This is a genomic window from Chitinophaga sp. 22620 (assembly GCF_052044405.1).
In the GTDB taxonomy this organism is placed as follows: domain Bacteria; phylum Bacteroidota; class Bacteroidia; order Chitinophagales; family Chitinophagaceae; genus Chitinophaga.
On the sequence record NZ_JBQEMV010000007.1, the window covers coordinates 57,672 to 115,342 of the forward strand.

Sequence of the window (57,671 nt, forward strand, 5' to 3'; positions counted from 1 at the left end):
CAATGACCGAATCGAGAAACGGTAGTTCAAAACCAACCACAACTATCCTGAAAGGCGCTGCACCGGTCTTCAATTCACTAAAATTGAAGGATATGTCAACCAACCACTTTACACACCACCGATGTCTGGTCTGAAGAACCTGCGCATCCCAGGCTGCTTCCGGCAGCCTGTGCCTGCCCGCTGAAAAATGACGATCGCTCCGTAACGCGCTATGGCATTGCACTGCCTTAGCCGGATACCTATGCGCGCCCGTTATTGCCTGATCTTCCGCCTCCCGGGGCGGACAGGGATCTTATTGTCCATACAAAAACCAACAACCGATATGCAATCTCCATCCAACGAACTGCTTCGCAACCGCATAAAAAAACGGGCATGGATACCGTACGCCGTCCTGCTCTCACTGATATCGTTTCCTCTTCAGCTCCTCGCGCAGGAGCCCACTGTGCCGCTCATCAACTCCAGGCTCTCCGGCCGCGTGGTAGATGCGCTTACCCGCGAAGCCTTACCCGGAGCGGTAGTGCAGATCAAAGGCACCACGCACGGCGTAAGCACAGACGAACAGGGGAAATTCGCTTTTGTAACAGGGCAGAAATTCCCCTACACGCTCATCATCAGTTTTCTCGGTTATAAAAAACAGGAAGTGATCGCTGAGACCGGCCAGGTGGAAGTGCGCCTGGACCCCGTGCAGAACCAGCTGAACGATGTGGTGGTGGTGGGTTACGGCACACAAAAGAAAAGCGATCTCACCGGTTCCATATCCTCCGTTTCAGGAAACCTGCTGAAGCAGCCGGTCAGTTCCCTGGACCAGGCGCTGAAAGGTTCCGTGCCGGGCATACAGGTTACCCAGACCTCCGGCCAGCCGGGCGGCGGCGTGAGCATCCGCATCCGCGGCGGAGCGTCCATACAGGGCGGAAACGAGCCATTGTATGTGATAGACGGTTTCCCCGTATACAACAACCCCGTGAGCGCCGGCATCCTCAGCGGCACGCCGGTAAACCCGCTGGCCAATATCAACCCGTCTGACATCGAAAGCATCGACGTGCTGAAAGACGCCTCCGCCACAGCCATCTACGGATCCCGTGGCGCTAACGGCGTAGTGATCATCACCACCAGGAAAGGAAAGGCGGATAAAAGTTCCCTCTCCTACGACGTGCTGTACGGCGTGCAATCGCTCCGCAAAAAGATCGATGTGCTGGATGCGCAACAGTTCGCCGTGCTGCGCAACGAAGTGTTGTATGATGTAAACCCTTCGCGGGGACAATTCCAATATCTCACCCGGGCGCAGATAGACCAGCTGGGCAAAGGCACCGACTGGCAGGATGAAGCTTTCCGCTCCGCGCGCCAACAAAGCCACCAGCTTACCATCAGCGGCGGCAGCGCCAAAACGCGTTACCTCCTTTCCGGCAATTATTTCAAGCAGGAAGGCATCATCCGCAATACGGACTTCTCTCGTTTCAGCCTGCGCGCCAATGTGGACGCCAATCCGTTCGACCGCCTGAAAGTAAGCGCCGCGCTCACCGCCAGCAAAAGCGATGCAAACGTAGCGCCCGCGGGTATCGTCACTTCCCTGCTCATCATGCCGCCCACCGCCACCGTGTATGAGCCCGACGGAAGTTATACTTTACGCAATCCTTTTGAGAACATTTTCGCGAACCCGGTAGCCACCATCAGGGAACAGATCAACAAGTCCGTCACCAACCGCTTTTTCGGCACCGCCTTCGCGGAATACCGCATACTGGAAGGCTTGCAGGTGAAAGTGCTCTTCGGCGCGGATGTAAATACCACTAACGAAAAAAGTTACATCCCCTCCTACATCTACGAAGGCGCGCAAACAAAAGGCTCCGCCGGGCAGGGCACTTTCAGTTCTTATTCCTGGCTGAATGAAAATACCATCACCTACGCAAGATCTTTCGGGAAACACAACATCGACCTGCTCGGCGGCTTCACCCAGCAGGAATATACCAGCGACGTGAGCCGGAGCGGCTCGCAGGGTTTCGTGACGGATGATCTTACCTACAACAACCTGCAAAGCGGCGCAACGCTCGTGCGCCCCTATTCAGACGCGACCGCCTGGGTGCTGCACTCCTGGCTGGCGCGCCTGAACTATAATTTCAGCAACCGTTATTATTTTACCGCCAGCATCAGAACCGATGGCTCCTCGCGTTTCGGGAAAGGTAACAAATGGGGCTACTTCCCTTCCGCCGCTGCATCCTGGCGTATCAGCAACGAGCCTTTCTTCAGGGCGCTCAGCAAAACCATCAGCGACCTCAAGCTCAGGGCCAGCTTCGGCACCACGGGCAACCTGGAGATCGGGGAATACCAGTCGCTGGCAGCGCTGTACAGCCTGACCTACCTCTTCGGCGGCAAAACGGCCACCGGCTTCGCGCCTTCGCGCATCCCCAACGACAAGCTGGGTTGGGAAACCACCTACCAGTACAACGCCGGCATCGATGCGGGATTTTTCAACAACCGGCTGCAGATCTCGCTGGACGGGTATTACAAAAAAACGCAGGACCTGCTGCTGAGTGTTGAGATCCCCTGGACCACCGGGCAGAATGCTTCATTGCAAAACTTTGGATCCGTGCAGAACAAAGGATTTGAGATCGGTATCAACAGCCGCAACCTGACGGGCGCGCTGGGCTGGAACACCAACCTCAGCTTCTCCCTCAACCGCAACAAAGTGCTCACGCTGGGCAATGGCGCACAGTCTTACATCACCGGCAATTACATTATCCGCGTGGGCGAGCCGCTGGGCAGCTTTTACGGCACCGTGACCGATGGCATCCTTCAGCCCGGAGAAGAAGCCGCTAAAGGCCGGTATACCGGCAGTGCCGCGCCAAAACCCGGCGACAGGCTGTACAAAGACATCAGCGGCGATAAGCTCTTCACCACGGCGGCAGACCGTACCATCATCGGTAACGCGCAACCCGATTTTATCTTCGGGCTGAATAATACTTTCGAATGGAAAGGCCTTTCCCTGTCAGTATTCCTCCAGGGCTCCTACGGCAACAAGATCCTCAATTCCAACCGGCAAACACTGGAACTGTTCACCGGCCAGCAAAACGCCGCCACCTCCGCGCTGGACCGCTGGACGACTGAGCACACCAACACGCTCATTCCCCGCGCCAAGCTCGATCCCGCGCCCGTGTTCTCCGACCGGTTCATTGAAGACGGTTCTTTTGTGCGCGTGAAGAATATTTCACTGGGGTATTCCATCCCCCGCTCCGTGATCAGGAACATCGCTTCCGTTGAGGTGTACGTTTCCGCGCAAAACCTGCTCACCTGGACCAGCTACACCGGCTTCGACCCGGAAGTCACTTCGGGCAGCAACGTTTCGCCCGGCACGGATGCCGGCATCTATCCCGTATCCAGGGCGGTGAGCGCCGGCGCTAAAATTTCTTTCTGACCTTAAAACCTGATACAGCGTATGAAACATACATCCGCCATATTGCTTTCCTTCACGCTCCTGTCGCTGGGCGCCTGCTCCAGCCTCGATGAAGAGCCGGCTTCCCAGCTGGTTACGGAGCAGTTCTACCAGAACGAGCAGCAGGCCACCGCGGCGGTAACCGCCAGCTACCGGAAATTATACGAAACCGGCCAATCGCTCTACAACAGCCTGTTCCAGATAGGCGTCGAAATGGCCACCGACGATTACGAGGCAGGCCCCAGGGCCAGGAACGCCCATGTACGCGCCATTTCCGGCCTCACGCACGACGCGTCCAACGACCGCATGGAGCAGCTCTGGAAACAAAGCTACGATGCCATCAACGCTTCCAACATCGCGATAGACCGCATCCCGCTTATCAGCCCGGATAAAATATCCGGCAACATCCGCACCCGGCTGATCAACGAATCTAAATTCCTCCGCGCCCTGCATTATTTTAACCTCGTACGCTGGTTTGGCGACGTGCCCCTCATCCTCCACGAAACCACTTCCTTTACACCGGAAGCGCTGTACGTGGCCAAGTCTCCCGCCGCGGAAGTGTACCAGCAGATCATCAACGACCTGAAAGACGCAGAAAACCTGCCCGCGCCCAATGAGTACGGCAACGCAGACATCGGCCGGGCCACCGCAGGCGCCGCGAAAAGCCTGCTGGCAAAGGTTTACCTCACCCGGCAGGACTGGGCCAATGCAGCCGCGAAAAGCAAAGAGGTGATAGACAAAAACTGGTACGCGCTTTTCGAAAATTTCGGGGATGTATTTGAAGTATCGAAGAAAAACGGGAAAGAGCACATCTTCTCCGCGCAGTTCCAGGGCAATGCAGGTTACCAGGGCAACAGTCTCGCCAGCCGCTCCGCCCCCAACGAAGTGCCCGGCATCAATGGAGACTACGCCGATGCGATCCACAAACAGGGAGGTCTATACGAAAGTTTCAGCGAAACCGATACCCGCAGGAACGTCACTTTCGTTACGCAAATGATCAGCCCGACAGACGGGAAGCTTTACACCTTCGAGCCGCATCTGCACAAATATTACGATCCAGCGGTAGTGGGCAATCCGGGACAGTCTTCCCGCAATCTGCCTATCATCCGTTATGCGGAAGTGCTGCTGATATATGCCGAAGCGCTGAACGAACAGCACCAGGGCCCAACCGCCGCGGCGTACGGCGCGGTGGATGAAGTAAGGCGCAGAGCCGGCATCCCGCTGCTGAAAGATATAGTACCTTCACTGAGCGTAAACGCCTTCCGCGACAGTGTTTTCCAGGAAAGAAGAAAAGAGCTGGTATTCGAATACCAGCGCTGGTTCGACCTGGTGCGCCGCGGGCCGGATTATTACGTCAAAACGCTGAAAGCTGCCGGGAAGACCCTGGCCGCCCCCAAACACATCCGCTTTCCCACACCGCAACGCGAACTGAACCTGAACCTCAAACTCAAACAGGACCCTTTGTGGGCGAATTAAACGAACAAACCCTTTCAACATGAGAATATGCATATTGCTGGCCTTACTCGGTATTTTCCACCAGGGTTTGGCCCAACAACAAAAGAAACCCAACATCATCCTCATTATGGTGGACGATATGGGATTCTCGGACATCGGCCCCTACGGCTCTGAGATACAAACGCCCAACCTGGACAGGCTCGCCCGCGAAGGCCTGCGCCTGCGTGAGTTCTACAACAATTCCATCTGCGCGCCCACCCGCGCTTCGCTGATGACCGGCCAATTCAGCCACAAGGCCGGTATTGGTTTCTTTAACGTGAACCTTGGCCTGCCCGCTTACCAGGGCTACCTGAACCGCGAATCGCTCACGCTTGCCGAAGTGCTGAAACAATCCGGTTACAGCACGCTGATGGCCGGCAAATGGCATGTGGGCGATGATAGCCTCAGCTGGCCCAACCAGCGCGGGTTCGACCGGTTCTTCGGGTTCATCGGCGGCGCCAGCAATTATTACGACATCAGTCCGTATAAAGAAAAAGCCCCGCCCGTGCAGCTCGTGGAAGACAACAAACAGGTTACCCTGCAACCCGGCCAGTACCTGACCGATGAGATCGCAGGCCACGCCGAAAAATTCCTTGATGAACAAAACAAAACAGGCAAGCCGTTTTTCCTCTACGTGGCCTACAACGCGCCACACTGGCCTTTGCAGGCGCAGCCGGAAGATATCGCGAAATACCGCGGCAAATATTCCATCGGCTGGGATTCCCTGCGCACGCAGCGCATCGCGGGGCTGAAGAAGCTGGGGCTTATCAATGCCAACACCACCATTTCCCGCGACGAGGAAGTACCGGCCTGGGCAAGCCTTACCTACGACGAACAAAAGCTCTGGGAAAAGAAAATGGAAGTGTATGCGGCGATGATAGACCGCATGGACCAGGGGATCGGCCGAATACTGGCCAAGCTGAAAGCGTTGAAAAAAGATGACAACACGCTGATCGTTTTCATTTCCGACAACGGCGCGCAGGGCGGGTTCATTCCTTTCGGCAGGAAACGCCAGCGCAGCTCGGGGCCCATCGGCACCGCGGGCTCTTACGATTACCAGGAACAAAGCTGGGCGCATGTTTCCAATTCACCCTTCCGTTCCTACAAAGCCAGCGCATACGAAGGCGGCATCAGCTCGCCGCTCATCGCATGGTTCCCCGGGAAGATCAAAGGCGGCGCCATCGCGCGCGGCACGGCTCACCTGATAGACCTCGCCCCTACTTTTTATGATCTGGCCGGAGCCAGCTACCCGCTTGTTTTTAATAAAGTGAACACCAATCCTTTGCCGGGTATCAGTCTTGCCCGGCTCTTTTTCACCAGCCAGGAACCTTCCCGCAAAACGCCCCTGTTCTGGGAACGTGCAGGCAACCGCGCGGTGCGCAACGGCAAATGGAAGCTTGTATCCTCCTATCCCCGCAACCAGTGGGAGCTGTACGACATCGATACAGACCGTGCTGAAACAAAAGACCTTGCCGCGCAATACCCGCAGGTGGTAAACGAGCTGTCCGCCGCATACGACAGCTGGGCAAAAAACAATGATGTGGTGGATTATGACAAGATCAAGCCGGCAGGGCCTTCCGGGTTTGCCGGGCCATTCAATAGTAACGCCGCCGGCAGTACTAACAACGCGAATACCAACAATGCTGCTGCAACACCTGGCAGGCAGCGAACCGCTCAACGCAATCCGTAAACAACCAACATGAAAAAAATATTCACTGTTTCCACCGCCGTGCTTGCCGCCATGCTGCTTTCCGGCAGCGCGCAGGCGCAGGCCAAAAGGCCCAACATCATCCTTATCGTGGTGGATGATATGGGTTATGCAGACCTGGGTGCTTATGGCTCCGAGATCCGCACGCCCAACCTGGACAGGCTGGCCACAGAAGGCCTCCGCCTGAGAGAATTCTACAACAACTCCATCTGCGCGCCCACCCGCGCATCGCTGCTTACCGGGCAATACCAGCATAAAGCAGGCATCGGTTATTTTGATGTGAACCTGGGCCTGCCCGCGTACCAGGGATTTCTTAACCGTGAGTCGCTCACGCTGGCCGAAGTTCTGAAGAACGCGGGATACAGCACGCTGCTCTCCGGTAAATGGCATGTGGGCAACGACAGTCTCAGCTGGCCCAACCAGCGCGGCTTTGAGCAATCTTACGGCATAATAGGCGGCGGCGCCAATTATTTTGACGCCAAACCCATGCCCCTCAGGGGAACTGAATACCCGGTGGTGCTGCTGAAGAACAACCAGCGCCAGCACCCTGCTGACAACAGCTATTATTTCACCGACGAAATAGCGGGCAATGCCGTCACCTTCCTCGAAGAACAGAACAAAACCAATAAACCCTTCTTCCTGTATCTCGCGTTCAATGCCCCGCACTGGCCGTTGCAGGCATTGCCGGAAGACATTGCCCGTTACAAAGGCCGTTACGATATCGGCTGGGATTCGTTGCGCAATGAACGCCTCGCCCGCCAGGCCAGGCTGGGATTGCTCGCGCCCGGCCAAAGCATTGCACCCCGCGATGAGACCGTGCCCGACTGGGATAATCTTACCTACGACGAAAAGCAGCTCTGGGCCGCCAAAATGGAAGTGTTCGCCGCCATGGTGGACCGTATGGACCAGGGCGTGGGCAAATTGCTGGCCAAGCTGAAAGAGCTGAAAAAAGATGAGAACACGCTCATCGTATTTATTTCCGACAACGGCGCGCCCGCTGAAGACGTTGCCCATGGCGGTAAGAAGGCAGGCCGCAACTCCGGCCCCGTGGGTACTGCGGGCTCTTTCGAAGCGCAGGGGAAGAACTGGTCTTTCGTGTCCAACGCCCCTTTCCGCTCCTTCAAGAATTCCATGTACGAAGGCGGCATCAGCTCGCCCCTCATTGCATGGTTCCCCGGGAAGATACAGAAAGGCGGCATCGCCAGGGGCACGGCGCACCTGATCGATCTCGCGCCTACTTTTTATGAAATAGCCGGCGCCAGGTACCCCGCAAAGTTCCATGGCGTGAACACGAACCAGCTGCCCGGCAAAAGCCTGGCCCCGCTCTTCTTTTCCAACACCGAGCTGAACCGCGAAGAGCCCATCTTCTGGGAACGCGCGGGCAACAGGGCCGTACGGAAAGGCAAATGGAAGCTCGTTTCAACCTACCCGCAATACCGCTGGGAACTGTACGACATCGAAAAGGACCGGGGGGAAACCACGGATATCGCGCAGCAGAACCGTCAGATCGTCAACGAGCTGTCCGCCTCGTACTTCGACTGGGCGAAGAAGACCGGCGTAGTGGAATATGACCTCATCAAACCCAAATCTATATTCGACCGCAAGTAAACGTGCGGATTTTCCTGAACAGGGCCGGCCCGGGTATGGGCCGGCCCTTCTGGTTCCTGCATGGCGGTTCTTTTACAGGTTGAATTTTTGTGTTAACTTCAATAACGCCTGTGACTCTAAACCGCTCCAATTATGCCAAACAGGATCCATCTCGTGAAGGGGGACATCACCAAACAAAATGCGGACGCTATCGTAAATGCCGCCAATTCGTCGCTGCTCGGCGGAGGCGGGGTAGACGGGGCGATCCACCGCGCGGGAGGGCCTGAGATACTGAACGAGTGCATCGAGATACGCAACAGGCAGGGCGGCTGCAAGACCGGCGAGGCCGTGATCACTACCGGTGGAAGGCTTAAAGCAAAATATGTGATCCATACCGTGGGGCCTGTATGGAATGGTGGGGACAACGGGGAGCCGCAACTGCTGGCCAATGCTTACCGTAATTCCCTGAAGCTGGCCGTGGAAAACGAAGTCCGGACCATTTCCTTTCCCAACATCAGCACCGGCGTGTATCGTTACCCGAAAGACCTGGCGGCGCGGATAGCCGTGGATACCGTAAAAACATTCCTTCACCAGCAGGCAGCACCGCTGTCCGTCACCTTCGTGTGTTTCGACGATGAGAACTATGCCCTCTATGAATCCCTGCTGAAGGAAAAATAATTTCTCCCTATTTTAGCCGAATGATCCGGGGCTTTTTCAATTTCCTGCTGTTTAGTTCGATTTATATCGCTGTATGTGCATTGGCCATGGCATGGCAATCCGAAGAAATATTACAGCTGAAGCTGGACAGGCTCAATTTCGGGGGATTCGTTTTTTTCTCTACCATCTGCAGCTACAATTTCCACTGGTACCTTACCCCCGGCTCTATCCGGAATTCCGAACGCATCCTCTGGGGCCAGCGCAGGCGGGCTTTGCAGCTGTTGGGCTGTGCCATAGGCCTGCTGGGGTCCCTGTGGTTCTTTATGAAACTGTACCAGCACTGGCTGCCTATAGGCGGGGCCGTAGTGCTTACTTTCCTGTATTCCGCGCCCAAGGTGCCGCATCCGGTTTTCAGGTGGCTGGCAAAGATCGCGGTCGGCAAAACTATTTTCCTGTCTTTCGTGTGGATGTATGTGACCACGCTGCTGCCCGCTTTTATGGCGGACATCATGCTGGCCGACGTCCGCGACCTGGTGCTGCTGGCTGTTTACCGCTTCTTCCTCATCTATGCCATCTGCATCCTTTTTGATTACCGAGACCGGGAAGAAGACCGCCAGCAGGGCATCCGCAGCCTTATCACCTTTCTGCCGGAACATCAGCTGGACCGGTTGTATTACATTTCATTGCTCATCGCCGCCGGCACCGCAATAGCGCTGGCGCCGGCAGTGCCGCTGTACGTGCTGTTCAGCCTGCTTGCACCGGTGGCGGTTACAGTCCTTGTGAAAGGTTACGCGCAAAAACATACATCCGACTACGTATATTACTTTTTCCTGGACGGGCTCATGATGTTATCCGCCCTTCTCCACTTTGCCTGGATGGCATTAGGGGGAATCTGACGGCCGAATGCAGGGAATCCGTATTTTTGCCGGATATAAATACATAACCTGAACAAAAGATGTCTAAGAAACAGAAATCAATACTGACAAAGGAATCGCTGAGCTTCCTGAAGACTTACCTCAACAATCCCGCTCCCACAGGGTTTGAGAAAGAGGGGCAGAAATTATGGCTGGAATACCTGAAACCTTATATCGACGATACCATCGTGGACCCTTATGGTTCCGCCGTGGGCATCATCAACCCTGAAGCCGCTTTTAAAGTGGTGATAGAGGCGCATGCCGACGAGATCTCCTGGTTTGTGAACTACGTTTCCCCCGAGGGGCTCATATACGTGATCCGCAACGGCGGCTCCGACCAGGCTATTGCGCCTTCCAAGAGAGTGAACATCCATACCGAGAAAGGTACTGTAAAGGCCGTGTTCGGCTGGCCCGCCATTCACACCCGCCTGCGCAGCGGCGACGGTAAAGAGCCCCAGCCGAAAGTAGACAACATTTTCCTGGACTGCGGCGCCCGCTCCCGTAAAGAAGTGGAAGACCTCGGCATTCACGTAGGCTGCGTGGTGACCTTCGAAGACGGTTTCGAGGAACTGAATTACGACTATTACATCTGCCGCGCGATAGACAACCGCATCGGCGGGTTCATGATCGCCGAAGTGGCGCGCCTGCTCACCGAAAACAAACAACGCCTGCCGTTCGGCCTGTATATCGTGAATGCCGTACAGGAAGAAGTGGGCCTGCGCGGCGCGGAAATGATTGCCAAGCGCATCAAGCCCAATGTGGCCATCATTACCGACGTTACCCACGATACCACCACCCCGATGATCAACAAGAACATCGAAGGGGAGATCAAATGCGGCAGCGGTCCCAGTATTACTTACGGCCCGGCCGTGCACAACATCCTCCGCGACCTGATCATTTCCACCGCGAAGAAGGAGAAGATCCCCCATCAGCTGCATGCCGTAAGCCGCAGCACCGGTACGGACACGGATGCTTTCGCCTATTCCAACGACGGTACGCCGTCCGCCCTGATCAGCCTTCCGCTGCGGTATATGCATACCACCGTGGAAATGGTGAAGAAAGACGATATCGAGCAGACCATCCAGCTCATTTATCATACTTTATTGAATATCACGCCAAAAACTAATTTTCACTACCTGTAGGCGTTAAGGCTTTATCAATTAAATAATAATATAATTCGTTATTCGTAATTGATAATTCACAATAGTTTTATAGGTTTGCCGCTAAATCCGAAGTTTATGATCCGTCACGACTGGACACTTGAAGAAATAAAGGATATTTATAACACGCCGTTACTGGAGCTGATGTATCGTGCAGCCACCCTGCACCGTGAATACCAGGATACCGCGGAGGTACAGGTTTGTACCCTGCTGTCCATCAAAACCGGCGGTTGTTCCGAAGACTGTGCTTACTGCCCCCAGGCAGCCCGCTATAATACCGGCATCGACGTACAGGCCCTGATGAAGAAGGACGAGGTGCTGGAATATGCCAAAAAAGCCAAAGAAGCCGGTTCCACCCGTTTCTGTATGGGCGCCGCATGGAGGGAAGTGCGCGATAACCGCGACTTCGACCGTGTGATCGACATGGTGAAGGGAGTGAACGAGATCGGCATGGAAGTATGCTGCACCCTGGGCATGCTCACCGAATCGCAGGCGCAAAAGCTGGCGGATGCGGGCCTTTACTCCTACAACCACAACCTGGACACTTCAGACGAATATTATAGCGAGATCATCACCACCCGCACTTACGACGACCGTCTCAAGACCATCGACAACGTGCGCAAAGCAGGCGTAACCGTTTGCTGCGGCGGTATCATCGGTCTTGGTGAAAGTCACGAGGACCGCATCAACATGCTCCTCACCCTTTCCACCATGCCCGAGCATCCGGATTCCGTGCCCATCAATGCGCTGACCCGCGTAAAGGGCACCCCGCTGGAGCATTTACCGAAAGTGGAGTTCTGGGATATGGTGCGGATGATCGCCACCACCCGGATCCTGATGCCGAAAGCCATGGTGCGCCTGAGCGCCGGCCGCGCGGAAATGAGCCTTTCCGAGCAGGCCATGTGCTTTATGGCAGGGGCTAATTCCATATTCACCGGCGAAAAGCTGCTGACCACCAAGAACCCTTCATTCGAAGAGGATCATATGATGTTTGAGCTGCTTGGCCTGAAACCACGCGAAGCTTTTAAAGACGAGCACGTGCATGTGCACGCTCATTAAATAATTATCCGGACGGGAGCTGCTGTGTTTCAGCAGCTCCCGTTCTTTTGCAACCCTGTCAACCATGCTGAACATCCTTAAAGTACAGATCGCCCGGAAACGCTTCCGCAAGAACCAGGCAAATGCCGAAAACACGTTTTCCGAATGGGTTAAACAAGGCAGGCCTGCGGACAATGTACCGCACATCGTAAAACAAAAGGCCATCCGCGCATACCGCGAGCGTTACCGGCTGGGCACCCTCGTGGAAACAGGCACCTACCTGGGCGATATGGTGGAAGTGCAGCTGCATGAATTCGACAAGGTCATTTCCATAGAGCTGAGCCAGGACCTGTATGACCGCGCCCGCCTGCGTTTCCGCAGGAACCCCAATGTGCAGCTGCACCAGGGTGATAGCGGCAAAGTATTGCACAAGGTGGTGCCTGCGCTGAAAGAGCCCGCCCTCTTCTGGCTGGACGGCCACTATTCGCACGGCATTACCGCGCGCGGAGAAAAAGACTGCCCCATCTTCGAAGAACTGGACGCCATCTTCAAAAACGACATCGGCCATGTGCTGCTGATAGACGATGCCCGCGGCTTCGTAGGCAAAAACGATTACCCGACCATGGAAGAGCTGAACGCTTATATCAAAGGCAAAAATCCCGCGTATAACCTTACTGTGGAGGATGATATTATCCGGGTGGTGAAAGGCTAGGGTGCGGCGGTATAAAAAGAAATTCCTGAGAAGGGGCTGGCCGGTTAAGGGTCAGCCCCTTTTTTATGATATGAATGGTTGGTTTTATTTCGGTGATGGTCATTAAATTGGGGCCGCCTCTTCAAAAACCCTATCAGGGCCTTCACCCTATACAGAATTCCTTAGGGTCTCAATGGCCTCTTCAATCCGCCGGCGAGGCAGGCTCTTATTGATTAAGCTGATTGAAATTTTCAATACTTTTTCCTTCTCCTCAGCAAATAAACCAGCAGGCAGTTCAATGATGATCTTTTCAGTTTTCACGACTTTCTAATTTTAAACATCTCAGGCAGATGTCTTGATTTCTTTTAAAAAAAGCCCGGTATGAAAGAAATGTTTTAACATCAGACCGATTTTCCCTTCCTCAATACCTCTTCAAGATCATCTGGAAAAGATGAGTTCTTCAAATATTCTTTTGCTATCGCAATTCTTCGCCGGGGAATACTTTTTCCTATCATATTCGCCACGTCTCTCAGTATTTCCTGGACTTCCTGGGTAGTTTTGCCGGCAGGAATTTCAATAATAATGTTCTCTGTTTTCATGTTTTGGTGTTTTAAGTTCTTTTATAAACTAGTATAGCATCGTATAACTTGCCCGGTGTATAATGTTCCCAGTCAATACTTGGCGGATCATGATAATTTACACCACCAAGAAGCACATAGTCTACCACCAGCAAATCATGATATTTATTCACAAAGCTGCGATAAATCGCCATCCTCCTTCCTTCTTTCCTGCATTTCATCATACATGCTTTTTCACATGTAAGAATACACCTGTCAAAATAATCTTCTAGTCCATCACTTCCTCTAACATGGATAGCCGCTTCGGGATGATGATCGAAGAAAACAGGTATCGTGCTCAGAACAGTATTAAAAACCCGGTATACGTCTCCGTTGTTGCTCACTACTGTATCCTCAATGTCAATATCTTCCTGATCGCTATCACCAAATCCAAGATTATAAACTGGCCTGCCAGTTAAACACATGCTTAAGGGCTCAAATTCAATTGCTTTAGGCAATCTTCTTCGACCCAAACTTTGAAAATGAAATCTTAGTTTGTTTTCAAACTTATCCACCCGCGTTACTTCATAATGACCACTTATACTCATCCCCAAATTTACCCAAACCCCGCATCCACACCGAATTTCAACGGTGAGAATATCTCATACTTAGCATCAAATATCTCAGGTTTCCGGAGGTTAAACAAAAAAAGAAAGGCAGCCTGTCAGACTGCCTTTCATACACTCAGAAAAAGAATGAATTATCGCTCCAGGAAAAAACGCACGCCCAGCGCATACCCCCTCATCCCCAGCCCGCAGATCACCCCCACCGCCTTCGCCGCCGTCAGCGAAGTATGCCGGAATTCCTCCCGCGCATAAATATTGCTGATATGCACTTCCACCACCGGCGCTTTAATGCCCGCCACCGCATCGCGGATAGCCACTGAAGTATGCGTGTAGGCCCCTGCGTTCATCAGGATGCCATCGTGATCAAAACCCACATGATGCAGGTGATTCACGATCTCCCCTTCCACATTGCTCTGGTAATAAGCAAACTCCACCTGCGGAAATTCCGCTTTCAATATGTCCAGGTATTGCTCGAATGTCTGGCTGCCGTAAACTTCCGGCTCTCGTTTGCCCAGGAGGTTCAGGTTAGGGCCGTTGATGATCGCTATTTTCATATTCGGGTTTGTAGTAATGATCTTTATTCGCCCCAGCGGAAAGTATCCTGCTGAAGGCCCGCCAGGTCAATCACCCGGTCCGTTACCGTGGCCGCCACCTCTTCTATGCTGCGGGGCAGGCTGTAAAAGGACGGCGTGGCCGGGCAAATGATCCCGCCGGCTTCCGTTACCGTCTGCATATTCCGGATATGCACCAGGTTGTAAGGCGTATCCCGCAGCACGCAGATCAGCCTGCGCCGCTCCTTCAGCACCACATCCGCCGCCCGGGTGATCAGGTCGTTGGAAATACCACCCGCTATCCGCCCCAGCGTACCCATAGAGCACGGGCAGATGATCATGGTATTGTAACGCCCGCTGCCGGATGCAAACGGCGCATGGAAATCGTTCTGCGAAAACACCGGGAAAGGCAGGTCGTTGAACCCCTCGTCTTCCAGTTCGGTTCTCCACACGGTCCTCGCATTCTCCGTCATAACAACCGCCACCTTCTCCACCTGGTCCTTCAGCGCTGCCAGCTTACCCAGCAGCTGGCGGGCGTAGATGGAACCGCTCGCCCCCGTAACCGCGACTACTATACGATGTTTGTCCATACCCGCAAAGCTACAAAAAACAAAGCCCTGTTGAGAAGTAAAATACTTTTCAACAGGGCTCCGAATCAGTTAAATGTCTTTATCAGCTCATCTCCGCAAGTTCCTCCATCCGTATCGCCATATGACTCTCGTCGTACACACAATTCCCGCCGCGTATCAGCAGCACCTGCGGCGACTCATGCTCTACCCCGAACATCTCCGCCACGCGGTTGCTGACGGAACGGTACCTGATCAGGTCGAGATAATAGAACGCAATCCCCTCCGGGGTATCACTGCGCTCCAGCCGGCTCTTGACCATGCTGCTGGTGGAACAACGGGTGCTGTGCTTGAATATAACTACCGGTTGTTCGAAAGAACGCGACTGTATCGCCGCCAATTGCTCCTCACTTTCCAATGCGATCCACATAATAATAATCCTAACAGTTTTTGTCTTTTACATGTTGTACCTTGGTGATCTTCATAGGGCACCCCAGCTTCTGGGAGGCGCAGGAAGAGAACATGGCAGCACACACCGCCATCAAACATACAATACCGACAATACGGCGTCCTGATTTCATAGTCTGCTTTTTTGTAAATAAACGAAATTTCATAGGCTTGGATTGTAGAACTTTGTGATTCGTGTTTTGTAACGTTATTTTGCAAATATATACTTTATATTAAAAAAAACAATCCTATGTGCTGTTAACGGCCCGTTATTACGCCCAAAGTTAGCACACAGGGACCTGATAAGCATGGCAAAAGTACATTTTATTGCGATAGGCGGCAGCGTAATGCACCAACTCGCCATCGCCCTGCGGAATAAAGGCTACCAGGTAACCGGCAGCGACGACGAGATATTCGAACCCTCCCGCACCAACCTGGCCCAGGCCGGCATCCTCCCCGACACGCTGGGCTGGGATGCAGACCGCATTACACCCGGCCTGGACGCCGTGATACTGGGCATGCACGCCCGGGCAGACAACCCGGAACTGCTCCGCGCCCGCGAACTGGACCTGAAGATATACTCCTTCCCGGAATATATTTACCAGGAAAGCCGCGACAAAACCCGCGTGGCCATCGGCGGAAGTCATGGCAAAACCACCATCACCTCCATGATCATGCACGTGCTGCAGCAATGCAACCTCCGGTTCGACTACCTCGTAGGCGCCCGGCTGGAAGGCTTCGCCCAGTCCGTAAACGTCACGGACGCCCCGCTGATTGTGTGCGAGGCCGACGAATATCCCGCCTCCGTGCTGGAAAAAAGGCCCAAATTCCATTTCCTGCACCCCCAGATCGCCGTTTTGAGCGGCATCGCATGGGACCATATCAACGTATTCCCCACTTTCGACAACTACCTCGAACAGTTCGCCATCTTCATCCGTACCATGGAACCGGGTGGCAGGCTGATCTATAACCAGACCGACGAAACGCTGCGCAAACTGGTGGAAAAGGAAGCGGGACACCTGGAATGTATTCCCTACGGCGTTCCCGAACATACCATCATCAACGGCCTCACCCGCGTCCGCTTCGGCAACGCCTCCACAGACCTGCTGGTGTTCGGCGAGCACAACCTGTTGAATATCCACGCCGCCCTGCTGGTATGCCGGGCACTGGGCGTAGGCGATATCGACTTCCTGGCGGCCATCGCCACCTTCAAAGGGGCGGCCAAAAGGATGGAACTGGTGGTAAAGAATGAAAACACCGCCATTTACCGCGATTTCGCGCACGCGCCCTCCAAGGTTAAAGCCACCATCCTGGCGCTGCGCAGGCAATACCCGCAACGGAAGCTGGTGGCCGTGCTGGAACTGCATACCTACAGCAGCCTGAACGCCGCGTTTATGACCGAATACAAAGGCGCACTGGATCCGGCGGACGTTGCGGCTGTTTTTTACAGCGGCCACGCCCTGGAGATCAAACGCATGCCCTACCTGGAGCCGGACGTTATCCGAAGCGGATTTGCACGCAAAGACCTCCTGGTGCTCACGGACCGCCAGGCCCTGGAACGCTTCCTGGACGGGCAGGACCTTGACAATACCAACCTCCTGCTCATGAGCTCCGGCGATTATGAAGGGCTCAACCTTACAGAACTGAAAAAATATTTAACGGTACAGAAACCACAATAAATTATAATGTCTGCTTTACAACTTACCCGCCCCCTTGCTGTGATTGACCTGGAAACAACAGGAACCAACGTCGCCACAGACCGGATCATAGAGATCGCTGTTATAAAAGTGATGCCGGACCGGTCCGTGCAGAACAAAGTAAAGCGGATCAACCCCGGCATGCCCATCCCCGCCGGAAGCACTGCCATACACGGCATTTCCGACGACGATGTGAAAGACGCGCCCCTCTTCAAACAGGTGGCCAACGAATTCAGGCAGTTCCTTGAACATTGCGATATAGCCGGTTACAATTCCAACCGGTTCGACATCCCCATGCTGGTAGAGGAATTCCTGCGCGCCGGCCTCACCTTTGAAGTGGACCACCGCCGTTTCATTGACGTGCAGAAAATATTCCACCTCATGGAAAAACGCACCCTCAGCGCCGCGTATAAATTCTACTGCGACAAAGATCTCACCAACGCCCACAGCGCCGAAGCGGACGCGCTGGCCACCTTCGAGATACTCGAAGCCCAGCTGGTACGCTACGAAGCGCAGCTCAAGGCCGATGTGGACGCGCTCGCCGCCTTCACGAAAGAAGACGAGTACGTGGACTTCGCCCGCCGGATCGTGATGCAGAACGGCGTGGAAATGTTTAACTTTGGAAAATACAAAGGACGGGCCGTGAGAGAAGTGCTGAAGGCTGAACCCCAATATTATGACTGGATGATGAAAGCGGATTTCCCCCTCAACACCAAACAAAAACTGACGGAAATCTACACCAGCATGGTGCTAAAAAAATCTTAATGTTTTACCAAAACGTGCTAATTTGCGCGCGACATTATCTATTTTTGCCATCCTATAAAAAACCATGCTAATTGGAAAAATTAGTCATCATACCTACGTACAATGAGAAAGACAACATCCGGCAGATCATCGGGGCGGTCATCTCATTGCAGCAGGATTTCCATATCCTGATCGTAGACGACGGCTCCCCGGATGGCACCGGCGCGATCGTAAAGTCTTTACAGGCTCAGCATCCCGGCCAGCTCTTCCTTGAAGAAAGAAGCGGCAAGCAGGGCCTGGGCACCGCATATATCCATGGTTTCAAATGGGCGCTGGCAAGAGGTTACAAATACATTTTCGAAATGGATGCGGACTTTTCCCACAATCCCAAAGACCTTGTGCGCCTCTACCAGGCATGCGCACACGAAGGAGCGGATGTGTCCGTAGGTTCCCGCTACGTGAGCGGCGGCAAAACTGAAAACTGGCCCTGGAACCGTGCCGTGCTCAGCTACGGCGCATCCATTTACGTGCGCTGCGTAACCTGGATACCGGTGAAAGACGCCACCGCCGGCTTTGTATGCTACAAACGCGAAGTGCTGGAAAAAATAGACCTCGACCGCATACAGTTCGTGGGCTATGCGTTCCAGATCGAAATGAAATTTACCGCGTGGAAGCTCGGCTTTAAGATCAAAGAAGTTCCCATCACTTTTATAGACCGTAAGGAAGGCTATTCCAAAATGAGCAAAGGCATTGTGAAGGAAGGCATTTTAGGGGTATTGAAGATACAATGGCAAAGCTTATTCGGATAATCTTCCATAGTGAAAAAAGCATTTCTACAACTACATCTCTCCGTATTTCTTGCAGGGTTCACCGGCATTCTCGGTAAACTCATCACTTTGAACGAAGGCATGCTCGTGTGGTACCGCCTGCTGTTCACCTCCATTACCATGTACGTGCTGTTCCGCATGCAGGGCAAGCTGAAAAAGCTGCCCCTGCCCGCTATCCTCAGCATCGGCGGAACGGGCTGCGTGGTAATGCTGCACTGGTTGTTCTTTTACGGCAGCGTTAAATACGCCAACGTGTCCATCGCCGTCGTATGCTTTTCCCTCACCAGCCTCTTCACCGCCATCTTCGACCCGCTCATCAACCGCCGCCGGTTCGACAAAACGGAGATGCTCCTCAGCATGCTCACCCTGGCCGGCATATTGCTGATATTCCATTTCGATACGCAATACCGCACCGGCATCATCCTCGGCATTATCTCCTCCATGTTCTGCGCCCTGTTCACCGTGTTCAACAAAAGGCTGGTCGTAAAATACGATACTGCCAGCATCACGTTTTACGAACTGGGCGTGGGTTTTCTCGGCCTGAGCCTGCTGATGCCCTTCTACCTGCGCGCCTTCCCGGTTGCGTCGTTCATCCCCTCCGCCATGGACCTTGTATACCTGCTTATACTCGCCTGGTTCTGCACCGTGCTGATGTACAACCTCTCCATGAACGCGCTCAAAAAGATATCCGCTTTCACCGTGAACCTGTGCTTTAACCTGGAACCCTTGTACAGCATCATCCTCGCGTTTATCCTCTTCCAGGAGAACAAGCTGCTGCAGGGCGGTTTTTATGCCGGCCTGTCGCTCATCCTGCTGTCTGTAGCCCTGCAGATGCTGCGCGTAGTGAGGCAGCACCGCCGCAGTGTGCCTTCCGCCTGAAACCGTTCATCACCTTAGCGCCGCCCGGTACGCCGGAAAATATTATTTTACGCGCTATCTGAACCAAATCTAAATTTTACCGGCTATGAGACGATCCCTCAGATGGTGCCTGTGCCTGACCATTTTAATCCAGACCACCGCCTTCTCCCAATCCAAAAAACCGCTGGACCATAGCGTGTACGACGGCTGGCAGAGCATTGGCGTAAAGACCATCAGCAACAACGGCCAGTGGGCCGCCTATACCGTTACGCCCCAGGAAGGGGACGGCACACTCGTGGTGCGCAACCTGCACAACGGCCAGGAAGTAAGTATCCCGCGCGGTTCCGCGCCGGTGATCACGGAAGATTCCCGTTACGTGATCTTCTACATCAAACCGTTTTTCCAGGACACCCGGCAGGCGCGCATCAAAAAGAAACTGCCCGCCGATCTGCCCAAGGATTCCCTCGGTATACTGGAACTGGGGCAAACCGCCGTCACAAAGATCGCCGCGGTCAAATCATTCAAAACACCGGAAAAAGGAAGCGGCCTGCTCGCTTACCTGAAAGATAAACCGAAAGACACCTCGGCCCGCATCGCGCTGGCAAAACCCGCGCCGCTGAAAGACGCCGCCGATGCGGATGACGACACGCCCGGCAAACCCGGCGCCGCCGATGCCGGCGACCTGGTGATCATGTACCTCGGCAAACAGCTCGCCGATACCGTAAAAAGCGTGACCTCTTACACCATCAGCAAACCCGGCAACCGCATCGTGCTTGTCACTAATCCTCCAAAAAAGGATTCCCTGGCCAAACCCGCCGTGCTGCTCTGGGACGTGACTGCACGCAAATCCAGCATACTCAGCAACGGCCACGGCACATTCGCACAGTTCGCCTTCGACGAAAAAGGCCGGCAGCTCGCCTACCTCGGCAGCCGCGACAGTGCCAAGGCCCTGCAGAAATTCTACGCCCTGTATTATTTCAAACCCGGGCAGGACAGTGCGCAGATCGCCGTTACCAGGTCCACCCAGGGCATTCCCGCCCAATGGAGCGTTTCCGAGGACGGCGTTCTTACTTTTTCCCGCAACGGCGAGCGCCTCTTTTTCGGCACCGCGCCGGTACCCAAGCCGAAAGACACGACCATCGTGGATTTCGAAGTAGCGAAAGTGGACATCTGGCATTACCAGGACGATTACCTGCAAACCATGCAGCTGAAGAACCTGGACCGTGAGCTGAAACGCAACTACGCCGCCGTATACTTTCCCGCGCAGCAGCGCGTGGTGCAGCTGGGCGATCTTAGCATGGAAAACTTCATCCCCGGCGACGAAGGCAATGCTCCTTACGGCCTCGGCTATACGGATACGAACAACCGCGTGGCCCTGCAATGGACGGGCAGCACGCTCAAAACCGCTTATGCCGTGAACATCGCCACCGGCGAGCGCAAGCCCGTTAAAACGAACGTTGACGGCAATTTTTCCATTTCCCCCGAAGGCCGCTTCATTCTTTGGTTCGACCAGCCGGAAGGCCAGTGGCATGTGTATGAAACCGCTACCGGTAGCAGCCGCGTGATCAGCGCCAACATCCCCGCGCGCATCACCGACGAAGAAATGGACATGCCCGATTATCCGCGCCCCTACGGTACAAACGGCTGGCAGGAGCATGACAGGTATGTGTATATCAACGACCGGTACGACATCTGGCAGGTGGATCCGCAGGGTAAAGAAGCGCCCGTGAACCTCACCAGGGGCGAAGGCCGCAGAACGCGCACTTCCTTCCGAATCCTGAAGCTGGACAGGGAAGAGCGCTTCATGCTTCCAAAACAACAGCTGCTGCTGGCCGCGCAGAACGATTCCAGCAAATACGGCAGCCTATGGAGCCTCAAACTGCAGGACAAAAAAGGATTGCAGCAGCTTGTATCCGGCCCCTGGTCGTACTCCGCGGTAGACAAAGCGAAGAATGCCGGCATGTACCTCTTCCAGCGCAGCAATTTCCAGGAATCGCCCGACGTATTTGCCGGCGCCGATATTGCCAGAGCAACGCGCATCAGCGCCCTGAACCCGCAGCAGCGGCAATATAACTGGGGCACGGCGGAGCTGTTCAAATGGAATACCTACAACGGCAAAACCACCGAAGGCATTCTCTACAAGCCCGAAGACTTCGACCCGAATAAAAAATATCCCGTACTGATCTATTTCTATGAGAAGCTGACAGACGGATTGTATACCTACCAGCCGCCCGCGCCAACGCCTTCCAGGCTGAACATCACGTTCTTCGTAAGCCGCGGCTACGTAGTGCTGGCGCCGGACATCCGGTATGAGACCGGCCACCCCGGCAAAAGCGCCTATGACTACATCGTGAGCGGCGCCGAAGCGCTGGCGAAAAATCCCTGGATAGACAAGGCTAATATGGGCATACAGGGCCAGAGCTGGGGCGGTTACCAGGTTTGTTATCTTATAACCGCCACGCCGTTATTTAAAGCAGCATGGGCCGGCGCGCCGGTGGCCAATATGACGAGCGCTTACGGCGGCATCCGCTGGGAAAGCGGTATGAACCGGCAGTTCCAGTACGAGCATTCCCAGAGCCGCATTGGCGCCACGTTGTGGGAAAAGCCGGAGCTGTACATCGAAAATTCCCCGCTGTTCCATATTCCCAAAGTAACCACGCCGCTGGCCATCATGCACAACGATGCTGACGGGGCGGTACCCTGGTACCAGGGCATCGAGATGTTCACCGCCATGCGCCGCCTGGGCAAACCCGTGTGGCTGCTTAACTATAACGGCGAGGCGCACAACCTGATACAAAGGCAGAACCGGAAAGACATCCAGGTGCGCGAGCAGCAGTTCTTCGACCATTTCCTGAAAGGCGCGCCTGCTCCAAAATGGCTGAGCAAGGGTGTTCCGGCTACGGAGAAAGGCAAGGATTGGGGATTTGACCACTGATATTCAGGTACTTAATATTCGAAGTCCCGGCCATGGCCGGGACTTTTGTTATTCTGTCGTTAACTGGAAGATTTTCAACAACTTCCATGTATCGTAGAAATTTTTCTAATTAAAATGATCTTGCATATAGTAATTTAACTATATTTACATCAGTTTTGAGAGCGGAAGGTTCACCAATAAACCGCAATAAATCCTATGAATACCTATATCCTTAGTCCTAAAGATACTTTGCATCCTTTTGTGCAACAGTATATTGTTCTGCAGAACATCCATTCCACTGCGGACATTGCAAAAAAGAAACTCTTTACTGCAGGCAGGCAATACCTGGTTTTCATTCAACAAGGCGGGCTGGCATTCAAGCCAATGGATCATGCGGCATTTGAGCTGCCTGAAGCATCCGTGACCGGGCCTTTTACCTGTGCCGTAGACGCCCGTGTGACCGGGCCTTTGAATGCTGTGATCGTGCAGCTGAACGCCTATGCCAGCCACCGGCTGATGGGCATCAGCATGGAATCAGTGACCAATTACTTCCGTGACCTCACCAGGCTGAACCCGCGCTGGAAGAGCACTGCGGAGGAACTCCAACAAACAACCGACATCCATACAATTCGTCATATCCTGGATCTGGCCCTGGAAAGCCTGTTACCGCATCAGCAACCTGCCCTTCGCCAGGTGGATGAAATGGTGGATTACCTAACTGAACAAAAAGGGCAGGTGGCTATGCTGGAGCTTGCCCTGCGTTTCAAAACCAGCCGTCATACACTGGAGCGCCAGTTTATGGAAGTGACCGGGCTTACGCCGCAACTGTATACCCGCCTCCTCCGCAGGCAGCGATACGCATAGCGTTTTACAACAAGCGTACGGAATATTGAAAGCGCCGGGGTCTCTGCATCCGGCGTTTTTGTTATTTTTATGGCCTTAAAAGAAACGACCATGCAAAGACCAATTGAAGCACGGAAAGAAGAATTCCTCATTTCCACAGACAAGGCGTTGTTACAAACAGATGTGATCCACCGGTATCTTTCACAGGAATCTTATTGGGCGGAAGGCATTCCCCGTTCCATCGTGGAAAGGAGCATTGAAGGCGCCCTCTGCTTCGGCATATATACGAACGGGCAGCAGATCGGTTTTGCAAGGGTGATCACAGACTTTGCTACTTTCGGTTACCTGGCGGATGTATTTGTACTGGATGCCTGGCGCAAACGGGGGTTGAGCAAATGGCTCATGGAAGTGGTACTCTCCCACCCCGGCCTGCAGGACCTGCGGCGCATGATGCTCATCACGCAGGATGCACAGGGATTGTACAAACAGTTCGGCTTCTCCGTCTGGGAATTCCCCGAGCGGAGCATGAGCAAAAGGATCGGTAAAACGTATGCTGAAATGAACGCAGCACACTCATAAAATATTCGCATGAAAAAGATCATTCAATGGACGGTCATTATTTTGTTTATCATCGGCATATTCATGCTGGGCCGCTGTTCCGGCTCAAAGAACGTGAACCAGCAGGTGCTTTCCAACAGCCTGATCGTAAAGGAGATCGCGGAGCTGGCCAGCCTTGAAGTGCAGGGCAATGCTTCCATCAAACGCAGCAACGTGGCTAACAGCGGGGAATGGACCGATAACCTGAAAAAGGTCTTTGCCGAAAATACCGTGTGGGTAACCGTGCCTTACACGGCCAAATACGGCGTGGATGTGAATGATCAGAACTTCTCCGTGTCGCAGCAGGACAAAGTGATCACCGTTAGCCTGCCAGCCCCGTCGCTGCTGAGTTACGAGCTGCGCCTCAGCCAGATGGAAACTGCCAACAGGAAAGGCTGGCTGATGGCTGCAGACGATGAAACTTATACTGACGTGCAGAAAAAACTCTATGAAACCTCCCGCGCGCAGCTGCAGAACAATGGCCAGTACATCGAGCAGAGCAAGGAAAAAATAAGGAAGATCATTGCCACTTATTATTCGCCGCTGCAGTACGAAGTGCGGGTGAAATTCGGCAACGAAGCGCCGAAGCGCCTGCAGTTAAAGTGAGCTCCCGCGGGAGTCTGAAGATATTTTCACCCGGCTGCGGCGATGCGACGGGTGTTTTGTTTTATGAGCCGCTTACCGTGATATACTTCACCAGGCAGCGTTTCGCCACCGGCAGCAAAGTTTCTTCAACGGGAAATACCAGGTCCGTTTCCACCGTGAATACAGCAGGGTTGGGCAGGTCTTTGCGGTGGCGGATCAGGTCGCGCTTTATACCGGGATAAGTTTGCGTAAGGCTGCGTGTGTAAGTGCTGATAAAATCCGTGTGGATGCCGCGGTATTTTTCATCGTGCCTTTCGAAAATGGTCAGGCGGTAACGGTACACGCGCGTATCGCTGAAACGCCCGTCGGACAGCAGCATGTAGCCCTCCTGGCTGTCCAGCGGAACAAGCCCTACCGGCGTGATGTTCAGCTTGTCTTCCACGAACTCGTATATCTCCGTTCCTTCCTTGATGGTGCCGTTCATTTTCTGCAAGGCGTACTGGAGAATGGATTCCAGCTCTTCCATCAGTTCATCGTCTGCGATCATTTGTTCATACAGCACCTGGAGGCGTTCCATGTTCACTGCTGTAAGGCGCTTGGGAAAATGCTGCTGGAGGAATTGTTTGTTGTCCCTGAAAGCAGCCAGGTTGTTGTAGTGGAAGATCACATCGCCCAGCTGCGGATACAGTTTGTTCTCGTTAAAATAACGGTTGATTTCCTGGAGGTACGCGAGAAGGGTGTATTTTTTCAGTTCGAAATCTATGAACCCTTCGGCGAACCACGTGTCACTCAATGCTTTCATAGCTGGCGGGCCATTTAATCCGGCCTTCATTGAATTTACGAAATTTTTTAATACATAACACCCCGATCCCCGATTTTCACATTTTTTTACCCTGCATATAATTTTTGAAAACCGGCCATGGCATTGCATTTAACCGATTTTTAACATATATGACAAATAGGGCATACCCTTGAAAAATACGGGGAGTTCTTTTTTTATTCAGTTAATTCCTTAACTTCAATATTATTTTTCATTTTTTAATTTTTTTATCATGAACATCTACGTAGCCAACCTGCATTACAGGTTGAACGATGAGGACCTTCACCAAATCTTCAGCGAATTCGGGCAAGTTACCTCCGCAAAAATCATTAAAGATCACGAAACCGGTCGTTCACGTGGTTTTGGATTCGTTGAAATGCCTAACCAAGAAGAGGGTACAAAGGCGATGGAGAGTCTGAACGGTAGTGAAGTGGAAGGCAAACAGCTGATGGTCAACGAAGCACGTCCGAAAGCACCGAATCCCGGTGGCGGCAACAGAGGTGGCAGGCCCGGTGGCGGTGGATATGGTGGCGGTGGCCGCGATCGTCGTTATTAATTGGCTTACATCTAATCGACACTATAAAGGCTTCCTCCCGGAAGCCTTTTTTTATGCCTTAAAGGCGAAATGCCGCGTGTAATTTCCCAGGCCAGTTTCCCTTCATCTTCCCGCCTTCAGCGTCTTTATTGCCTTAAAACCGGCCTTGCTGGTGATGGATGTTCTATTTCTTTTACCCTCCTGCTTACACCCGTCACTCCCCGTACTCACACCCGTGGCAAATCCGACTCAAAGCCATATCAAACCCGTGGATAAAGGTACTGTGGCGCGGGCCGTGCGTGAGCCGGCTTGTGCCCGGCCAGCCAACGATCCGCGTATCCCTGCCAACAACGAAGGCCGCCCGATACGGACGGCCTTCGTTTCAATATCATTTCCAGGAAGGACTAATACCCCCTCGCCGGGTCAAAATTTTCCAGTTCAGTGGCTACCGCGCTCAGGAAAGTAGAGCCCAGGGAACCGTCCACTATACGGTGGTCGTACGACATGGACAGGTACATCATATGCCGGATGGCAATGGAATCGCCCTGCTCGGTTTCCACCACTACCGGTCGCTTTTTGATGGCCCCAACCGCCAGGATGGCTACCTGCGGCTGGTTGATGATCGGCGTGCCGGTGAGGCTGCCGAAGGTCCCCACATTGGTGATGGTGAAAGTGCCGTTCTGCGTGTCTTCCGGCTTCAGGCGGTTCTGGCGGGCGGCGTTGGCCAGGCTGTTCACCTGCCGGGTAAGGCCTACCAGGTTCAGCATGTCCGCATTCCGGATCACGGGAACGATCAGGTTGCCGCTGGGCAGTGCTGTGGCCATGCCTATGTTGATGTCTTTTTTGAGGATGATCTTGTCCCCGTCCAGCGAGCAGTTCACCAGCGGGAAACGTTTGATGCATTTTACGATGGCTTCCACGAAAAGCGGCATAAAGGTGATCTTTTCGCCTTCGCGTTTTTCAAAATCCTTCTTCACACTGTCGCGCCAGCGCACCATATTCGTCACGTCGGCTTCGGCGAAGCTGGTCACATGCGGGCTGGTGGCCTTGCTGCGCACCATATGCTCTGCGATCAGCTTGCGCATGCGGTCCATTTCGATAATCTCCACATTATTGCCATAGCTGTTGGAAGCGGCCACTGTGGTCATTTCACGGGAAGAGCCGGCTCTTGCGTCCTCACGTGCGGGCGCGGATTTCGGCTCGTCGCGGATCACTTCGGGCTCCTGCACCTGCTGGCCGCGGTGTGCGATGTAGTCCAGGATATCCCTTTTAGATACGCGGCCATCTGCGCCGCTGCCGGGAATTTTTTCGAGCTCTGCAAAACTGATGCCTTCCTGCTGCGCAATAGTGAGCACCAGCGGGGAATAAAAACGCGGTTCGCCGGAAGGCTGAACGGCAGGCGTTTCCGCTCTGGCAGGCGCCGGGGCCGGCACAGACTGGAACTGTGTTTCCGCGGGCTTCGAAGGCGCTGCGGGCGCAGCGGCGGGAGACGCAGCCACGGAGGCGCCGGCTTCAGTTTGCACTCTTGCAATTACAGTACCTACAGGCACCACGTCGTTTTCATTAAAAAGGATCTCGGTGATCTCTCCTTCCGCAATGGAAGGCACTTCGCTGTCCACCTTGTCCGTAGCGATCTCCAGCACCGTTTCGTCCACCTTCACCTTATCGCCCGGCTTCTTGTGCCAGCGCAGGATGGTGGCTTCCATAATGCTTTCTCCCATTTTGGGCATCACCAGTTCGACTATTGCCATATAAGTGCTTTTTTTAAGTAGATGACAAAAATAAGGTAAATTAAAGTTCCAGCCATTTCCGCAGTTCGTTCATCGCTGCCACCACCGTCATGTCTGTGTTCCGCTCGCGGTCGTAACGGAACCGGTGCAGCGTGGCGCGGATGTTATCCTTCCCGCCCACCGCTATCCACACCGTGCCTACAGGCTTCTCCGCGCTTCCGCCGTCGGGCCCCATGATGCCGGATACGGCCATCACGCAATCCACATTGAGCGCCTTTAATGCGCCTTCAGCCATTTCCCGGACGGTCTGCTCGCTTACCGCGCCATAATTCTCCAGCGTAGCGGCCTGCACGCCCAAAAGGTTCATCTTCGTTTCGTTCGCATAGCTCACCACACTGCCTTTAAAGTAGCGGGAACTGCCCGCCACGGCTGTGATCTGGCTGGCGATCTTCCCGCCGGTGCAGCTTTCGGCGGTGCCTGCGGTGAAACCTTTTTCCAGCAATATTTTCCCGAGCACCACACCCATAGGCTGGTCTTCTTCCGCTACAAGAATATCTGCCAGCTGCGTCTTGAGCCGGTCGAAAGCATTTTTTATTTCATCGGCGGCGGTGTTTTTTTCGGGAGAAACGGAAGTGAGACGGAGCTTCAGCAGCCCGTAATTCGGCAGGTAAGCCAGCTTGATATGCGCGGGCAGCGCGGCTTCGAAGTCCTTAATCCGCTCCGCCACAAAGGATTCTCCCATGCCGGCGGTAATAAGGGTATGATGCAGCAGCGTGGGCGTGGTAAAACGTTCCTGCAGCCGGGGGATCACTTCATTTTCCATCAGCCCTTTCATTTCGTGCGGTACGCCGGGCATGGACACATAGATCTTCCCGTCCTTTTCGAACCACATGCCGGGCGCGGTGCCGCGCATGTTGGGCAATACAGTGCTGGTATCGGGCACCAGGGCCTGCGCCACGTTCCGCTCCAGCACGGGCAGGCCGCGGCTTTCGAAGAGGGCCATGAGCCGGGTGAGCGTAGGTTCGTCCTGCACCAGCTTGCCGCCGAAATAATCGCACAGCACGGGTTTGGTGATATCGTCCGCCGTAGGGCCGAGGCCGCCGGTAATGAGTATGATGTGCGAAAGGCGGCCTTCTTCGTCCAGCGCGCGGATAATGGCCCCGCGGTCGTCGCCCACGGCCACGCGGCGCTGCACCCATATGCCCGCATCGTTCAGGCGCTGGCCCATCCAGGCCGAATTGGTATCCACCGTCTGGCCGATCAGCAATTCATCGCCGATGGTGATAATGCTCGCTAGTATCTTTTCCATGATCTGTCTGTTGGAAATCTGTTTGCGTCGTTGCCGTGCGAGAACGCTGCTGCTCAGGCTTTCCCCTCTTCGAAATGCGGGGCCAGTTTTTCCCGCAGGGCTTCGGGCATATTCATACGTGTTTTTGTTTTGGCATCTATAAAGGCAAGCGTAACGGTGCCCACATTGAGCAGCTCGCCTTTCTGGTTGTATAATTCAGAGTGGAACTGGATCTTATGGTTGGCTGGCAGTTCCTTTAGTATAGTCTTCACCGTTATAACATCGTCGTAATACGCAGGCCGCAGGTACTTCACCTGCAGTTCCGCCACCGGCATGATCACCCCCTGCTCTTCCAGCTCGCGGTAGGTGAAGCCCAGCTGGCGGATGGCGTCTGTTCTGCCCACTTCATAGTACAACGCATAATTCCCGTAGTAGAGATAGCCCATCTGGTCCGTTTCGCCGTACCGCACGCGTATGTCAATCGTCGTTGTGTACATGGTCTTCTTTAAAATGGATTGTAAATGTAGGGGATTTGACAGGTATAAAAAAAGAGTTCCGTACGGATAATGCACGGAACTCAGGCCGGGTGTATGTTTAATGACTTATTTCCCGATAGCGGCATCCAGCGAATATTTGCCGGGGCCGGTGAGCAGGAGGGAAACCCACATGCCCAGGAACATGATGGCCGTTTCTTTTTCCATCACCGGGTCCTTTGCATGGATCATGAAAATTATCACGCAGAAGCAGATGATCAGCGGAATGGTGGCCAGCCTGGTGAGCAGGCCCATCAGCAGCAGGGCACCGCAGAAAAATTCGGCGAAGATCACGAGGATGAGCGAAGGCGTTTTACCGATGCCGAAAGGGTCGGCAAAGTTCTGCGCTTTTGCGGCGAAGTTCATCAGCTTGGGCCATCCGTGCATCATGATAAGCGCGCCGAAGATCACACGCTGGAGCAACAGGGCGAAATTCAAAGCCCCGCTGTTGATCTTGGAAGAGAGAAGTTTCATAGATGATAATTGGTTTGATTCTTGTTAAGTACCCCGCGAGGGATTTGCTGCTCAGATTTTTATATTCTTAATGCATATCAGCATAAAACTCAAATTTAGTAATGCGGTTCTCCAAAACCAAAGGAGCATCACGATAGTTATCCACATCCATAAGTTTATCCACATTGCGTAGATAACCTGCAAAGGGCAAAACAGGCGGAAACGGTTATATTTGCCCGGTTTACAGCCCCTTTCTTATTGGCCAATTTAGACACGGCGCCGGAATATAAACACCGCACAGCGCGGTATTTGAAATATTTCGGAGCCGGAACCGTTTTAAAAAATATTGTGAGAAATAACATAAAAAGCATGAAGCTATTCACCAGAAAGAACCGCGCGCTTCCACGATTGCACGTACTCTTGTTCCTGGCGGGCATTACAGGGGCCACTGCCGCATCCGCGCAGCAATCCCGCATCTACACGGAGCCCGACAAGACCTTCAAAGAAGCGCAGCAACTTTACAAGGAAGGCAAATACGCCATATCCCAGCAACTCTTCAAACAGACCATCGACGGGATCGGGTATTTTTCAGAAACCAGCCGCTCCCTGGTGAATACCGACGCCCATTATTACTACGCCATGTGCGCCCTCAAGCTGGGCAACGACGATGCGGAGAAAAAGGCGCTGGATTTTCTGAAATACTTCAATAACAGCGCCCGCGAACAAATGGTGAGCTTCCAGCTCGCGCGTTTCTACTTCAACGCCAACAAGCTCCAGGAAGCCATCCCCTACTACGAAAAAGCAAGTATCGACAACCTCTCCAACGAAGAGATCGCCGATATGAAGTTCGAGCTGGCCTACTGCTACTTCAACGTAAAGGATTTCAAGAAAGCGCAGCCGCTGTTCGCTTCCATCAAAGACATCCAGAACAAATACTACATCCCCGCGAATTATTATTACGGCTTCATTTCCTATTACAACAAACAGTACGCAGCCGCCCTCAGCAGCTTCGAACGGGTGAAGAACGAACCGAAATACAGCACCGTAGTGCCTTACTACATCGCGGAGATCTATTACTTCCAGGGCAAGCGCGACCAGCTGATCGCTTATGCGGAACCGCTCCTGCGCAAAGGGAACATCTACTACGACGCCGAACTGAAACAGCTCCTCGGCCAGGCCTATTTCGAAAAGAAAGATTATCCCAAAGCCCTGCCCTACCTCGAAGAATATAACAACAACGCGGATGAAGTACGCCGGGAAGATGTATATCAGCTTTCCTACGCTTACTACCAGACCGCCAATCTCGATAAAGCCATCGCGGGCTTCAAGCAGCTGAGCAGCGAAAAGGATTCGCTGGGGCAGAACTCCATGTACCTGCTGGGCGACTGCTACCTGCGCACCGGCCAGAAAGCCAACGCACGCAACGCCTTCGCCTTCAGCGCAAGGAACAGCTCCAATGCCAAACAGCAGGAGATCTCCCGTTTTAATTACGGCAAACTTTCCTTCGAGCTTGGCTACCAGGACGCTGCCATCGCGGAGCTCACCAATTTCATGAACACCTACCCGCGCTCTGAATACACCCGCGAGGCGCGCGAAATACTGGTGCAGCTGTTCGCCAACACCAATAACTACAAAGAGGCCATTGGCATACTGGAACAGTTGCCGGAGAAAAGTGCCGCCGTGCTGAAAGCCTACCAGAAGGTGGCTTACGGCCGCGCCACCCAGCTGGTAAACGACCAGCAGCTGGCCGAGGCGGACCGCCTGCTGGATATTTCACTGGCCAACCCTTACGACAAGAACCTCGTGCAGCTCGCGCAGTTCTGGAAAGCGGAAATCGCGCTCCGCCAGAATAATACAGACAAGGCCATCAGCAGCCTGCAGGCTTATTTCAACACCGGCTCCGCCCCCGTTTCCGGCGAAGCCAACGTACAAACGGCCAGCTACAACATGGGCTATAGCCTGCTGAAAAAAGAACAGTACGCCAACGCCCTGCCTTACTTTGAAGCCGCGCAGCGCGCCAGCGGACCCAATGCAGGACGCATCAACACCGATGCGCTGCTCCGCGCGGCAGACTGCCATTATATGCTGCGCAACTTCCCCGCAGCCACTTCGCTGTACGACCGCATCATCGCCAACAACGATGCCGGCGCTGATTACGCCACTTACCAGAAAAGCATCATTCTCGGCATACAGGGCAAACACAGCGAAAAGCTGAACCTCCTAAAACAGCTCGCCGTGAAATATCCCACTTCCGGCTTCAACAACGACGCGGAGATGGAGATCGCCGATACCTATCTCAGCGACGAACGTTTCAGCGACGCCATCCCCCACCTCAAGAACATCCTGCAAAAGCAGCCTGAAGGCCCCAATGCGCCGAAAGCGCTGCTGAAGCTGGGTCTGGCTTATTTTAACACGGACCAGGACAATACCGCGGTAGGTTACTTCAGGCAGGTGGTGGAGAAATTCCCCGCTTCCAATGAAGCCAATACCGCCCTGCAGAACATCCGCACCATTTACGTGGACCAGGGCAAAACAGACGATTACCTCGCCCTGCTGAAATCCACCGGCCGCTCCGTATCTGCCACCGCGGAAGATTCCCTCAGCTATGCTGCCGCCGAAACGCGCTTCAGCAGCGGGGATTACACAGGCGCGGTGACCGCCTTCAACAACTACCTGCAAAAATTCCCTAACGGGCAATTTGCTTTGCAGGCGAACTTCTACAAAGCCGAATGCCTCTATAACAAAAAGGAATACGAAAACGCCCTGCCCGCTTACGAGTTCGTGCTTACCAAAGGCGCCAGCCCGTTTGCCGAAAGAAGCGCCTTACAAGCGGCTTACCTGAATTATTACCAGGTGAAGGACTTCGAAAAAGCGCTCGGCTATTACCAGCAGCTGCAGAGTTTGTCCACCACCAAAGACAATACCCTGGCGGCCAGCCGCGGCCTGCTGCGCAGCCACTACCAATTGAAGCACTGGGAAGAAGTGAGCCAGTTTGCCGAACAGCTGCTGAGCGCTTCCAATATCAGTACAGACGATCAGATCATCGGGCACTTTTACCTGGGCAAGGCGCTGCAGGAAAAGCAGCAATACGATGAAGCGATCGAAGAGTACAAGATCGTGACGGGCCTTACCAAATCCGAGATCGGCGCCGAAGCGCGGTATAATATTGCCAAAAGCTACCTGGACAAAAACGACCTGGCCGCCGCGGAAAAAGCCGGTTTCGACGTGATCAAGAACACCTCTTCCTACGAAACATGGACGGCCCGCGCATACATCCTGCTGGGCGATGTGTATCACCGCCAGAAAGATTACTTCAACGCAAAAGCCACCTTCCAGAGCATCGCGGAAAACTGCCCGATACCTGAACTGAAAGCCGAAGCCAAAGAGAAGCTCGCGAAAGTGGAAGCAGAAGAAAAAGCAGGTTCTAAAATTAAATGATGACAAACATGAAGATCAGATATATCCTTGGTTTACTCGCCGTCATGCCCCTGGGCGCTTTCGCGCAGAAAGATTCCCTGAAGCAGGAAACGATAGACATCATCAGTAAATACCAGCCCAAGCTGCGCGATGCGGCCAAGCTGAACCTGACGGCCTCGCTGCCCGCGCTGGACACGGCGCGCCCGCGGCTCGGCTACCAGGTGCCCGCGCTGAACCTTTACTTCATGTACCAGCCCGTGCCCATCAAACCGCTGGCGCTCGGCCGGGACACTTCCGCGCTGTACCTCCAGAACAATTTCGTGAAACTCGGCTACGGCAACTATTCCACCCCGCTCATCCAGGCAGGGTTCGGCAGCGGCCGGGCGGATAAATACAACTTCGGCCTGTTCTTCAATTACATCTCCTCCAAAGGCGATATCGAAAACCAGGACTATTCCAACATCAACGTGCTGGCCTCCGGCACCTACTTTTCCCCGCTGTTCGAGATCAACGGCAGCCTGGGCTACAACCGCAACCAGGTGCATTATTACGGGTACGACCACTCCCAGTACGAATTCGAAAAATCGGATGTAAAACAGGCCTACAACGAAGTGATCGCTAAAGTGGGCCTGAAGAACAGGCCGCAGAACGATTGGGCCTTCCAGTACAATCCCCAGGCGGAATTCGTGATCTTCGGCGACAGCTACAAAAGGATGGAAAACACTTTCGTGCTGAAAGCGCCCATCCGCAAGCAGATATTTGAAGATATCTGGCTGAAGGCAGAAGGGCTGGCGGACCTCAGCACTTTCAAGGAAGACAACAACGACCAGATCAATAACAACGTGGCGGCCATCCACCCCGCGGTGGAGATCACCAAGCCCGGGTTCATGCTGCATGCCGGCGCCAACCCCACCTGGAGCAACGGCAAGTTCTACCTCCTGCCCGACATCGTGAACGAGTCGCACCTGATCCGTAAAAAGCTCATCCTCAGCAGCGGCTGGATCTCTTATATAGACAAGAACAACTTCCGCAACCTGGCGAATGAAAATCCTTTCATCAATACCTACCCTTCCGGCATCCTGAACACCAGGGTGGAAGAAAAATACACCGGCATCAAAGGTACGCTGGGCAACCACTTCACTTACAACACGAAGTTCGGCGCCATCACCTGGCACAACCTGCCGCTGTTCGTGAACGACAGTACAGACGGCAAGAAGTTCGACATCAGGAACGAAGAAGAGCTGAAGGCTTTCCAGCTGCATGCGGAAGTGGGGTATATCCAGGAAGAGAAGTTCCAGGCCCGCGTAAGCGTGGACTGGTATAACTGGACCGACCAGCAGACCGAGCTGAAACCCTGGCACGTGCTGCCTTTCAAGGCCAGCCTGTTCGCCCAGTATTCCTTCGGCAAAAAATTCCACCTGAACGCCAACCTGTACACGCTCAGCGGCAGCTATTACGTGCTGCCCAACGGGGATTTCGGGAAAGTGAAGCCTGCGCAGGACCTGAATGCCGGGGCGGTGTACAATATCAGCAAGAACTTCAACCTCTGGCTGAACGCCAATAACATACTCAGCTACAAGTACCAGCGCTGGTACGGATACCAGAGCTATGGATTCAATATCCTGGGGGGTATCATGGTTAAGTTTTAATTGCGTAAACTTGCATTCAAAATTGACCAGGCCGTAATGCTACAGCAATATATCACAGAAGTACTCTTCAAACAGCAGACCTGCTCGCTGCCGCAGGTGGGCACGTTCACCCTCCAGCACATCCCGGCGCATTTTTCCGTGGTGGAGCAGGTGCTTACGCCCCCCCGCCAGCAGGTGAGCTTCGAAACCCGCTGGGAAGACGATGGCTCCTGCCTTCACTGGATCTCCCAGAAAGAGAACCTTATTGAATCTGTAGCCAGCCTCAAGCTGGAAAAATACCTCCAGGAGTTCCGGGAAATGCTGCAATCCGGCCAGCCGGTGGACCTCCCGGGCATCGGCTCCCTCCGCCTCGACCCGCTCGGACAGGTGCGCTTTACCGCCCAGGAACTGCCTGACGCATGGCAGCCACTGGAACTGGCGCCCGTTCTCCGCTCTGACGCCGCTCCCAAAGTATTGCAGGGCACTACGGAAGTGGTGAACCACGAGGTCGTGGAGCATACCGAGGCAGTGCTGGAAGATGAGCCCCGCGGCCGCTTCAGGTGGTGGTGGGTAGTGCTGCCGCTGGCAGTGATCGGCGCCGGCCTGGCCGCGTGGATCTTCAAAGACGAGATCATGCCCCCGGCGCCGGCCGCTAAATCGCTGGAACAAACCGTAACGCCGCCCGTACAGGATTCCATTCCCGCGGTAGCTGAAACGGTGCCGCCGGTGAGCGACAGCATTAGCTATTACGTGGTGTTCGAAAAATTCCCTTCCAAAGAGAAAGCGGAGAAAAAACTCGCTCAACGGATTGCATGGGGCCACTCTGAAGTGGTGCTGTTCACTTCAGGCGATTCGGCCGTTTACCACCTGGCCGTGCCTTTCCGCAGCCTGCCGGCAGATACTGCCGCCGCGAAGGATTCTGTGGCGGATAAGTTTAAAATGCCCGTGTATATTGCTCACTGAGCCGTCAGATTATAAAAAAGGAAAGGCCATCTCACGCGAGATGGCCTTTCCTTTTTATGACAGGTATCTTATTTATTACCGGTAAGCTGCTCCACCACGATCTTCAACCCTTCTTCAAAGCTATGGGGCGCAAAGCCCAATGCCTGCTCCGCCTTGTCTATCACGAAGCCTGTTTTTGCCGGGCGTTGCGCCGGCTGCCGGAAGCTGGAGGCATCCACCTTTTCGAAGAGCTTCTTATCCAGCTCCAGGTAATCCGCCACTTTCTCGGCCATATCGTACGGGGTTAACATGTCTTTGCCGGAAAGGTGGAACACACCTTCCGCTTTTTTATCGATGATGAGTTTGCAACCCTCCGCAAGGTCCTGCACGAGGGTGGGCGTACGCCACTGGTCCACCACCACTTTGATCTTTTTCTTTTGCTCCAGGTTGGTTTTCACCCAGCCGATGATGTTACTTCTGCGCGGGTCGTCCGCCACGCCGTACACCAGCACCGTGCGGGCAATGGCCCAGGGGATCTTCGCCTGCTTCACGATGCGCTCCGCTGCCGCCTTGCTGGCGCCGTAGTAGTTGATGGGGTTTACCGGGTCATCTTCCCGGTAAGGGCCCGCAAGGCCGTCGAACACGAAGTCTGTACTGAGGAACAGGAAAAACGAACCTGCCTTTTCGGCCGCATGCAGCAGGAAGCGGGTGGCGCTTACGTTGGCCATCCAGCAGGAGTCCTTATTGCGTTCGCAATCGTCCGCCTGCGTCATGGCGCCGGAATGGATAATGGCGTCCGGCTTATGACGGTCCACCAGGCCTTTTACGGCGGCTTCATCCGCCAGGTTCACAGATTCATAGGCATACCCCTCCTTCATCCGCAGGCGGTTGGCCCCCCTGCCTGTTGCAATCACTTCATAATCCGGATTTCCGGCCAGCTTCTGAACCAGGTATTGTCCGAGGAGACCATTGCTCCCTGTGATTAAAACTTTCATCATGTTAATATACTAAAACGCCGCGTAACATCCTGTATTACGCGGCGTTTATCAGTAAAGTTTATGCTTACAATTTTTTGCCCGTGTTCACCGTATTGAAATTCATGCCCAGGTTGTACATGGTGAACGACCAGATGTCTGCCGCCTCGTCTATCAGCTTGGACGTGGGTTTGCCCGCGCCGTGCCCCGCCTGCGTTTCAATGCGGATCAGTACCGGGTTGGTGCCCTCATGCGCTTCCTGCAGAGCCGATGCAAATTTGAAGGAGTGCGCCGGTACCACGCGGTCGTCGTGGTCTGCGGTAGTAACCATAGTGGCCGGGTAATGAGTGCCTTTTTTCAGGTTATGCAGCGGGGAGTATTTAACCAGGTAATCAAACTGTTCGGGCTTGTCGGCGCTGCCGTATTCGGTTACCCAGGCCCAGCCGATGGTGAACTTCTGGAAACGGAGCATATCCATCACGCCTACCGCGGGCAGCGCCACTTTGAACAGCTCAGGCCGCTGCGTCATGGCCGCACCTACCAGCAGCCCCCCATTGGAGCCGCCGCGGATGGCCAGCTTAGACGGACTGGTGTATTTTTCCTTCACCAGGTATTCTGCCGCGCCAATGAAATCATCGAACACGTTTTGTTTCTTTTCCATCATACCGGCCTTGTGCCAGGCTTCGCCGTATTCGCTGCCGCCGCGCAGGTTCACCACCGCGTAAATGCCTCCCTGCTCCATAAAGAAGAGGTTGGACACGGAGAAACCGGGGGTCATCGGGATGTTGAAACCGCCGTAACCGTACAGCAGCACGGGATTCTGGCCGTTCATCCTAATGCCTTTTTTGTAAGACAGGAAGATGGGCACTTTCGTGCCGTCTTTGCTGGTGAAGAATACCTGCTTGGTTTCGTAATCGGCCGGGTTGAATTTCACCTCGGTCTTACGGAACACTTCAGACTTGCCGGAGGCAATATCGTATTTGTAAATGGTGGGAGGCGCTACAAAAGAGGTGAAGGTGTAAAACAGGGTATGGTCTTCCTTTTTACCGCCAAAGCCGCCGGCCGTGCCGATACCCGGCAGGGCGATGTTCTTTTCCAGCTTGCCGTCCACGCTGTATTGCACAATGCGGGTGGATGCGTCTTTCAGGTAGCTGGCGAACAGTTTGCCGCCTGCGGTGCCAACGCCCTGGAGCACTTCTTTCTGCTCGGGGATCACCAGTTTCCAGTTCTCCTGCGCCGGGTTCTTCGGGTCTACCAGTACCAGCTTGTAATTGGGCGCGTCGTGGTTGGTGAGCAGCAGCAGCTTGTCGCCCACGTTTTCCACAACGGAAGGCTCGTATGCAAAGCCTTTTACGAGCAGCTTAAAGTCCGTCTGCGAAGGGTCCTGCAGGTCGCGGTAATAAAGTTCGTTGCCGCTGGTGCCTTCGGTGGTGCTGAGGATGAGGAAACGCTCATCTTCCGTGAGGCCTACGCCGGCGTTGCGGAGAGGATGTTCCTTGTCCACGTAGATCAGCTGGTCCTGGTCCTGCGGGGTGCCTACTTTGTGGAAGTATACTTTATGGAATTCGTTCTTTTTGGAGAGTTTGCTTTTTTCATCCGGCGCGTCGTAACGGCTGTAGTAGAAGCCGTCTCCTTTCCAGGAGAGGCCGGAGAATTTGATCCAGTCCAGCTTGTCGCTCAGCAGCTGTTTGGTGGCTACGTCCATTACGAAACCTTCCTGCCAGTCCGAGCCGGCTTTGGCTACGAGGTAGGCGCAGTATTTACTGTCTTTGGAGAAGCTCAGGGAGCCGAGGGCGGCCGTCCCTTTGTCCGACAGCTTATTAGGGTCTATGAACACCTCGGGGGCGCCGTTCAGCCCTTCCTGGCGGTAGAGCACGGCCTGGTTCTGGAGGCCGTCGTTCTTATAGAAATAATAATATTTTCCTTCGCGGAAGGGGGTGCCGTAGCGGGGGTAGTTCCAGAGCTCTTCCAGCCGTTGTTTCACCTGCGGGCGGAAAGGGATGGAAGCAAGGTAGTTTTGGGTGACGCCGTTCTGCGCGTCCACCCAGCTTTTGGTATCCGGGGCATTATCGTCTTCCAGCCAGCGGTAGGGATCTGCGATCTTTTTTCCGTGGTAATCATCCACTGTATCTACTTTCCGGGTATGGGGATAAGTGATAGGAGCCTGTTGTGCTGCCAGGGTTCCTGCGGTTAACGACATCATTACGCCCATGACAATCTGCTTATGGTTTAAATTTGCCATACATATATTTTTTAAAAAAAGTTGGCTGTTTATTTGACTAAAATTAAAAATTTAGGTTAATTCATCGAATAATGATAGGAAACTATTTAAAAATGTTAATTTTGTGCGCCTTTTACCAGGCGGCGATATTAAGCAATATTACTATGAAATGACCATTCAGCGTGGCCATTGATGGAAAAATATTAAGACGCTGCATGAAATAAATCATTTGATGTGGCCTTTGATGAACTTTAAGATTACTCATGAAAAAAGTGAACAACATCGCAGTTCTTACCTCCGGAGGCGATGCCCCGGGGATGAACGCAGCCATCAGGGCGGTAGTAAGAACGGGAATTTATCATCATCTGAATGTGTTCGGCGTGATGTATGGCTACAAGGGGATGTTGACCGGCGAGATCTTTCCTATGGAATCCAAATCCGTTGCCAACATTATACAGCGCGGCGGCACGGTTTTAAAAACAGCGCGTTGCAAGGAATTCTACGAAGCAGACGGCAGGAAAAAAGCTTATGAGAACCTGAAGAAATTCGGGATAGACGGGCTGGTGGTGATCGGCGGCGACGGCTCCTTTAAAGGGGCGCAGAAGTTCAGCCAGGAATTCGACATTCCCTGCATCGGCCTGCCCGGCACCATCGACAAAGATATTGCCGGCACCGATTTCACCATCGGGTTCGACACTGCGGTGAACACCGCCGTGGAAGCGATCGACAAGATCCGCGACACTGCGGATGCGCACGACCGCCTTTTTATCATCGAAGTAATGGGGCGCGACGCGGGGTACATCGGCCTGCACAGCGGCATTGCCACCGGTGCGGAGCATATCCTCATCCCTGAGCGCAAAACCAATATCGACGATGTGATAGACGACCTCCAGGCCAACGAGCGCCGCCAGAAAATGGTGAACCTCATCGTAGTGGCTGAAGGCGACGAATTCGGCGGCGCCAACGAAGTAGCCCGCCACGTACAGGAAAGAATGCCCCAGCTGGACACCCGCGTGTGCATCCTCGGCCACATCCAGCGCGGAGGTTCCCCCACCACCATGGACCGCCTGCTGGCCAGCCGCATGGGCTACGCCGCGGTAGACGCGCTCATCGGTGGTACTTCGAACGTAATGATCGGTATCGTTAATAACAAAATACAGTATACTCCGCTCGATAAGGCTGTTAAAGCCAAACAAAAGATCGACCCGGAATGGTTTAAGATTGTCAAAATTCTTGCGAGTTAAATAAACGTCTATGAGTACAAAAGACCTGTCCAAATACTTCCACAAGGAAATGGATAATGATGCCGGAGCGGCGCATGCTAAGCAGAAGACCAAGATTGTAGCTACAGTTGGTCCTGCTTCTGATACCTATGAGAAGTTATTGGAACTCGTACGGGCCGGGGTGAACGTATTCCGCCTGAACTTTTCCCATGGCAGCCATGAAGACAAACTGCGGATCATCAACTACATCCGCCAGATCAATAAAACGGAACCTTACAACATCGCCATCCTGGCCGATCTGCAAGGCCCGAAACTGCGTGTAGGCGAGATCGAGAACAATGCCCTGCCGCTGAAAACAGGAGACATCCTCACTTTTACTACGGAAAAATGCGTAGGTACCATGGAAAGGATCTATGTGTCTTACCATGACTTGCATAAAGACGTGCGCCCCGGCCAGAAGATCCTGCTGGACGACGGTAAGATCGAAACCGTCGTGAAAGAGATCACGCCCGACCACCTCATCAAAGCAGAAGTGCTGCTCGGCGGTGTGCTTTCTTCCAAAAAAGGTTTCAACCTGCCCGATACCAAGGTTTCCCTGCCTGCGCTGACCGTGAAGGACGAAGAGGACCTGGAATTTATCATCGATCATGAGTGCGACTGGGTGGCGCTTTCTTTCGTGCGCAACGTAAAAGACCTCGGCCTGCTGCGTAAACGCCTGAAAGAGCGCAATTCCAAAATGAAGATCATTTCCAAGATCGAAAAGCCGGAAGCGATCCAGAACCTGAAAGAGATCATCTGGGAAAGCGACGGCGTAATGATCGCCCGTGGCGACCTGGGTGTGGAGCTGCCGGTTGAGCAGATCCCGATGATCCAGAAAGACATTATCCGCAAATGTATCCACCGCGCGAAGCCTGTAATTGTGGCTACGCAGATGATGGAATCCATGATAGACCGCACCCGCCCGAACCGCAGCGAGATCACGGACGTGGCCAATGCCGTGCTGGAAGGCGCCGACGCAGTGATGCTGAGCGGCGAGACCGCCACCGGCAACCATCCCGTACTGGTGATACAGACCATGCGCAAGATCATCGGCGAAGTGGAAAAAGAAAGCATCATCTACAACCGCAACCTGATCCCTCACCGCCACTCACCCACCTTCCTGAGCGACGCGCTTTGTTACAATGCGTGCAAGATCGCGGAAGACCTGGAGTCCGACGCGCTGATCGGGATGACGCAGAGCGGTTACACCGGCTTCATGCTATCCAGCTACCGTCCCAAATCACCGCTGTTCATCTTCACCAAGGAGAAGACGCTGGTAAACCAACTGAGCCTGAGCTGGGGCGTGCGCGCGTTCTACTACGGCGAAGAAGAAAGCCTGGACGATATTATTTCCGACCAGATCAACATCCTAAAAGAAAGAGGCTTCCTGAAAGCGAATGATGTGGTGGTGAATACCGGCAGCACGCCTGTAAAGGAACACCTGCCCACCAATATGCTGAAGATCACGAGGGTGCCGGAATAAATAACGGATCATATTTTTCAAAAGCCGGTACCAGTGTTGTGCCGGCTTTTGTATTTTTATAACCTGTTGATTATTAATAAGTATCTGTTGAACCTGGATAAATTCAACAGAAAAGGAAATTCCGTAAATTTGTAGCGTGAATAAGGCAATTAACATAATATCCATCTTCCCGAAGCATCTGTTCTGGGATGTTAAACTGGAACAACTGGACGCTGACAAAGATCAGGGTCTGATTATTCCGCGCGCCTTATATATGACCAATGAGCAATCCTTCGACGATGATATCGCCAGATTAGAGACCATTTACAGCAGCGACGAGATCGTAAAAAACCTCAAATCCACCAGGGAAAGGATCAGCAATCGTGTGTGCGAGATGGTGGCTCTGCGGTATCACATCCCTCTCTTTCACAGATATTCCCGCAGATAAGGATGTCCGAAAAAGAATATGACAAGGCGGTTTCTGCCGAACTCCTGGAAGCCATTACTGAAATTCAGGCTTTACCAGCTTTTGCCAATTTCGCGCTGGCAGGAGGCACCAATCTGGCAATACGATACAATCACAGGAGATCCATAGATATTGATCTGTTTTCAAACTATGTTATCGGGCTGGCCGGCCTGGACAAAATGAAACAGGGTTTAGAAGGTCATTTCGGCGAAGCGCTATTGTTTTGTGAAATTCTTGATCCCGACAACGGGGAACAATTTTGTTTTCTGAGAGCCCTTATTTCGAAGGGCCAGACGAAAATCAAGGTTGAAGCAATTCAGAACATTCAGATACTGGATACTATTGAAGACCATCATGGTGTGCAGATGTTATCCGTGAAAGATATTGCGCTCCTGAAACTGATGAGTGCCTGCAATAGGAAGGCAAAGAAAGATATTTACGACCTTGACCTCCTGAGTAATGAAATTAACCTGGAAAACCTGATTGATTTGCTGCGCTTTAAGCAGGAAAAGTACGGCTCAAATGAATTCGACTGCCTGTTCGACTTAGATGACCGTCAGAACCCGGTAGAAGACCTGGGCTTGCTTCTCGGATTTGACGACAATAAATATTCAGAAATCCCTAACCGCCCGAACCACTCTAACGATAACATCGATATAATGCCTCACAGCAAAAGCTGGATATCCGCCCGGATAAGCTGGAAAGTAAAAGTGAAAGAATTAATGCGCAAAAGAGGTATCATCCCGCCAGCGGCCAAACCGATCAACTAGAATGTATTCAACTTTGTTCCGCTTTCTTATACGTAAACCCATACACCAATATCGCGATAAATGTAATCCCCACCCCGGCAATACAAACGCCCGTCCACTTACCGATATCCCACACCCAGAGCCCGATGCCGGAGCCCAGGGAAGTGCCGATGAAACTAACGGTCATGAATACGGTGTTCATCCGGTTGCGCGCTTCCGGCAGCAATGCGTAGATGCGGGTTTGGTTGGACACATGAACGCCCTGCAAACCGAGGTCCAGCAGCACAATACCGGCAATGATGCCGATGAGCGAATCACGGAATATCCAGAACACGATATAACCCGCCAGTATACAGGCAATGCCGTAGCCGATGGCGATGCGCGGGTTCTTTTTGTCTGCAATGCGCCCGATAAGCGGGGCGCCCAAAGCGCCCGCCGCCGCCGCAAGGCCCATCAGGCCGATAATATCGCTTCCGAAATTATAGGGAGGGTTGGACAGCAGGAACACCGAAGTGGTCCAGAACAGCCCGAAAACGGCAAATCCGCAGGCATTGATCACCGACGCCTCCCGCAGCAACGGCTGCTCCTTCACGAGCGTAAGCATGGAACCCATCAGCGCCCCGTAACTGCCGCTAAAAGCCGGCCGGCTCTTCGGGAAAGTGAACATCATAATGACCATCATCAGGAAAGACAATCCGCCTGCGATCCAGAACATGGCCCTCCAGCCCAGATGCTCGCCCACAAAGCCGCTCACTGTTCTTGACAGTAAAATGCCGATCAGCAGCCCGCTCATGATCACGCCTATCACCTTCCCCCTTTTCGACGGCTCGGTCAAAGCTGCGCTCAGCGGCAATATCAGCTGCGGCACAATGGAAGTGAACCCAATGATGAAACCCATCACCTTCAGCATACCGATGTTTACAGACAATGCCGCCGCAATCAATGCCGCTACGGCAAAGCCCGTCATCGCCAGTATCTGCCCGCGGCGCTCCAGCTTGTCGCCCAGGGGCACGCAAAACAGCAGTCCCAGCGCATAACCGATCTGTGTAAAAAAAGTGACCTGCCCCGCGTTGGATTCCGATACGTTAAACTCCTGGCTGATAAGCACCAGCAAAGGCTGCGAATAATAAATATTGGCAACAATGAGGCCGGTGCATAAGGCCATCACCGCGATGTTCAGCTTGCTTAAAGACATATTCCCCCCTGGTTAAGGCTGCAAAGTTAACAGTTTTGCGGCATTGCCCTCACTCTCAAAAATCCTTAACTTTATAACATGACGTTCAAGAGCATATACCCCTACACGCAGGAAACCATTGCCGAATATCCCGCACACACACAGGCGGAGATCGGGAAGAAAATGCAGGCCGGCTGGAAGGCTTTTGCTTCGCTCAGGCAGGAAGGCCTGGAGCGCCGCTGTGAATGGATGCTGCAGGCAGCAACACTGCTGAAGGACAATGTTACGGAGCATGCCACTATCATTTCAAAAGAAATGGGCAAAACACTGAAGGAAGCAAAGGCCGAAGTGCTGAAATGCGCCGCCACTGCTGAATATTATGCCGCCAATATTGAACCGCTGCTGCAGCCAAGGCTGATCGAGTCCGACGGCAAAAAGAGCTACGCCGCATTTGAGCCCAAAGGCATTGTGCTCGCTATCATGCCCTGGAACTTTCCGTACTGGCAGGTGTTCCGTTTTGCCATTCCCAACCTGCTGGCCGGTAATGCCGCTATGCTGAAACATGCCAGCAATGTGAGCGGCTGTGGGCTGGCCATTGAAAAACTGTTCCTGGAAGCGGGCTTCCCTGAAGGCGCTTTTCAAACAGTACTGGTATCGTCCAAAGAAATGGAACCATTGATCGCGGACCAGCGTGTGCAGGGCGTAACCCTCACCGGCAGCACGCCCGCGGGCATGAGCGTTGCCGCGCTGGCAGGTAAATACATCAAAAAGACCGTGCTGGAACTGGGTGGCAGCGATCCTTTCATTGTACTGAAAGACGCAAACCTGGCTGAAGCGGCAAAGACAGCCGTAAAAGCCCGCATGCAGAACGCAGGCCAGAGCTGCATCGCAGCCAAACGCTGGATCGTGGAGCAAAGCATTGCGGAAGATTTTACGCAGCAGGTACAGTCCATTATCACCTCCCTCCGGCAGGGCGATCCCTTCCACCCCGATACCGATACCGGCCCCATGGCCCGGCCTGACCTTGCGGAAGAACTCGCCCGGCAAATGGACCGTTCCATAGAACAAGGCGCGTTATTGCTTGCAGGCGGCGAGCGGGATGGCTGTAACTTCACGCCCGCGCTGCTCACCGGCGTAAAGCCGGGTATGCCCGCCTTCGATGAAGAAACATTCGGGCCGCTGGCCGCCGTCATCACCGCCAACGACGAAGCGTCCGCCATCCGCCTCGCCAACCAGACGCCCTTCGGCCTTGGCGCCGCCATCTGGACGAAAGACACGGAGAAGGCCGCCCGCCTGGCCACGCTCATAGAAAGCGGCAACGTGTTCATCAACGCCATGGTTCGCTCCGATGCAAGGCTTCCTTTCGGCGGCATCAAACAATCCGGCTACGGGCGCGAGCTGAGCGTGGAAGGCGTGCATGAATTCATGAATATCAAAACAGTGTACATACAGTAACATCGGTCAACACAGTTGTCCATGGCCGGCGCCGCTTAGTTGTATTTCCGTTGATTTCCGCACAACCACTATGCGGTCATAGGGGTAATGAGTATATTTGCACGTCTTTAAGAAGACAGAACCTGACTATATGCATAACCTGATGTAACGGATGACCATGGCGCTGAGAAAAGCGCTTCCACCACCTTATATTCCGGCTTGCGTTTACCTGGAGGAGCATTACAATGCTGCCGCAGGAATTTCGTTATTATCCCTTCCCCTGAGCTGAGCGCATCTTTAGAGAGAGCCTATGTAAACAAAGATCTGAAATGTTCGAACCTACGACGTTGCCCGTTATGAACAACCTGGCTATCGCTGATATAAGGGTAACAAAAAAACTGGACCTGGTGGTCCCCTGCTGCAACCCGCCGGAAGACTGGGTAATGCAGATCGTAACCGATTACCGTCAATTGCGGGAATTGATACCGGATACCGAGATCCGGCTCATCCTCGTAAACGACGGCTCCGAGCGGAATGTAACGCCATTGCACCTGCAGCAGCTGCAGGCTTGCATACCAGCCGTGCGCATTATAGACCATCCCGTGAACCGGGGCAAAGGATACGCGGTGCGTTTAGGCGTGGCCGTTGCTGATGCGCCCTATTTGGTTTGCACCGATTTTGATTTTCCTTTCGGCGTGGAAGCCGTAAAGCTCGCGTACGAGCAATTGCTCTGCGGCTCCGATGTGGTAGCGGGCATCCGTGGCGACCAGTACGTGAAATTGCTGCCGCCCGCACGCAAGATCATTACCCGCATCAGCAGGCTGATGAACCGTTATCTGCTGCAACTGCCGGTAGACGATGCGCAGGCCGGGCTGAAAGCCTTCAACAGCCGTGGCCGCTGCGAGTTCCTGTCCACGCACGTCAACGGTTTTTTGTACGACAGCGAGTTCGTCCGCCGCGCCTGCCGCAACAAAACGCTGAACGTGCGTACCATCCCGATCGTTTGCCGGCCCGGCATCCGTTTTTCGGAATTCAGGTCCGCAACACTGGTACGTGAATTTTTTAATTTCATGGGTATCCTGATCAAACGATGAACAACAAAAAGATACTGATCAGCGTGGATGTGGAAGAGTTCGACATCCCGCAGGAATACGGGCAGGCCGTGCCTTTCGAAGAAAAGCTGGAAGTGAGCCGGCAGGGCGTGCTGAAAACCCTCACGCTGTTCGATGAACTGGAAATAAGGGCAACGTTTTTTATCACCGCGCTGTGGGCGAGATATTTTCCGGAACTCGTTCAGCGTATCGCGGAAAAACACGAGATCGCTTCGCATGCTTTTTACCACGACCGCTTCCTGGAACGGGACCTGCTGCATTCCCGCACAGTGCTGGAGCGCATCAGCCGCACGCCGGTGAAGGGTTTCCGCATGCCCAGGCTGCAACCTGTATCCATGGATGCGCTGGCGCAGGCCGGTTATACTTACGATGCGTCGTTGAACCCCACCTGGCTGCCCGGGCGCTACAACAACCGCCACCGCCCGCGCCATGTGCATTTGCAGGAGAATATGTGGATCATGCCGACGTCTGTTACGCCCGGCTGGCGCATTCCAGTTTTCTGGCTGAGCCTGAAGAACATGCCGCTGTGGTTCACGCGGCATTGCACCGCGCGTATACTGAAAAAGGAGGATTATTTTTCCTTCTACTTCCACCCCTGGGAGCTGGAAGATATCGGCCAATACAAGCTGCCGTTGTATGTGAAAGGCGTGAGCGGGAAACGTTTATATGGCAAGATGCGCGCCTTCCTGAGTTGGTTGAAAGTGCGCGGAACGTTTGTTTCGCATTCGGATTATCTGGCTACTCAGGCCGGTAAATAACCTGGTCTCACTGGTACATCTGATCTTGGGCATCTGTTGTCTTTATTTTTTCACATCCACATCCACCTTCGGCGGATGCGCATAATCGTTCCAATAAGCTTCCGCCTGTTCCGCCGTAAGGTCTCCGTCGAAGGTGATCACGCGGTATTGCTGGAGGTAGTGTTTGCCGGGCTCCAGTTTCCAGGACTTGTCTTTGGTAGGGCTGAACTCGGCAAACACCTGCCCCTGCTGGTCTTTCTCCGGCCAGATGCGCAAGGGCTGCGGCGCGTTGAAATTTTCCGGGGAGGATAATACGAGAATGCCGCCTTTGCCGCCTTTCAGATCTCCTGCCACCTTGAACCAGCGGGCATGCGTCATATCGCCGTCTTTGCGGGTCTTCCCCTCAGACGTCAGCACCGCGCTGTTCTCATTATTCCATTCCTCCGCTGCTCTTATCGCAAAACCGCCTCCATAGCGGTATTCTTTCAAAATAATCGGTGATGCGGTGCCGCAGCTAAGCGTGGATTTGTAATCCCATATCTGCACATCCTCCGTTCCGCCGTAGGCGCTTACTTCCAGGTCCTCATTAATAGCCGTTTTATCGGGGCCGCCCTTTCCCAGCACCACATGGTCCTGCACCTGCAGAAAGCCGCCCCATACCGGGCCGGACACGCTGTAATTGCGGTTGCTCTCAAAATTGACACGCACGGTGCCGGAGAGTTTTTTCAGGTTCCAGAAATCCACGGTCTGCCCTTCAAACTCCGTTTCGGTCCATGGGTTCCAGATGCCGTAGTGATGGTAGTGGTCTTTGGGCTGGATATTGGTCAGCACCTTCCCGCCCGGCGTATACGCAGGATGAATGAAGCCGCCCCTTCTGAATGCCGTGTCCACACCAGGCGGCACGTCTTTGACCGCTGCCTGGTAGAATAACACAGGCCTCCGGCCCCGCTTCACGGTAAAACCTTCCGCCGAATTATCGACGGTCACGGCATCGTCCGGGTTCACCGGCACGGCGTCTTTCCCGTTTTTATAAAGCTCAAACACGCGGCGCTGCCCGGGTTGCAGGTCCCCGCCCAGGGACCAGACTAACCGGCCGTTGCCAGCCTGCAGGGGCACCGGGGTTTTCGTTTTGCCCTCTACCTGGTACAGCTGGTACACATCTCCCTTTTGCGCTTCGGCAGGAACGGAAATGATGGTATTATGACGGGCATATTTGCCGGCTTTCACCGTGTAACGGGCCAGCAGCTGGGCATTGGCAGTCATCGATAAAAATGTGAGTATGATCAAACAGGCATAACGCGGGTACTTCATATGGAACGATTGTAATGAACGATTAAAATAGTCATTCCCCGGCATTTATGCAATAAGCGCGGAAATAGCTTAAATTCGTTACAGTTTCTACCACCCCAAAATACGCCCCAGACATGAAAACGGATAAACTGATCGTTTCCAACCGCGCCGCATTGGAAAAAAAATACGGCAGTAAGCACACTTCCATTTTAAAAGACCTGGCAGCCATCAAAGCGGCGGATAAAAAACGAGGGCTGCACAGCGAAGTGATTTTCCTCGATGATGCCGCCGCCATGAAAAAACATAAAGCTCCCGCCGTGAAAAGCCCCGGCCATGCAAAGCAGAACAAAGCCGCTATAGACGGGCTGTTCCGGCATTTCCGACCTGATTATTTGATGATAGCGGGAGCTCAGGATGTAGTGCCTTTCCTGCCGCTGCAAAACCTGCTTTTCGGGGAAGATGATGAGGATAAGCTGATCCCCAGCGACCTGCCTTATGCCTGCGAAACCGCTTACAGCACCGATCCTGGGAAGTTCATTTCACCTACCCGCGTGGTGGGCCGCCTGCCGGATGTACCCGGCGGCAATGACCCCGCCTATTTCCATTCCCTCGTGCAGGACATTGCCGGCAACAAGCCCGGCCGGCAGCAGGATTACAGGAAATACTTCAGCATCAGCGTGTTCGACTGGCGGTCGTCCACCTCCGAGAGCCTGCACAACATCTTTGGCGACCATGCCGCGCTGCAGCTCTCCCCCGTTCTGGGCCCCGCGTGGACCAATGCCCAGCTGAAGGCCAAAACACATTTCATCAACTGCCACGGCGCGCTGGACGATCCGAGTTACTACGGCCAGAAGGGCAAAAAGTTCCCGGAAGCCCTCCGTTCCTCCCTTATCGCCAAAAAGATCAGCAAAGGGGCTATTGTGGCGGCGGAATGCTGTTACGGCGCCCAGCTTTATAATCCATTGCTCACAGAGGCCGGGCACCTGAGCATTGCGAACAATTACCTGCTGAACCATGCCATTGCTTTTGCCGGCAGCTCCACCATTGCATATGGTCCCGCGAAAGGCCAGGGCCTGGCGGACCTTTTGACCCAGTATTTCCTGATCAACACCATCAAAGGCGCATCCACCGGCCGCGCCTTCCTCGAAGCCCGCCAGCGCTTCCTGGACGAGATGGGGCCGGCGCTGGATCCTTTTGAGCTGAAGACCCTGGCGCAATTCTACCTGCTGGGCGATCCTTCGCTGGTGGCCGTTTCGGCGCCGGCATCCCTTCGCGGCGACCACCGGCAGAACCGCCGGGACAGTATGATGGCAAAAGGCTTGGCGCTTTCTGCTTTTATTTCAGTACCCAAACCCCTGAAAGAAAAGAAGGCTGACGCAGCTGTAACCGCCTTCCTGAAGAGCCGGAAACTGCCGCAAAAGAGCCTCCATAAACAAGTGTTCATCAACGAAACCAAACCTTCGCCACTCACCCGCGGTATGAAATCGTTTACCGCGCCGGTGAAATTTCATGTATATTCGGCCAGTACCGTTCATGGGAAGTTCAAAAGCACGAAAGTGCTGGTGGTGAAGGAAAGGAACGGCGAAATACTGGGGCATCGAGAATATGTCAGACGATAGGAAAAATAAAGCGCTCACCGTAAGGGGCCGGCTGGTCCTGAAAACCTTTGCAAGAACCACGAAAAGCGAAAGCCTTGGCGTGTATCTCGAAACGGAGGACGGCAGCTTCCTGATCCGTCCTTCCGGCGGCAATCCCTTTGCAGATAACCCTTTGGCGGAACTGGCCGGAAAGTACATAGAAGCCACCGGCCGCAAGAGCGATTATGTGTTCTTCGTGCGCAGCTGGAGGGAGATCCCCGAACCCGGAAGCTGACGTCAACATCAACTAATCCTGTTATTTCCACCCGTAACATTCGCCCCTGCTGCGGCATAGAAGCGTCGTAACTTTAAGACAACTAATCTGTCGCGCTATGATCCGCCATTCTATCATCCGGCAGGCTGTTGTTGCTTTAGCAGTTCTACTGCTATGTATTCCCCTGCAATCCAGCAGCCAGCACGTGAACAAAATCATGCAGCAGAAAACCGCTGCCCTCCTCGGAACTTATTACATTTCCTTCAAGCAAGACAAAGCTGTGTTGCGCTATATCCTGCATATAGACAGCACGCGTGGCATGTTCTTTTACGGGAGGATGGAAAACGACCAGCGTTACCATCCCAAGTGGAAGGACTTCTGCCACATCAAAGGCATGCTGGCTCCCGGGAAGAACCACGACTTCATCATGAAGCCGGACCTGCACAGCAACCTGCCGTACAACATCGTGTGCCGCCCGCATGAGTGGGTGCTCAACAACAAGGTGTATTTCAGGTTCAGGGAAGAGAACATCATCAGCGGGCACATGGTGGTCACCAACGACTTCAATGCGCCTCCATTCAGTTTTTCCGGCATGAAACAAGAGCCTGAGAACCTGACGGCCAGCGCTGATGCGGGTATCTCGAAACTGAAGTAAACGGCTTGCATCCCCGGTTCATTCCCGGCAACGGGAACCGGGAAAATTATGCCTTGTGCGTAAAACAAAAAAGTATGGGTTAAGCGGATAGCTCAACCCATACTTCCTTATTCCTGAGAGAAGAAGTTTTAGAAAGCCCGGTGCAGTTCCGCGCCGGTACCGTTCCTGTCCGCATAAATGATCTCACCGTCGCGGATCTTGACGCCGCTTGCAACATCTTCAGCCAGCAGCAGCGGGCCGTCCATGTCCGTATAGTCGAGGTAAGGAAGAAGATGCGCTACGGCGGAAGTACCAACGGTGCTTTCGTTCATGCTGCCCGTCATTACTTTCATGCCCAGCTTTTTAGCTTCCATGATCATCCTGCGCGCGGGCGTGATGCCGCCACATTTGGTGAGTTTGATGTTGATGCCGTGGAAATAGTTATGGCATTTTTGCACGTCGCTTTCCACGATGCAGCTTTCATCTGCAATCACCGGCAATGCGGAATCCGTATATACCTTGCGCATGCCTTCCCAGTCTGCCGCAGGCATCGGCTGCTCAATGAATTCCACCCCCAGTTCGCGGAAGGCTTCGGCGTTACGAAGCGTTTCATCCACACCCCAGGCGCAGTTCGCATCCACGCGGAACACAGCGCTGGTATGCTTCCGCAGCTCCGTGATGATGGTAATATCTTCCTTCGTTCCCAGCTTGATCTTGTAAATGGGCCAGGGGAATTCCTGTAATTTCTTCACCATGTTCTCCACCGTATCTATGCCGATAGTGTAGTCCGTCATCGGGTTATGCGAGGGGTCTAGGTTCCAGACTTCGTAGAGCTTTTTACCCTGCTGCTTGGCATACAGGTCGTGGGCGGCAAGGTCCAGCGCGCAAAGCGCGAACATATTGCCGGCGAGGCGCGGGTACATCTCCTCCCAAAAGGCTTCAGGCGTGTCCAGGTGATATGCTTCAATAAAAGGCCTGTGTTCGTTGATGGCGGCCATCAGGCCGGGAACGGTGATGTTGTAGTATGCATTATCAGCCGTTTCGCCCAGGCCGCTGAGCCCGTCCTGTTTCAGCTCTGCCACCAGCAGCGGCTGCACATGCTTGCTTTTTCTCGAGATCGTAAACGTATGCCTGAATTTCAGTTCGAAGGGATACAGTGTCAACTCCATGGAATAAATATACTGCGGGTTTATGGCATTTCCTACCGGCAGCAAGCCGGGGGCAAATGCTAGGATATCTTTGCATATGTACAGATATGGAATACAATCAACGCCCGCTTTCCTGCACCATGGCCCTGATCTTCCCATTCAGCATCTGCGCGGCGCAGAGCGCCTCCAATGTAACAGGCATGCGGTAACGCCAGTACCAGGGCGTAATGGCGGGCACGTTAATGCGCTCTTCCGCAGGGGAGCGGTGTGGCAGCGAACTGTCCAGCGCGAGCCAGTCCTGCAATTGCAGGATGCACCACATGGCCGGCGCCTGCAGATGCAGCCGGGCGATCTCCTCTTCCCTGCCGGGCGCGTATCCGCGCAAAGTGCTCATGTCGTGCGTGGAAGGTGTGACCACCGAAAGATAAGGCGCATGAGCGGGCATCTGGCCAGGCTGTTTGGGCATAGGCAGTACCTCCAGGCTGAGCATGCCCAGCCGCTGCATCACGCCGGGCACGCAGTGGGGCACCATGCCGAGGTCTTCGCCGCACACGAGCATGTCTGTAGCGGCCTGCAGCACGGGCAGCTTGCGCAGCGCTTCTTTTTCCCATAGCTCATCGTGGCGGTGGTAAAAGAAATGCGTGGAAAGTTCCTGCAATGCTTCCTGCACGGGCTGTTCCAGCGCGAGGAACGAATCCGTTCCCTGCATACCGAAACGCGGATGGAATGCTCCGGGTGACGGCTCCAGGAAAATAACGTTGGCAATGAGATCGTACAGGCCCTGCCGGATAACGGGATCTTCTTCCGCAATACCAGCCTGGTAGCGGTACGCGTCCGCGAGGCGGTAATAGCCATGGCCCGAGGGTTCCAGGTAAATGGATTTTATTCTGACGGCGTCGTCGCTGAAGATGCGGTACAGCACTGCGTCTGTGATATACGGCTCACAGAAGCGTTCGCGGGCGAAGGGAATGCCCCAGTCAAATAATTCCTGTTCCGTAAAAGGTTTCGCGGGATGAAAATAACCGAGTATGCCTTCTTTCGCATGCCGCGGAATTTGCCAGAGCCGGAAAAAACCAAGCACATGATCGATCCTGAAAGCGGAAAAATATTGCGCCATATGCCGCAGCCGCTGCTTCCACCAGGCATAACCGGTTGCTTCCATTTCGGACCAGTTGTAAGCCGGGAAGCCCCAGTTCTGGCCTTTCGCCGCGAATTCATCCGGCGGCGCGCCCGCCTGCACGCGGGTATCGAACAACGCGGGCATGGCAGACACATCTGCGCTGCGCAGGTACATCCCCACGGGCAGATCGCCTTTGATGGCCACGCCTTTACTGTGCGCATAAGCCACGGCTTCGCTGAGCTGGAGATGCAAATGGTATTGCACGAAATAATAAAATCCCGCATCGCCGCTCCCATCGCGCCTGCAACAGAAAGCAGCATAAGGTTCAAGCCAGTGCTGATTTTCGTTCGTCCATTGCGTATATGCGCTGTCTGCCTGAAAGCTTTGATAGAATGTTTGCAGGGCCTGCGTCTTAAACGTGACCGTTGCCATATAATCCATATCGGGCAAGGCGTTGAGCGTTGCCTGCATGGCCGCGTAACCTTCGGCAATGCCGAGCGCGGGCAGGTGTATGTACATGGGATGAAGCGCAAACGCTGAAATAGCGGCGTAGGGATAGGAGTCTTCCCAGCTGTGCTCCGCAATGGTATCGTTCACCGGCAGCAGCTGGATCATACGCTGGCCGGTGGAAGCCGCCCAATCCGCCAGCAGCCGCAGGTCCGAAAATTCGCCGCAACCCAATCCTTTTTCAGAACGCAGGGAGAACACAGGCGCCGCAACACCCGCGCCTTTCCAGAGCGGATGGTTGAAGCGGGCATAGCCATCATCCGCCAGGCATGGCCCTGCTGAAAGAAAAGAGCGGTTCTCTCCTGCTTCGTATTCAACGCCATCCAGCAGGTATTTGTATTCCACGGCAAGGCCCGGCGGGATGTTCACGTTTGCGGCGAAACGGCCGTCTTCCCGGGCCTGCATCTTCACCGCGGATGCGGCGTTCCAGTTGCCCAACGAGTCCACATTCCCCGTCAGCCACAGTTCCCGCCCGCTTTCCAGCAAAGGCGCGCTTACCTGGAAATAATGCGAGGCCCCGCGCGCAACCTGCGAAGCTGCATGATGGAAATACACGTCACGGAAAGGCGCTTTCATGAGGCAGTCCGCCACGCGCCCGGGCTGCCGCCACTCGTCGCGGATGGTCAGCTCCTGCTCGTCTTTATGGAAGGTTATGCAACGCAAAGGCTGCTCCGCCACTTCCCCGCCATGCGTAAGAATGTAGCGGTAGCGCAGCTCCGGGAGTTCCCATTCCAGCGTTGCCGTCCAGTGATCGCGATCGTACCAGGTCATAGGCAGCACGCTGCCGGTATCGAGGGCAAGAGAAAGCTGTTGGCCCCACGAGGTGGAGTACCGGACGAAAAAGCGCAGCGTCATAGCCCGGAAATTACGAAAAAAGCAGACCAAACCTTTTACGTGTAAAAAAGGAACTGTGCTGTTATTGTTATTCATTCCGCTTTGAACGGCCTGGCGCCTGGTGTTCCGTTGCCGGATATTTCCACTCAAAAAATAGGATAATCCGTTTTACTTCTTTACTTTATGGTAATACCAATCATTGCCATAATGAAGAAACTACTTACCCTATGGCTGGCTTGCCTGGCCTCATCCACTCAGGCGCAGGACCAGCAGGCACAGATCGCGGCCAGGGCCGGCGCCATTTCGGCCAGGCTCATTGAATGGAGAAGATACCTGCACGAGCACCCGGAGCTTTCTAACCGCGAAGTGAACACCGCAGCCTATGTGGCCGCGCATCTTAAAAAACTCGGCATAGAAGTGCAGACCGGCATTGCAAAAACCGGCGTGGTGGGATTGCTGAAAGGCGGCAAACCCGGTCCTGTGGTAGCGCTTCGCGCGGATATGGACGCGCTGCCCGTGAAAGAAAGGGTGGACCTGCCGTTCAAATCGCAGGTAACGGCGGACTACCTCGGGCAAACGGTGCCCGTGATGCACGCCTGCGGCCACGACAGCCATGTGGCTATTTTAATGGCCACCGCGGAGGTGCTGGCTTCCATGAAAAAAGATATACCCGGCACCGTAAAATTCATTTTCCAGCCCGCTGAAGAAGGCCCTCCGGGCGATGAAGAAGGTGGCGCGCCGCTGATGGTGAAAGAAGGCGTGATGGACAATCCCAAAGTGGACGCGGTATTCGGCCTGCACATCGGCTCCGCCATCGAAGCCGGGAAGATCCGGTATAAGCCAGGCGCTATGATGGCTTCCTCCGACTGGTTCACTATTGCCATCAAAGGCAAGCAGGCACACGGCTCTGCGCCATGGAACAGCGTAGACCCGATCGTGGCCGGCACGCAGATCATAGAAGGATTGCAGACCATTGTAAGCAGGCAGTCCAATATCGTGGAAGCGCCCGTTGTGATCACTGTCGGCAAATTCCACAGCGGCGTGCGCAACAACATCATTCCTGAGGATGCGTTGCTGGAAGGCACCATCCGCACGCTGGATTCGCGGATGCAGAAAGACGTGCACGAGCGCATCCGCAAAACGGCGGTAAAGATCGCGGAAGCATCAGGCGCGGTGGCCACTGTTACCATCGATACCAAAACCCTCGTTACATTCAACGATTCGGCGCTGGTGGCAAAGATGCTGCCTTCCCTGAAAAAGGCCGCCGGTGCTGAGAATGTAGGTAGCATGAACTGGGTGACCGGCGCGGAGGACTTTTCTTTTTACGGCACCAAAGCACCGGCGTTTTTCTTCTACCTGGGCGGCATGCCCAAAGGCAACGATCCGCAGAAAGCGCCCGGCCACCATACCCCGGATTTTTACATCGACGACAGCGAGCTGTATGTAGGCGTGAAAGCATTCTGCAACCTTGTATTCGATTATGCGAAGGCTTCCGCCAGGTAAATTATTTTTCTTTTAAACGCGAACGCAGCAACTCCCGGTGCTGCGTTTTTTTATAGCGGCTTGTCTTCCGGTGCCCGAACGGCTTACCCCGCAAGTCTTCCAGCCGGAAACGCTTCCGGGATATAAAAAAAGCCCGGAACGTTTACACGCTCCGGGCTTTAACTTATCGTTATTGCAGAATTATTTCACTTCTTCAAACTCCGCATCTGTAACGGCGTCGCCTGCGTTACCCTGCTGGCCGCCTTGCTGCTGGCCGCCGGCTTGTGCGCCACCGTCTGCACCGGGCTGGCCCTGTGCCTGGGATGCTTTGTACAGTTCTTCTGAAGCCGCGGTCCACGCAGCATTCAGTTCCGCTACCGCTACGTCGATCTGCGCAATGTCCTGTGTTTTCTGCGCGTTACGCAGTTTTTCCAGGGCCGCTTCGATCGGCGCTTTTTTCTCGGCAGGGATCTTTTCACCGTATTCTTTGAGTTGTTTTTCTGTCTGGAACACGAGACTGTCTGCCTGGTTGATCTTTTCCACCTTTTCACGGGCGGCTTTATCTTCCGCTTCGTTGGCTTTCGCTTCTGCCTTCATCTTTTCGATCTCGTCCTTATTCAGGCCGCTGCCGGCTTCGATGCGGATGTTCTGGGATTTACCGGTGCCCTGGTCCTTCGCGGTTACGTGGAGGATACCGTTGGCATCGATGTCGAACACTACTTCGATCTTGGGCACGCCGCGCTGTGCAGGCGGAATGTCGTTCAGGATGAAGCGGCCCAGCGTTCTGTTCTGGCTGGCCATGGGCCTTTCGCCTTGCAGCACGTGAATTTCCACGCTCGGCTGGTTATCTGCCGCGGTAGAGAATATTTCGCTCTTCTTGGTGGGGATGGTAGTGTTGGATTCGATCAGCTTGGTGAACACGCCGCCCATGGTTTCGATACCGAGGGAAAGCGGGGTAACGTCCAGCAGCAGCACATCCTTCACTTCGCCGGTGAGCACACCGCCCTGGATAGCAGCGCCTACGGCCACTACTTCGTCAGGATTCACACCCTTGTTCGGCTTTTTGCCAAAGAATTTCTCTACCACTTCCTGGATGCGGGGGATACGGGTAGAACCGCCCACCAGGATCACTTCGTCGATCTTGCTGATGTCAACGCCTGCATCGGCGATCGCCCTGCGGCAAGGCTCCAGTGTTCTTTCCACCAGGCTGTCGCTCAGCTGCTCAAATTTAGCGCGGGTGAGCTTTTTTACGAGGTGCTTGGGCACACCGTCCACCGCAGTGATATAAGGCAGGTTGATCTCGGTTTCCTGGGAGGAAGACAGTTCGATCTTTGCCTTTTCAGCAGCTTCTTTCAAACGCTGCCATGCCATCGGGTCCTTATG

General features: G+C 54.0%; 50 protein-coding genes (1 of these 50 only partly in view). 32 read left to right on the forward strand and 18 right to left on the reverse strand.

The window, feature by feature from the left end; genetic code table 11:
- Nucleotides 1-322: 322 nt before the first annotated feature.
- The 9 genes from ACTJIK_RS24995 to ACTJIK_RS25035 all read left to right on the forward strand — a co-directional run bounded on the left by ACTJIK_RS24995 (nucleotide 323) and on the right by ACTJIK_RS25035 (nucleotide 12,694).
- Nucleotides 323-3,406, forward strand: coding sequence for a SusC/RagA family TonB-linked outer membrane protein (locus ACTJIK_RS24995; protein ID WP_440650296.1), 3,084 nt, complete (start codon nucleotides 323-325; stop codon nucleotides 3,404-3,406).
- A gap of 21 nt (nucleotides 3,407-3,427) precedes the next feature.
- The gene (locus tag ACTJIK_RS25000; RefSeq protein WP_440650297.1) at nucleotides 3,428-4,900 is read left to right on the forward strand and encodes a RagB/SusD family nutrient uptake outer membrane protein; all 1,473 of its coding nucleotides are present in this window, start codon (nucleotides 3,428-3,430) and stop codon (nucleotides 4,898-4,900) included.
- Nucleotides 4,901-4,919: 19 nt separating this feature from the next.
- On the forward strand, nucleotides 4,920-6,608 hold the full coding sequence (locus ACTJIK_RS25005; protein WP_440650298.1) for an arylsulfatase: 1,689 nt from the start codon (nucleotides 4,920-4,922) through the stop codon (nucleotides 6,606-6,608).
- Between the two features lie 9 nt (nucleotides 6,609-6,617).
- Entirely contained in the window at nucleotides 6,618-8,234 is a 1,617-nt protein-coding gene (locus ACTJIK_RS25010) for an arylsulfatase (protein ID WP_440650300.1), read from the forward strand.
- Between the two features lie 132 nt (nucleotides 8,235-8,366).
- A complete protein-coding gene (locus ACTJIK_RS25015; protein WP_440650301.1) occupies nucleotides 8,367-8,891 on the forward strand; it encodes an O-acetyl-ADP-ribose deacetylase in 525 nt (174 codons plus the stop codon).
- 86 nt (nucleotides 8,892-8,977) lie between these two features.
- A complete protein-coding gene (locus tag ACTJIK_RS25020) occupies nucleotides 8,978-9,766 on the forward strand; it encodes a hypothetical protein (RefSeq protein WP_440650302.1) in 789 nt (262 codons plus the stop codon).
- Nucleotides 9,767-9,825: 59 nt separating this feature from the next.
- The gene (locus tag ACTJIK_RS25025) at nucleotides 9,826-10,926 is read left to right on the forward strand and encodes a M42 family metallopeptidase (protein ID WP_440650303.1); all 1,101 of its coding nucleotides are present in this window, start codon (nucleotides 9,826-9,828) and stop codon (nucleotides 10,924-10,926) included.
- 96 nt (nucleotides 10,927-11,022) lie between these two features.
- On the forward strand, nucleotides 11,023-12,003 hold the full coding sequence (gene bioB, locus ACTJIK_RS25030) for a biotin synthase BioB (protein ID WP_440650304.1): 981 nt from the start codon (nucleotides 11,023-11,025) through the stop codon (nucleotides 12,001-12,003).
- 64 nt (nucleotides 12,004-12,067) lie between these two features.
- A complete protein-coding gene (locus tag ACTJIK_RS25035; protein WP_440650305.1) occupies nucleotides 12,068-12,694 on the forward strand; it encodes a hypothetical protein in 627 nt (208 codons plus the stop codon).
- 147 nt (nucleotides 12,695-12,841) lie between these two features.
- Here ACTJIK_RS25035 and ACTJIK_RS25040 read toward each other — a convergent pair whose 3' ends face one another.
- The 6 genes from ACTJIK_RS25040 to ytxJ all read right to left on the reverse strand — a co-directional run bounded on the left by ACTJIK_RS25040 (nucleotide 12,842) and on the right by ytxJ (nucleotide 15,403).
- Nucleotides 12,842-12,994 (reverse strand): hypothetical protein, encoded by a 153-nt coding sequence (locus ACTJIK_RS25040; RefSeq protein ID WP_440650306.1) that lies wholly within the window; start codon nucleotides 12,992-12,994, stop codon nucleotides 12,842-12,844.
- An 80-nt stretch (nucleotides 12,995-13,074) separates the two neighbouring features.
- The gene (locus ACTJIK_RS25045) at nucleotides 13,075-13,272 is read right to left on the reverse strand and encodes a hypothetical protein (RefSeq protein WP_440650307.1); all 198 of its coding nucleotides are present in this window, start codon (nucleotides 13,270-13,272) and stop codon (nucleotides 13,075-13,077) included.
- An 11-nt stretch (nucleotides 13,273-13,283) separates the two neighbouring features.
- Nucleotides 13,284-13,838, reverse strand: coding sequence for a DUF6934 family protein (locus ACTJIK_RS25050; protein ID WP_440650308.1), 555 nt, complete (start codon nucleotides 13,836-13,838; stop codon nucleotides 13,284-13,286).
- A 152-nt stretch (nucleotides 13,839-13,990) separates the two neighbouring features.
- A complete protein-coding gene (gene aroQ, locus ACTJIK_RS25055; RefSeq protein WP_440650309.1) occupies nucleotides 13,991-14,410 on the reverse strand; it encodes a type II 3-dehydroquinate dehydratase in 420 nt (139 codons plus the stop codon).
- Between the two features lie 23 nt (nucleotides 14,411-14,433).
- Nucleotides 14,434-14,997 (reverse strand): UbiX family flavin prenyltransferase, encoded by a 564-nt coding sequence (locus ACTJIK_RS25060; RefSeq protein ID WP_440650310.1) that lies wholly within the window; start codon nucleotides 14,995-14,997, stop codon nucleotides 14,434-14,436.
- 82 nt (nucleotides 14,998-15,079) lie between these two features.
- Nucleotides 15,080-15,403 carry a bacillithiol system redox-active protein YtxJ gene (gene ytxJ / locus ACTJIK_RS25065; RefSeq protein WP_440650311.1) on the reverse strand — a complete coding sequence of 108 codons (324 nt, stop codon included), beginning with the start codon at nucleotides 15,401-15,403 and terminating at the stop codon, nucleotides 15,080-15,082.
- Nucleotides 15,404-15,728: 325 nt separating this feature from the next.
- Here ytxJ and ACTJIK_RS25070 point away from each other — a divergent pair, with 325 nt between their 5' ends.
- The 8 genes from ACTJIK_RS25070 (at nucleotide 15,729) to ACTJIK_RS25105 (ending at nucleotide 24,506) form a co-directional block, all read left to right on the forward strand.
- Nucleotides 15,729-17,099, forward strand: a complete 1,371-nt coding sequence (locus ACTJIK_RS25070; RefSeq protein ID WP_440650314.1) for a UDP-N-acetylmuramate--L-alanine ligase — start codon at nucleotides 15,729-15,731, stop codon at nucleotides 17,097-17,099.
- A gap of 6 nt (nucleotides 17,100-17,105) precedes the next feature.
- Nucleotides 17,106-17,882, forward strand: a complete 777-nt coding sequence (locus ACTJIK_RS25075) for an exonuclease domain-containing protein (RefSeq protein WP_440650315.1) — start codon at nucleotides 17,106-17,108, stop codon at nucleotides 17,880-17,882.
- Nucleotides 17,883-17,953: 71 nt separating this feature from the next.
- Nucleotides 17,954-18,670, forward strand: a complete 717-nt coding sequence (locus ACTJIK_RS25080; protein ID WP_440650316.1) for a polyprenol monophosphomannose synthase — start codon at nucleotides 17,954-17,956, stop codon at nucleotides 18,668-18,670.
- A 9-nt stretch (nucleotides 18,671-18,679) separates the two neighbouring features.
- Nucleotides 18,680-19,567 (forward strand): DMT family transporter, encoded by an 888-nt coding sequence (locus ACTJIK_RS25085; RefSeq protein ID WP_440650317.1) that lies wholly within the window; start codon nucleotides 18,680-18,682, stop codon nucleotides 19,565-19,567.
- An 85-nt stretch (nucleotides 19,568-19,652) separates the two neighbouring features.
- Nucleotides 19,653-22,481, forward strand: coding sequence for a prolyl oligopeptidase family serine peptidase (locus ACTJIK_RS25090; RefSeq protein WP_440650318.1), 2,829 nt, complete (start codon nucleotides 19,653-19,655; stop codon nucleotides 22,479-22,481).
- Between the two features lie 195 nt (nucleotides 22,482-22,676).
- On the forward strand, nucleotides 22,677-23,324 hold the full coding sequence (locus ACTJIK_RS25095; protein WP_440650319.1) for a DUF6597 domain-containing transcriptional factor: 648 nt from the start codon (nucleotides 22,677-22,679) through the stop codon (nucleotides 23,322-23,324).
- A gap of 90 nt (nucleotides 23,325-23,414) precedes the next feature.
- Entirely contained in the window at nucleotides 23,415-23,882 is a 468-nt protein-coding gene (locus ACTJIK_RS25100) for a GNAT family N-acetyltransferase (protein ID WP_440650320.1), read from the forward strand.
- A gap of 9 nt (nucleotides 23,883-23,891) precedes the next feature.
- Nucleotides 23,892-24,506 (forward strand): DUF4230 domain-containing protein, encoded by a 615-nt coding sequence (locus ACTJIK_RS25105; RefSeq protein ID WP_440650321.1) that lies wholly within the window; start codon nucleotides 23,892-23,894, stop codon nucleotides 24,504-24,506.
- A 61-nt stretch (nucleotides 24,507-24,567) separates the two neighbouring features.
- On the opposite strand, the gene ACTJIK_RS25110 is transcribed toward ACTJIK_RS25105, so the two are convergent.
- Nucleotides 24,568-25,287, reverse strand: a complete 720-nt coding sequence (locus tag ACTJIK_RS25110; RefSeq protein WP_440650322.1) for a hypothetical protein — start codon at nucleotides 25,285-25,287, stop codon at nucleotides 24,568-24,570.
- A gap of 250 nt (nucleotides 25,288-25,537) precedes the next feature.
- On the opposite strand from ACTJIK_RS25110, the gene ACTJIK_RS25115 reads away from it, so the two are divergent.
- Nucleotides 25,538-25,861 (forward strand): RNA recognition motif domain-containing protein, encoded by a 324-nt coding sequence (locus tag ACTJIK_RS25115; protein WP_346320046.1) that lies wholly within the window; start codon nucleotides 25,538-25,540, stop codon nucleotides 25,859-25,861.
- A 383-nt stretch (nucleotides 25,862-26,244) separates the two neighbouring features.
- On the opposite strand, the gene ACTJIK_RS25120 is transcribed toward ACTJIK_RS25115, so the two are convergent.
- The 4 genes from ACTJIK_RS25120 to ACTJIK_RS25135 all read right to left on the reverse strand — a co-directional run bounded on the left by ACTJIK_RS25120 (nucleotide 26,245) and on the right by ACTJIK_RS25135 (nucleotide 29,865).
- Nucleotides 26,245-27,591 (reverse strand): dihydrolipoamide acetyltransferase family protein, encoded by a 1,347-nt coding sequence (locus ACTJIK_RS25120; RefSeq protein ID WP_440650323.1) that lies wholly within the window; start codon nucleotides 27,589-27,591, stop codon nucleotides 26,245-26,247.
- 40 nt (nucleotides 27,592-27,631) lie between these two features.
- The gene (locus tag ACTJIK_RS25125; protein WP_440650324.1) at nucleotides 27,632-28,879 is read right to left on the reverse strand and encodes a CinA family nicotinamide mononucleotide deamidase-related protein; all 1,248 of its coding nucleotides are present in this window, start codon (nucleotides 28,877-28,879) and stop codon (nucleotides 27,632-27,634) included.
- 53 nt (nucleotides 28,880-28,932) lie between these two features.
- On the reverse strand, nucleotides 28,933-29,355 hold the full coding sequence (locus ACTJIK_RS25130) for an acyl-CoA thioesterase (RefSeq protein WP_440650325.1): 423 nt from the start codon (nucleotides 29,353-29,355) through the stop codon (nucleotides 28,933-28,935).
- A 105-nt stretch (nucleotides 29,356-29,460) separates the two neighbouring features.
- Nucleotides 29,461-29,865, reverse strand: coding sequence for a DoxX family protein (locus ACTJIK_RS25135; RefSeq protein WP_440650326.1), 405 nt, complete (start codon nucleotides 29,863-29,865; stop codon nucleotides 29,461-29,463).
- A 348-nt stretch (nucleotides 29,866-30,213) separates the two neighbouring features.
- Here ACTJIK_RS25135 and ACTJIK_RS25140 point away from each other — a divergent pair, with 348 nt between their 5' ends.
- Genes ACTJIK_RS25140 through ACTJIK_RS25150 form a run of 3 tightly spaced genes read left to right on the forward strand, consistent with a single transcriptional unit; the run spans nucleotide 30,214 to nucleotide 35,852 of the window.
- Nucleotides 30,214-33,282, forward strand: coding sequence for a tetratricopeptide repeat protein (locus ACTJIK_RS25140; RefSeq protein WP_440650327.1), 3,069 nt, complete (start codon nucleotides 30,214-30,216; stop codon nucleotides 33,280-33,282).
- A gap of 8 nt (nucleotides 33,283-33,290) precedes the next feature.
- A complete protein-coding gene (locus ACTJIK_RS25145; protein ID WP_440650328.1) occupies nucleotides 33,291-34,910 on the forward strand; it encodes a hypothetical protein in 1,620 nt (539 codons plus the stop codon).
- A 36-nt stretch (nucleotides 34,911-34,946) separates the two neighbouring features.
- Nucleotides 34,947-35,852 carry a hypothetical protein gene (locus ACTJIK_RS25150; RefSeq protein ID WP_440650329.1) on the forward strand — a complete coding sequence of 302 codons (906 nt, stop codon included), beginning with the start codon at nucleotides 34,947-34,949 and terminating at the stop codon, nucleotides 35,850-35,852.
- Between the two features lie 68 nt (nucleotides 35,853-35,920).
- Here ACTJIK_RS25150 and ACTJIK_RS25155 read toward each other — a convergent pair whose 3' ends face one another.
- Both ACTJIK_RS25155 and ACTJIK_RS25160 read right to left on the reverse strand, forming a co-directional pair.
- Entirely contained in the window at nucleotides 35,921-36,829 is a 909-nt protein-coding gene (locus tag ACTJIK_RS25155; protein ID WP_440650330.1) for an SDR family oxidoreductase, read from the reverse strand.
- 64 nt (nucleotides 36,830-36,893) lie between these two features.
- The gene (locus ACTJIK_RS25160; RefSeq protein ID WP_440650331.1) at nucleotides 36,894-39,047 is read right to left on the reverse strand and encodes a prolyl oligopeptidase family serine peptidase; all 2,154 of its coding nucleotides are present in this window, start codon (nucleotides 39,045-39,047) and stop codon (nucleotides 36,894-36,896) included.
- Nucleotides 39,048-39,289: 242 nt separating this feature from the next.
- Between ACTJIK_RS25160 and pfkA the strand changes: the two genes are divergently transcribed.
- The 4 genes from pfkA (at nucleotide 39,290) to ACTJIK_RS25180 (ending at nucleotide 42,986) form a co-directional block, all read left to right on the forward strand.
- Entirely contained in the window at nucleotides 39,290-40,270 is a 981-nt protein-coding gene (gene pfkA, locus ACTJIK_RS25165) for a 6-phosphofructokinase (protein ID WP_120515645.1), read from the forward strand.
- 10 nt (nucleotides 40,271-40,280) lie between these two features.
- A complete protein-coding gene (gene pyk, locus ACTJIK_RS25170; RefSeq protein WP_440650332.1) occupies nucleotides 40,281-41,771 on the forward strand; it encodes a pyruvate kinase in 1,491 nt (496 codons plus the stop codon).
- A 136-nt stretch (nucleotides 41,772-41,907) separates the two neighbouring features.
- A complete protein-coding gene (locus ACTJIK_RS25175) occupies nucleotides 41,908-42,198 on the forward strand; it encodes a DUF6922 domain-containing protein (protein WP_440650333.1) in 291 nt (96 codons plus the stop codon).
- A 2-nt stretch (nucleotides 42,199-42,200) separates the two neighbouring features.
- Nucleotides 42,201-42,986, forward strand: a complete 786-nt coding sequence (locus ACTJIK_RS25180; RefSeq protein WP_440650334.1) for a nucleotidyl transferase AbiEii/AbiGii toxin family protein — start codon at nucleotides 42,201-42,203, stop codon at nucleotides 42,984-42,986.
- Between the two features lie 7 nt (nucleotides 42,987-42,993).
- Here the strand turns inward: ACTJIK_RS25180 and ACTJIK_RS25185 are convergent, their stop codons facing one another.
- Nucleotides 42,994-44,160 (reverse strand): MFS transporter, encoded by a 1,167-nt coding sequence (locus ACTJIK_RS25185; RefSeq protein WP_440650335.1) that lies wholly within the window; start codon nucleotides 44,158-44,160, stop codon nucleotides 42,994-42,996.
- A 78-nt stretch (nucleotides 44,161-44,238) separates the two neighbouring features.
- Between ACTJIK_RS25185 and ACTJIK_RS25190 the strand changes: the two genes are divergently transcribed.
- The 3 genes from ACTJIK_RS25190 (at nucleotide 44,239) to ACTJIK_RS25200 (ending at nucleotide 47,443) form a co-directional block, all read left to right on the forward strand.
- Nucleotides 44,239-45,594 (forward strand): NAD-dependent succinate-semialdehyde dehydrogenase, encoded by a 1,356-nt coding sequence (locus ACTJIK_RS25190; protein ID WP_440650336.1) that lies wholly within the window; start codon nucleotides 44,239-44,241, stop codon nucleotides 45,592-45,594.
- Nucleotides 45,595-45,902: 308 nt separating this feature from the next.
- Entirely contained in the window at nucleotides 45,903-46,667 is a 765-nt protein-coding gene (locus ACTJIK_RS25195) for a glycosyltransferase (protein WP_440650337.1), read from the forward strand.
- Entirely contained in the window at nucleotides 46,664-47,443 is a 780-nt protein-coding gene (locus tag ACTJIK_RS25200) for a polysaccharide deacetylase family protein (protein ID WP_440650338.1), read from the forward strand. Before ACTJIK_RS25195 ends, ACTJIK_RS25200 begins: the two co-directional genes overlap by 4 nt.
- A 42-nt stretch (nucleotides 47,444-47,485) precedes the next feature.
- Here ACTJIK_RS25200 and ACTJIK_RS25205 read toward each other — a convergent pair whose 3' ends face one another.
- Complete coding sequence (locus ACTJIK_RS25205) at nucleotides 47,486-48,733, reverse strand: PmoA family protein (protein ID WP_440650340.1); 1,248 nt, start codon at nucleotides 48,731-48,733, stop codon at nucleotides 47,486-47,488.
- Nucleotides 48,734-48,846: 113 nt separating this feature from the next.
- On the opposite strand from ACTJIK_RS25205, the gene ACTJIK_RS25210 reads away from it, so the two are divergent.
- From ACTJIK_RS25210 to ACTJIK_RS25220, 3 genes are all read left to right on the forward strand, one after another.
- A complete protein-coding gene (locus ACTJIK_RS25210) occupies nucleotides 48,847-50,331 on the forward strand; it encodes a hypothetical protein (RefSeq protein WP_440650341.1) in 1,485 nt (494 codons plus the stop codon).
- Nucleotides 50,318-50,584, forward strand: a complete 267-nt coding sequence (locus ACTJIK_RS25215) for a hypothetical protein (RefSeq protein WP_440650342.1) — start codon at nucleotides 50,318-50,320, stop codon at nucleotides 50,582-50,584. Before ACTJIK_RS25210 ends, ACTJIK_RS25215 begins: the two co-directional genes overlap by 14 nt.
- A gap of 97 nt (nucleotides 50,585-50,681) precedes the next feature.
- Entirely contained in the window at nucleotides 50,682-51,218 is a 537-nt protein-coding gene (locus ACTJIK_RS25220; RefSeq protein WP_440650343.1) for a hypothetical protein, read from the forward strand.
- 128 nt (nucleotides 51,219-51,346) lie between these two features.
- On the opposite strand, the gene ACTJIK_RS25225 is transcribed toward ACTJIK_RS25220, so the two are convergent.
- Nucleotides 51,347-52,366: a dipeptide epimerase gene (locus ACTJIK_RS25225; RefSeq protein WP_440650344.1), complete on the reverse strand. Its 1,020-nt coding sequence runs from the start codon at nucleotides 52,364-52,366 to the stop codon at nucleotides 51,347-51,349.
- Between the two features lie 97 nt (nucleotides 52,367-52,463).
- Entirely contained in the window at nucleotides 52,464-54,827 is a 2,364-nt protein-coding gene (locus ACTJIK_RS25230; RefSeq protein WP_440650345.1) for a 4-alpha-glucanotransferase, read from the reverse strand.
- 186 nt (nucleotides 54,828-55,013) lie between these two features.
- Between ACTJIK_RS25230 and ACTJIK_RS25235 the strand changes: the two genes are divergently transcribed.
- Nucleotides 55,014-56,309 (forward strand): amidohydrolase, encoded by a 1,296-nt coding sequence (locus ACTJIK_RS25235; RefSeq protein WP_440650346.1) that lies wholly within the window; start codon nucleotides 55,014-55,016, stop codon nucleotides 56,307-56,309.
- A gap of 180 nt (nucleotides 56,310-56,489) precedes the next feature.
- On the opposite strand, the gene dnaK is transcribed toward ACTJIK_RS25235, so the two are convergent.
- Nucleotides 56,490-57,671: the 3' portion of a molecular chaperone DnaK gene (gene dnaK, locus ACTJIK_RS25240; RefSeq protein ID WP_440650347.1), read on the reverse strand. Its footprint extends 738 nt past the window's final position; 1,182 of the gene's 1,920 nt are visible here — the last part of the coding sequence; the start codon falls outside the window, past its right edge; the stop codon is at nucleotides 56,490-56,492.

Coding starts and splice junctions, on each gene's coding strand:
- bioB (WP_440650304.1), top strand. CDS start 11,023: ATGATCCGTCACGACTGGACACTTGAAGAAATAAAGGATATTTATAAC.
- ACTJIK_RS25185 (WP_440650335.1), bottom strand. CDS start 44,160: ATGTCTTTAAGCAAGCTGAACATCGCGGTGATGGCCTTATGCACCGGC.
- ACTJIK_RS25025 (WP_440650303.1), top strand. CDS start 9,826: ATGTCTAAGAAACAGAAATCAATACTGACAAAGGAATCGCTGAGCTTC.
- ACTJIK_RS25045 (WP_440650307.1), bottom strand. CDS start 13,272: ATGAAAACAGAGAACATTATTATTGAAATTCCTGCCGGCAAAACTACC.
- ACTJIK_RS25120 (WP_440650323.1), bottom strand. CDS start 27,591: ATGGCAATAGTCGAACTGGTGATGCCCAAAATGGGAGAAAGCATTATG.
- ACTJIK_RS25060 (WP_440650310.1), bottom strand. CDS start 14,997: ATGGACAAACATCGTATAGTAGTCGCGGTTACGGGGGCGAGCGGTTCC.
- pfkA (WP_120515645.1), top strand. CDS start 39,290: ATGAAAAAAGTGAACAACATCGCAGTTCTTACCTCCGGAGGCGATGCC.
- ACTJIK_RS25195 (WP_440650337.1), top strand. CDS start 45,903: ATGTTCGAACCTACGACGTTGCCCGTTATGAACAACCTGGCTATCGCT.
- ACTJIK_RS25155 (WP_440650330.1), bottom strand. CDS start 36,829: ATGATGAAAGTTTTAATCACAGGGAGCAATGGTCTCCTCGGACAATAC.
- ACTJIK_RS25180 (WP_440650334.1), top strand. CDS start 42,201: ATGTCCGAAAAAGAATATGACAAGGCGGTTTCTGCCGAACTCCTGGAA.
- ACTJIK_RS25100 (WP_440650320.1), top strand. CDS start 23,415: ATGCAAAGACCAATTGAAGCACGGAAAGAAGAATTCCTCATTTCCACA.
- ACTJIK_RS25075 (WP_440650315.1), top strand. CDS start 17,106: ATGTCTGCTTTACAACTTACCCGCCCCCTTGCTGTGATTGACCTGGAA.
- ACTJIK_RS25130 (WP_440650325.1), bottom strand. CDS start 29,355: ATGTACACAACGACGATTGACATACGCGTGCGGTACGGCGAAACGGAC.
- ACTJIK_RS25035 (WP_440650305.1), top strand. CDS start 12,068: ATGCTGAACATCCTTAAAGTACAGATCGCCCGGAAACGCTTCCGCAAG.
- ACTJIK_RS25110 (WP_440650322.1), bottom strand. CDS start 25,287: ATGAAAGCATTGAGTGACACGTGGTTCGCCGAAGGGTTCATAGATTTC.
- ACTJIK_RS25160 (WP_440650331.1), bottom strand. CDS start 39,047: ATGGCAAATTTAAACCATAAGCAGATTGTCATGGGCGTAATGATGTCG.
- ACTJIK_RS25140 (WP_440650327.1), top strand. CDS start 30,214: ATGAAGCTATTCACCAGAAAGAACCGCGCGCTTCCACGATTGCACGTA.
- ACTJIK_RS25125 (WP_440650324.1), bottom strand. CDS start 28,879: ATGGAAAAGATACTAGCGAGCATTATCACCATCGGCGATGAATTGCTG.
- ACTJIK_RS25015 (WP_440650301.1), top strand. CDS start 8,367: ATGCCAAACAGGATCCATCTCGTGAAGGGGGACATCACCAAACAAAAT.
- ACTJIK_RS25205 (WP_440650340.1), bottom strand. CDS start 48,733: ATGAAGTACCCGCGTTATGCCTGTTTGATCATACTCACATTTTTATCG.
- ACTJIK_RS25220 (WP_440650343.1), top strand. CDS start 50,682: ATGATCCGCCATTCTATCATCCGGCAGGCTGTTGTTGCTTTAGCAGTT.
- ACTJIK_RS25235 (WP_440650346.1), top strand. CDS start 55,014: ATGAAGAAACTACTTACCCTATGGCTGGCTTGCCTGGCCTCATCCACT.
- ACTJIK_RS25150 (WP_440650329.1), top strand. CDS start 34,947: ATGCTACAGCAATATATCACAGAAGTACTCTTCAAACAGCAGACCTGC.
- ytxJ (WP_440650311.1), bottom strand. CDS start 15,403: ATGTGGATCGCATTGGAAAGTGAGGAGCAATTGGCGGCGATACAGTCG.
- ACTJIK_RS25200 (WP_440650338.1), top strand. CDS start 46,664: ATGAACAACAAAAAGATACTGATCAGCGTGGATGTGGAAGAGTTCGAC.
- ACTJIK_RS25090 (WP_440650318.1), top strand. CDS start 19,653: ATGAGACGATCCCTCAGATGGTGCCTGTGCCTGACCATTTTAATCCAG.
- ACTJIK_RS25215 (WP_440650342.1), top strand. CDS start 50,318: ATGTCAGACGATAGGAAAAATAAAGCGCTCACCGTAAGGGGCCGGCTG.
- ACTJIK_RS25010 (WP_440650300.1), top strand. CDS start 6,618: ATGAAAAAAATATTCACTGTTTCCACCGCCGTGCTTGCCGCCATGCTG.
- ACTJIK_RS25190 (WP_440650336.1), top strand. CDS start 44,239: ATGACGTTCAAGAGCATATACCCCTACACGCAGGAAACCATTGCCGAA.
- aroQ (WP_440650309.1), bottom strand. CDS start 14,410: ATGAAAATAGCGATCATCAACGGCCCTAACCTGAACCTCCTGGGCAAA.
- ACTJIK_RS25210 (WP_440650341.1), top strand. CDS start 48,847: ATGAAAACGGATAAACTGATCGTTTCCAACCGCGCCGCATTGGAAAAA.
- ACTJIK_RS25095 (WP_440650319.1), top strand. CDS start 22,677: ATGAATACCTATATCCTTAGTCCTAAAGATACTTTGCATCCTTTTGTG.
- ACTJIK_RS25020 (WP_440650302.1), top strand. CDS start 8,978: ATGGCATGGCAATCCGAAGAAATATTACAGCTGAAGCTGGACAGGCTC.
- pyk (WP_440650332.1), top strand. CDS start 40,281: ATGAGTACAAAAGACCTGTCCAAATACTTCCACAAGGAAATGGATAAT.
- ACTJIK_RS25135 (WP_440650326.1), bottom strand. CDS start 29,865: ATGAAACTTCTCTCTTCCAAGATCAACAGCGGGGCTTTGAATTTCGCC.
- ACTJIK_RS25115 (WP_346320046.1), top strand. CDS start 25,538: ATGAACATCTACGTAGCCAACCTGCATTACAGGTTGAACGATGAGGAC.
- ACTJIK_RS25225 (WP_440650344.1), bottom strand. CDS start 52,366: ATGGAGTTGACACTGTATCCCTTCGAACTGAAATTCAGGCATACGTTT.
- ACTJIK_RS25070 (WP_440650314.1), top strand. CDS start 15,729: ATGGCAAAAGTACATTTTATTGCGATAGGCGGCAGCGTAATGCACCAA.
- ACTJIK_RS25145 (WP_440650328.1), top strand. CDS start 33,291: ATGAAGATCAGATATATCCTTGGTTTACTCGCCGTCATGCCCCTGGGC.
- ACTJIK_RS25000 (WP_440650297.1), top strand. CDS start 3,428: ATGAAACATACATCCGCCATATTGCTTTCCTTCACGCTCCTGTCGCTG.
- ACTJIK_RS24995 (WP_440650296.1), top strand. CDS start 323: ATGCAATCTCCATCCAACGAACTGCTTCGCAACCGCATAAAAAAACGG.
- ACTJIK_RS25005 (WP_440650298.1), top strand. CDS start 4,920: ATGAGAATATGCATATTGCTGGCCTTACTCGGTATTTTCCACCAGGGT.
- ACTJIK_RS25230 (WP_440650345.1), bottom strand. CDS start 54,827: ATGACGCTGCGCTTTTTCGTCCGGTACTCCACCTCGTGGGGCCAACAG.
- ACTJIK_RS25050 (WP_440650308.1), bottom strand. CDS start 13,838: ATGAGTATAAGTGGTCATTATGAAGTAACGCGGGTGGATAAGTTTGAA.
- ACTJIK_RS25105 (WP_440650321.1), top strand. CDS start 23,892: ATGAAAAAGATCATTCAATGGACGGTCATTATTTTGTTTATCATCGGC.